The sequence below is a fragment of the Cyanobium sp. Maggiore-St4-Cus genome (genome assembly GCF_024345615.1).
In the GTDB taxonomy this organism is placed as follows: Bacteria; Cyanobacteriota; Cyanobacteriia; order PCC-6307; family Cyanobiaceae; genus Cyanobium_A; species Cyanobium_A usitatum.
The window spans coordinates 210,472-251,226 of record NZ_JAGQBL010000003.1; the positions used below are offsets into that span (position 1 = coordinate 210,472).

Below are 40,755 nucleotides of genomic sequence, written 5' to 3' on the forward strand. Positions count from 1 at the left end.
CAGCAAGGGCGTAGCGGCCAGTAGCAATGGCGAGCAAGCGAAACGAAATGAAGACATTTAATAGTAGAAATTGGGAGATTGAGGATTGAGCCAACCCAAACAACGGCGTTGAATCAAAACCAAGATGCCGCCGCCATAATCCCGAAATCAGGAGGCAGCGCCAACTATGCCTCAACACTCTTTTGACCGTGACCCACTGGAGAGTTGTGTCAGCATTTCGCGACTCCGCTTGGTTTGCGCGTTTCCTGTCTCTGCTGTGGTGGATTGATAGCCAGGCAGGTAGTCACTGATGCGTTGCTCAATCGCCTGCTGGCTAAGGCCATTGGGCCTGAGATTTTGTTTGTATGTGCCGCTGGCTAGTCTTTTTAGGAGTGACTTGCAATTCAGCCCGGGTTGCTAGTGCATAGGAATGGCATCGTCATAGGGCCCCCCCAGCCCCATTTGATGTACCAGCAGAGGTGGCCATGGAATTCGGTGCCAGGTGTGGCGCGGCGACGGGACCGATCCCAGCTGAGGTCCGACGTCAGGAGTGCCTCAAACTGGAGAGGACCGGCGCAAGCTCTCCTTGCGGAACTGACCGTTCAGCTGCTGGCTATACCGGATCAAAGGCGCCAATGGCGATAGCACTGCTATCAGTGCTGTTATGCAGCCATGCCTGATCTATTGGTGTGCGGCGTCGATGACGACCTGGTCCAGGCGCTCAAGAAGCGTGCTGGTGCCCATGGCCGCAGCCAGGAAGCGGACTGCGGGCCATCCTTGCCGCTGCTCTGCTGACCCCACCGCGGCGGAATCTGGCTCAATTACTGGCTGCCATGCCGGAAGTCGGTGTGGACGCCGATTTCCAGCGCCGTGACGATCAACGTGCGGCGGCTGATGTTTTTGATTGACACCAACCTGATCAGCGAGGCCCGTAAGGGCCGCCGCGCTGACGCGGGTGTGCAGGACTTCTGGGCTGCTGCAGCCCGCGACAACACCCCGCTGTTTCTAGCCGCCATCACCATTGGTGAGCTGCGCCGCGGAGTGGAGTTCATTCGCCACCGGGGGGATCAACCGCAAGCCAAGCTGCTGGAGCAGTGGCTAGCTGAGTCGTCGCAGACCTACGGCGATCGGGTGCTGGACCTTGATGGCGATGCGGCCCAGATCTGGGGGCGACTGCGGGTGCCCAATCCTCACAACGCCATCGACAAACAGATCGCTGCCATCGCCCTGCTGCACGACCTCACCGTGGTGACGCCCAACGTCGATGACTTAGCTGGCTGCGGGGTGCGGCTGCTTAATCCCTTCAGCCGGCGCCGTGATGCACCCCCCAGTAACCCCAGCAAAAGGTTCGGGGTGGAATCAAACCCGCCCGGCAGCTCCCTAGGCCTTAGCTCAACGTCCTGATCTGCAGGATCGCCGCGCGCAGCTCGAACTGATTGTGGCTGGGCCGGAGGGGAATTTGTATCGGCTCCACTCTGCCCCCGGGCAGGGCCAGAGCCGATGGACCTCAATGCCTGGCTTGGGGTGGTGATGCATCGCAGGCGTCCAAGCTGGTAACGGTCTTAATTTGGGGTGCCTTCCGGACCGATCCCCTTCTTGGCGCAGGACATCCTGATCATCCTGCTGTTGATCGTGGCCAACGGTCTGTTCTCCGGCGCCGAAATCGCAATCATTTCGGTACGCCGTTATCGGCTAGAACAACTCTCCGAGAAGGGAGACCGCTCAGCCCGGGTGGCGCTGAGACTGGCCGAGTCGCCGAATCAGTTTCTGTCCACGGTTCAGATCGGCATCACCCTGATCGGCATCCTCACCGGTGCGGTCGGTGGTGCCACCGTTACTCGCCAGCTCGATTCCCTGCTGGAACGCCTGCCTGTGCTGGCGCCTTACAGCGAAGGGCTGAGCTTTGCGCTGGTGGTGGCCGTGATCACCTACCTGTCGGTTGTGATCGGCGAGCTGGTGCCCAAGCGCCTGGCCCTGGCCAGTCCCGAGCGTCTGGCTTGCGCCATGGCACCCAGCATGCGCTGGCTGTCGCGGGCCAGCGGTCCGGTTGTTCATCTGCTCAGCAATTCGACCGAAGCCCTGATGAAGTTGCTGGGGGTTTCTACCACCAGCGAACCTGATATCACCGAGGACGAGATCAAGGCGATAATTCGTCAGGGCGCTGATTCGGGCGTGTTCGAAGAGGTCGAGCACGACATGGTTCAGCGCGTTCTGCGCCTTGGTGATCGCACCATCAAGACGTTGATGACCCCTCGCACTGACATCTGCTGGCTCGATGTCGAGGAGTCGCTGGAAACGAGCCTGCAGGAAATCCTCGAGAGCACCCATTCCCGTTTTCCGGTGGCCAGGGGCACCCTCGATGACTGCTTGGGGGTGGTGCGGGTCCGCAATCTGTTGTCGGCAAAGATCACCGGCCAGTCGATCAACCTCGAAGAACTGATGCAGCCGCCACTGTTCATGGCCGAAAGCACCCGGGCTCTATCTGTTCTCGAGCAATTCAAGCGCACTGGTATTCACATTGCCCTGGTCACCGATGAGTTCGGCGGGATCGAGGGTCTTGTCACTCTCAATGACCTAATGGAGGGCATCGTTGGCGACCTGCCCTCGGTTGAAGATAGAGACGGACCCATGGTGGTGATCCGCGAAGACGGATCGTTGCTTGTCGACGGCGGCCTGGATCTCGACGCTTTTGCTGAGCTGATCGACCAGGACATCTTCCGCATTGATCAGAAGGGCCGATATCACACCCTGGCCGGGTTTGTGATGCATGTGCTCGAGCGCATCCCCCGCGAAGCCGACCATTTCGAGTGGCAGGGCTACCGCTTCGAGGTGGTGGATATGGATGGCAAGCGGGTCGACAAGCTGCTGGTCTCGCCCATCAACAGGGATACCCCCAGGGTGATTTCCCCTTCTCCATAGGCTGCTCACTCCAGGTGATGCACCGCATGCACCACCACGCCAAAGAGGCCTGAGCGATCAAAGACCTCCAGGTCCAAAGGAATTGCTGCCTCTCCTGGCCGCACCGGTTCAAGCAACCACTGCTCCCCCTGACGCAGTAGCGGCCGCATCAAGAAGCTGCCCTGGTGGGCAACGACAACGACATTGCCGGAGCGGGGCTCAACGCTGCGGTCGATCACCATCAGGTCGCCGTCCTTGATTCCGTGCTGGCGCATGCCATTGCCGCTGACCCGCATGTAGAAGGTGCAAACCGGGTTGGGAATCAGGGCGGCATGGAGATCCAAGCCCTCACCCAAAGAACCCTTGCAGTAGGGCACAGGCTCGCCAATGGGCAGATCGGACAACATCGAGACCTCAGCAGTAGTGCAGCCGTTCTACTGCTGGTGAGGTGGGCTGGCCCCCGGCGTCGCAATCCGCATCGAGGCACCGAAGGAGCTGCTCACTCCTCTTCTGTGCTGCCCAAAGGGATGAGCTTGATCTGCTTACGACCCAGCTTGATCTCGAACTCATCGCCTGGCTTGAGGTCGAGCAGGGCGGTGTAGGCCTTGCCCACCATGAGATTGCCGTTGAACTGGATCTTGGTCACGAAGCTGAGGCTGCGGCCACCCTTGCCACGGCCGGTGGTATCGGCACCAAGGCTTACCCCCTTAGCACCGAGCAGGGCCTCATAGAACGCGGTGAAGTTGAGGCGCTCGCCGCCGTCTTTCTTGGTGCTCACATAGCCGCACTCACGCACGAGATCTGACTTGGAGACATCGCCCAGCTCCTTGACCTTGGCGAGCAGTTCTGAACCGGTAATCATTTGATACTTGCGTGGTACCCAGAACATAACAAACCCACGTGCTGTGTCAATTCACTAAATCAATAGCCAAGCCTTTGCTTCTACTGGTTCCAGAGGCAACCAATAGCGCAGCTTCGCGATATTGCAAAAGGTGATTGTCAGCGCAGGGATTCGCAGGCTTCTCCATCGCCATTGCCATCGAGATAGCTGTGCCCCTGGCGCAGCAGGTCCTGGGCTTTGGCATAGGAGCTGATCTCGCTGCAGCGCTAGCGGCGTCCGCGGCGGAAGTCCCAGGGCCGGGTGATGCCGCCCTCCACCTGCCAGACCCCATATCGGCGCCGGCTGGCACGGTATTCGGCGTCCAGATACTCCTGGGCATTACACCCACTGAGGTACTGGCGGTAGGCGAAGGCTTGGCCGTCTTCCACCATCGCCAGGTTGATGTTGATTTCTGCGATCACCTCCGCTACCGAGCGGCCATAGCGATCGGTGGTTTTGACCTCGAGCCTGATCTCCCGGCCGACAGGGAGCCGCTGCTGCAGGTAGCTGCGGGCCTGCTGGCCATACGTGCCTTGTGCCGTTTCCGGGGCGTCAATGCAGGCCAGCCTCACTGTCATGGCTTTGCTGGCCTGGCGGACGCGGATTGTGTCGCCATCGCCAATGGAGAGCACCATGGCCGTAACGCCTTGACCAGCAACACCAGCCGGCCAGGCAAGAGCCGTCAACGCCGCCACAACCAGCAAAACCTTGCTTGCCATCGCTGGAGTTTGCATGGGCAGCCTTTCCATGGGGCCTATGCATGGCCGCTGCGCCAAGAGCCGCTGAGCTATGGGTTTCCGCTTTCGTTGTTCTCCACGCCTGGGCCCGCTGCGCTTCAACTACCGCTTCGCGGGCCTGCAGCCCCCGGCTGGAATCAAGGCCATGCCCTGCTTCCTGATCGCTCTCAGCGGTCTGTTCTTCTGCTTCTGAACTTCCAGTCTCAGCTCACCAGGCCAGCGGCACCAGCAAAGCCCTAAAGCAATTCAGCAGGCCCAAAAGAGAGGGTTGGTTCTTCAGAGCTTTGCTTGCGGTGCCTTAGCCCTGCTCCCAGCGGAAGCCTTGATCTTCCCAGGCTTTCGGATCTTCGATCGGCTCGAGATGAGTGAACACATGCGTGCGGGTCAAGGTGGCCGCCACCTTGTGCTCCAACTGATCGCAGAGGTCGTGGCCTGCCTGCACGCTCCAGTGACCAGGCACGAGCACGTGGAATGACACGAAGCGACGGGAACCAGCCACGCGGGTGCGCAGCGCATGGAATTGGATCTCGTCTGTTTCACAGCTGGCCAGCAGATCTTCGAGAACCTGTTGCTCGGGATCGGATAGGGAGCGATCCAGCAGGCCGGAGGCGGTTTCGTGAAACAGCTTCCAGCCAGTGACGACGATGTTCAGCGCCACGGCGATCGCAATCAGGGGGTCGAGAATCGTCAGGCCGGTGAGCTTCACCAGGCCGATGCCCAGAACCACACCGAGGGAGGTCCAGACGTCGGTGAGCAGATGGTGGGCATCGGCGCGCAGGGTGATCGAATCAAAGCGCCGCGAGGCTTTCAACAGCACCCAGGCCACCAGACCATTCAGCGCGGTTGCCAGCAGGGAAATGACCAGGCCGATGCCCAGCTGCTCCAGCGGTTGGGGTTGCTGCAGGCGGCCAATGGCGGTTTGCATGATGGCGAGAGCTGCCACCACGATCAGCACACTTTCCAGGCCGCTGGAGAAGTATTCGGCCTTGAAGTGGCCGTAGGGGTGGCTGCGATCGGCAGGTTTGGCCGCGAGGGTGAGCGCCCAGATCGCGCCAAGGGCTGCGACCAGGTTCACGCCCGACTCCATGGCATCGGAGAGCAGGCCCACCGACCCGGTCAGGCGCCAGGCCAGCGTTTTCAGCACGATCGTCGCGACCGCTGCTGCCGTCGACAGCAGCATGTATTGGCGGGGGGAGGCGAAGACCATGGGCGCGGGAAGTGCTCTCTCAGCTAAGCCAGTGTTGGTGATGGCGGACCAGACTGCTTGTTGTGGCGGCGACGGAAGGCGGTTTCCGATTGGATCAGCCTTTGGCCTACTCGAGCGCTAATAGGCCAAGGCAATAAGGAAGGCCACCTCCGGCGCCCAACCCGCTGACGCACCAGGTCGTCACTCCAGGCCTCATAAAGCTCCCCAGATGACGTTCAACACAATTCAAAGAGCAGCAGGTCTGCTCCACCTGACCCTGCAGTGAAGGCCTCCAGCTTGCCGGCGCCGTAGCCCAGACCATCACCCTGCTGTAGGGGATGGCCATTGGCCTCCCCGGCCCCATCAATCAGCTGGATCCAGCCCTGGCGGCCTGTGCCAAGGGCCAGGCTGAGCGTCTCGCCTGCACCGGGCTGAGCCCGCCAGAGGCGCACCGGCCGGTGGATCGCCATGGCGCCATCGGCCTGCTCGGGATCCAGCAGGGGAGTCCAGCCGGGACCGATGGCGAAGGGTTTCTGCTCGTAGGCCGGGGCGATGCCGGTGCCACTGGGCACGATCCAGATCTGCAGCAGCCGGCATGGCTTATCGCCCTGGTTGATCTCGCTGTGCACCACACCGGTGCCAGCGCTCATGCGCTGCACCTCGCCGGCGCGTAGCACCTCGGCGTGGCCCATCGAGTCGCAATGGTTTAGCTGGCCCTCCAACATCACCGTGATGATCTCCATGTCGCGGTGGGGGTGCATGCCGAAGCCTGTGCCGGCGGCGATCGTGTCGTCGTTGATCACCCGCAAGGGGCCATAGCCCATCCAGGCTGGGTCGTAATGGCTTGAAAAGGAAAAGCTGTGCCAGCTGTCGAGCCAGTCGAGCTGGCTGTGGAAACGCTCGGCGGCCGGGCGAAATACCAGGCCTGAAGAGGTGGTCATGGTTGGGAAATATGGATTTGGTGCAGGCGCGTGATCAGCTCAGCGATGGAGTCGTCCTTGGCCGGATTGTCGCTGTTGCTGGACAGCTGGCGGCCCACCACATGGGCACCGAGATGGGCCAGCTGCAGCCTCATGGCAGTGAGTACGCCATAGCCGGCGCCGCCGGAGTGGGTGGCGATCACCACGGGGCGGCAGTTGAACAGGGCCCGGAAGTCGCTGCCCTGCACCGACAGCCAGGCGATGGCGCTGGTGAGCACCGGCGGGATCGAGCCGTTGTATTCCGGCGAGCAGATCACCCAGCGCGGAGCGGCAGCCAGCTGGGCCTCCAACGCCGCCAACACTGGCGGTGTGCCGGCGACTTGGGCTCGCGGAGTGAAAAGCGGCAAGTTGATTGTGGTGAGATCGAGTACGGCAGCGCTTTGGCCCTGCTGGCGTGCGGCCGCTGCGAAGCGCTCAGCCAGCTGCAGGTTATGGCCGTTGCTAGCGGCGATCACCAGTACATCTGTGGAGGTTGAGGTACTCATGGCTGGGGCTCCAGGGTGGAGTAATTGGTATAGCCAGCGTGGCCGGTGCTGAAGAAGCTGGCGAAATCCTGGGCATTGAGGGGGGCCAGCACCGTATCGATCGTCGAACTGCTGCTTAACGACTGGACAGGCGCTATCAGCGCTGGCGTTACCTGGCTGGTGTTTCAGCTGATGGAGCTACGGCTGCCCTTAGCCCGCAGCCAGAGGACTGATCCGCAGCTCGGGATAGCCGGTGGCAGGATCCAGCTCCCGCCAGAAATGCCATTCCGGCAGCAGGCCAACCACCAACTCGGCGGTGGTGCGCACCAGGGAGCCGGTGCAGAGGTGGCCGCCGATCACGGCGCCCCTGCTGTCGGCCACAGCAATGTGCAGATGGGCGCCATCGGGCGAAAGGGTGCCGGCCAGGCTGAGTATCTCCAGCTCACAGTGGATGGTCGTGGCCTCAGCAGCCCCCGCAAAGCGCAGCTGAGCGACCGAGAGGCTGCCCACGGCGCTAATCACGCAGCCCGCCTGCTCCTGCTGCTCGCCCATCCAGGTTTCCAGCGTCTGCCGGAGGTCGTCTCCCGGCGCAAGCCGCAGCGGCACCACCTTCATGGGGTTGGCCCCTCCACCAGCCCCTGGAACATCACCAAGGCATCCACATAGCCCAGCTGCTTGTGTCTGCCCCCCCTGGCAGGGTGCCAACGACCTCAAATCCATTGTGCTGCCAGCCGCGGGGCAGCTTGCACTGCCACCACATAGCCGGCATAGGCCACATGGGCGCCGAGGCGCAGGGAGTCGGGCTTGAGGTAAAAAGTGCCCACCACGGCCCCCGCCCCATCCCCATAGCCAAAACAAATTAATTGACCAGAACTAAGCAGTAAGCAGCAAGCAGTAAATATTCAGCTCACCAGCTCCAACTCCTCAAGCAATCGCCGTTGGGCCGCAGCGGGCACAAAGCGGTGGGCCGCCATGGCGCCGCTCACGGCTACAGGCGGCACGCCAATTCCGGGGAATACGCCCGCACCGCAGAGCGCCAAGCCTTTGATCGGGGTGCCGCCGCCGGGGAAGGCTCCGCGGTTGGCGGGCCAGGCGGGGCCATAGCTGCCCTGGTGCACCCGCAGAAAATCGCGATGGCTGAGGGGGGTTCCCTGCAGCTCAAGCACCGCCCTCTCGCGCCAATCGGGCACCAGTTGATCGAAAACGCCATGGAACACACCGCAACGATCGCGGCGCAGCTCCTCATAGGCGGGGGTGCCCCGCTCCAGATCCTTCCAGAGCTCCCAGGGTTCGTTGGCTGGCGTGTAGCCGTGCAACACCTGGTGGCCCGGCGGCGCCAGGGAGGGATCTAGCCGCGACGGCATCGACAGCACCACCATGTTGCGCTCAGCCCTGATGCCCCGCTGCCAATCCCCCACCCACACATGGTGGATCGGCAGCTCGGCCATGCCTTCATCTTTGAAAGCTAGGTGCCAGTGCAGAAAACTGGGACAAGCCGGCGCAGCCAGAAGCTTCTGGCGCCAACGCTCCGGTGCACTGCCCTTACCCAGCAGGGCGGCCGTATCCCATGGGCTGGCATTACTAATAACTCCATGGCGGGCGTTCAGCCGTTCGCCGCTGACTAGGCGCACGCCTGTGGCCCGCCCCCCCGACAGTTCGATTTCCGCCACCGGCGCGCCCGTGCGCAGCTCGCCCCCATGGCGGCGGATGCCCCGCACCAATGCGTCCACCACGGCGGGGCTGCCACCTAACGGGTAGTCCAACCCCGCATCGGGCTCAAACCACTCGCCAAACAGGGTGGCCATGGCGGCTGCACTGGTCTGATCGGGCTCCAGGCCGGAGATCAGAAAACACAGCATCTCCACCCAATGGAGCAGAAAGGGATCGCGCAGATGGCGGCGGGCAATAGGCCCAAAAGCTCCGCCCAGCGCTGCCAGCTGGCCCGCCTGGCCGATCAGCCCCAAACCCTGGCTGCCAAGAGTGGTGAGCAGGCCAGCGCCGGGGCGCAGGGCCAACAGCGGCAGCGATCCGGCGGCGCGGCACAACGGGGCCATGGCCACCAGAAAGTCCTGCCATTCAGCGGCAACCGCTGGCCCCCGCAGGCTGCGGAGCACCTCCAGAAATGGATCCAAGCCCACGCCAACCCGAAGATTGCCCTCGGGTAACAGCAGTCCCCACTCCGAGTAGCGCGCCACCGGCACGCTCTCACCCACGGCCCGCAGCACCTGGGCCAAGGGGTTGGCACTAGGCCAGCGGCCCAGCCCGCTCCAAAGCGACGGACCAGACTCGAAGTGGAAGGGTCCCCGTCGAAAACCATGGGCGGCGCCGCCGGGCTGGCTGTGGGCCTCCAGCACCTGCACCTCCAGCCCGTGGCGCGAGGCGATGGCGGCGGCACAAAGGCCCCCCAGGCCACTGCCGATCACGATTAGATCCGGCATCGCCCCTCTCGCTTTCGGCAGCAAAGCAATCGACCCTAGGAAAGGGAGATAGGCCCCTGCTCCAACAGTCTTTACCTATCCGTGAGCGGGTCGTTCAGTCGGGCAAGAAAGCCGCATTCCCCAATGCCGCTCACCTCGTGCGCCTGACTGATCGACACTCCAGCCGCACCGCCACAGGTGCCCTTAGGAGGACCATCCGCCCCACATCTGGAATGCATGGCCCCAGGCGCCAGCTCCCCTGAGGTATTCCTCAGGGGTTTTGTTTTGCAAGTACTGATTGCGGACTAACGCGCACTCAGTAGTAGGGGCTGAATCAGTCCCCACATGGGCCAGAAACCGCAGTAGCTCGCTCTGGGGCACGGCAGCTAAGCAATACCTGCAACATAGGCTTGTCTGATGAATATCAGCCCAGCGTGCTTCCTTCAGGTGAAGTTGAAGGACTGGTGAGAGATTGCCTCACCACAGGCCTCGGATCGGCTGGGGAGCGGGGGCCGGCACCACCACTGGAGCAGGGGCGGGCTCGGGCTCGGGCTGAGGGGCAGGGGCAGGAACGGCCGCCACTGCCCGGCTGGCGCCACCCCATCGGAATTTGATGCCACCACCAACGTCCCAGGCGGTGCCACCGGAATACAACCCGGCGCCGCCCCGCACATAAAAGGTGGTGTTGTCGCTGAGGGTGTAGGCCAGTTGCCCCTGCAGGCCAAGGCCGCTGCTCTGCACCAGAGAGCCGGTGGCCAGGGTTGCCTGGCTGCCGCTGGAGCTGCTGACCACCGTGGCGGGCTCTCCGCCCAGGAAGCCGGCGCCCAGCCAGCTCACCCGCAGGGAGGGTGTGATCAGGTTCTTGCCCTGCTGCATCGGCGCCCGCCAGGTGACACCGATGTCGGCAGTGCCCACGGTGCTGCTGCTGGAGGGCAGCAAAAAGCTCTGGTTGGTGGTGCTATCGGGGATTCTCACCTGGCCGAAGGACAGGCTGGAGGTAGTGAGTAGGGCGCTGGGTTCGAGCAACTGGGTGTCGGACAGACGGATGCGTCCACCAAAATTCAGTGCCGTGTTGAAAGCACTGCCACTGACGGAAGGGGAGCTGGTGCGGACCCCGGCGGCATTACTGCTGCTGATGGCAAAGGGTTGTTGGCTGCTCAACCCATCGCCACCGATCGCACCACTGATGAACCAGTCCGGACGGGACCACTGGGCAAACAAACCGCCGCCGCCCCAGGTGAGATTGGAGGATTGGCCGCTGAAGCTTGTGCCGTTGATGAACAGGGAGCCCCCATCTGCAGAGCCCTGCCCAAAGCGTCCGAAGACGCCGGCAACGAGATCACGGCTGAAGGCGTAATCGAGCCGGAGGCCCAGCTGGGCCCCGTCGAAGGAGGAGGTGCCCACCGATCCTCCCGAGCGGACCACGGGACCGCCGAAGCCATCCCCGAACACCCGCATCCGCCAGCCAGTGCGCTCGGCGTAGTAAGCACCTGGTTCGGTACTGAAGCGGAAGGCGGGATCGGATGGGGTTTCCGGGCCCGGCACCACGTATTGGTTTACGCCGATCCCAGGTTCAATAGTCGGATCGAAGGGCACCTTCTGGGGAAGGATCTCCAGCAGATCCCGACCAAACACCTGCCAGCTGCGGCCGAGTCCCAGGGGCTGCAGGCGGGCGTCGGGGCGATAGACGTTGACCGAGAGCGGCGGTGCCGCGGGAGCCGGCGGCGGAAAGCAGAACTCCGCCTCGGTGCCATCCGGGCAGATCGCGGCCCTGGCCGGTGCAAGCGGCAGGGAGAGGGCCAGCAGCGGAGCGGCGGCGAACCCCAGCAAGATGGTGTTACGGAATGAAGTCGCCATGCCTGTAAAAGGGTGGGTTGAGTTGGGTTGAGTGCTTCCGCCGGATCTTGCGCAGCCGGCCTGGTGCTCTCAACGACATCTGCCGATGCCGGAATTGCAAACGCAAAGTAGATCATGACCAGCTCCATGAGGAGCAGGTCAGCGAGTCAACGCCAAAGGAGAACCAGGACTGGGAAAGCAGGACTGGGAAAGCAGGACTGGGAAAGGATAAATACAGAGATCCACCCAACCGAATCGCTGTCCAAATCCTGCATGGGATGGGCAACACTTGGTAAGTTGATGGCTATCTTGCGTAGCGCAATCCTTCGTGGCGACTCCCTCCCCCATCGTAGCTATAGGTCCCTCATCGCTGGACCTGCTCTATGGGACCAGCGGCAACCTGCAGCTCACCTTTGATGAGTCCAGCGGCACCGGCTTCCAACCCTGGCTGGAGCTCCAGGTCGCCGCCCCCAGCAGCCACCTCAGCTTCGGTGCCGCCAGCTGGGCATCCCTCCCAATCGCCACCAAAACTTATACCTTCACCCGCAGCGGGACCAGCGTTCCTTACACCCTCGCCCACCCCATCACCGGGGCCACCCTCACCAGTGCCACCCCCGACACGCTGCTGATTTGGCAGCTGCCCGTGGGCAGCTATGTGGCCTCCGCTCCCGCAGTGGTGGTGAGCGTGCCGGTGTCGGTGAAGGCCACCAGCCCCATGCTGGGGCCCGTGCCGCTGCGGGCCGGCGGCGGCTACGCCCTCGGCACTGATCCCCTCAACAACCCGAGCACCGATCCACCGATCAGCGCCCCGAACGTGACGGGGCAGGTTGTGCCTTCACCCCTCACCTTCAGCAAGAGCAACAACCTTGCGGAGTCGGAAACGGCCACCGGCCCCAACTTCATTGGCGCCTGGCGGCTGTCGGCCGACATTGCCGATGGGGCCCAGCTCAACAAGCTGGTGGTCAGCGACACCCTGCCCAACGATCTCAACCTGCTGGAGATCAACCCCAGCTTGAAGCTGAACGGCAAGGTCACCCAGCAGCCGGTGGGGAACCCCACGGCCCCGAGCAATAACCAGGTCGTCATCGATTACGGCGGCCCCACCACGGGCACCACGAGCACGGAGGAGGCGGCCGCCCAGATCAGGTTCTTCGTTCCCGACACCCTCGACCCCACCACGGGCGGGGCGATCACCTACGCCAACAACGCCTCCGTCTCCGCCACCTGGGGCAACTCTCCAGACGGCAGCGTCAAGCTCAACACGCCCGCCAACAATGAGATCATCGCCAAGGCCATGGCGATTCAGAAATCCGCCAGCTCCGGCTCGGTGCTCCCGGGTGGCGACCTCACGTTCACCCTCAATTTCCAGATCTCCGATTACTTCGCCTTCGGCGATCTGATCGTCAAGGATCTACTCGGCGACGGACTCACCTATACCCCCGGCAGCGCCAGGATCAACCTCCAGGAGCAGGGCGTCTCGCGCACCGGCAGCCAGGCGATCGTCTTTGATTCGGCCTACATCAGCTACCTGTCGGATTTCGCCGGTTCTGGCGTTGATGGCAAGGACAACCTCAGCTTCGATCTCAGTGGCTGGCTGAAGTCGGTCGGCGACGACGGCATCCTCCAGGGCGGGCGGGTCTTCAGCACCACCGCAGGCGGCACATCGGGTTCGATCACCTTCTCCGCCAGCGTCGACGACTCCTACGTCGCCCCCAAGGTCGCCGGTCAGAACATCAAGGCGGGCGACAGGCTCGTGAACGACGTCACCTTGCAGGGTGACATCCAGAGACAGATCCTCGGCGGCTTCTTTGACACCAATCGCCAGGTCACCGACGCCAGCTCGGTGAACTTGAACGTGGCCGACATCGGCTCCGCCAAGACGGTGGTGGCCCGCAACGGCCAGGCCCTCGGCTCCGCTCCCCTGGTGCTCACTCCGGGCGACACGGTCACCTATCGCATCAAGGTGACCTTCCCCACGGGGGACATTCAGGGCTTCAGCCTGAAGGACTATCTGCCCACGCCGGTCTACAACGTGGACGGCGAGGCCAGCGGTGGCGCGAACCCGGCCGCCTTCGAGTTGTTCAGCACCGGCGCCACCGTCAGCGTCCCGGGCAGCCTTCCCCCGGCCGGCTCCTTCAGTTATGGCAGCCAGCACAATGCGCCCCAGTTGGTGGGGAACTTGCTGCAGTCCGGACCAGCGGTCAACGATCTGGTGGCGACGATCGCCAACACCAGCGATCCCAGCAACACCCCAACCACGGTCGATCTCTATTACACCGTCACCGTCAGTGGTGCGGCCATCAGCGATCGGTTGCCGATCACCAACATCGCCAGCGCCAGCACCGTTGACTCCAACGGTGTCAGCCGCCCCACCCAGGTGTCGGCGGTCACCGGCGAGGTGCTGGCCCCCAACCTCAAGATTCGCAAGGGCATTGTTGTAACGAGCCGCGACAGCCTCAGCGGAGCCCAAGGGGGCACCTACAGCCCCACCCTCAACACGGGAGGCGCCACCTTCCCCGCATCCATAGGCACTGTGCCCTTCACCGGCACGGTGAGCAGCGGCGGTATCAGCGTGGCCGGCGGCAACGGCTCCACTGGCACCGTCAACAACGGCGCCCTCGATTCGAACGTGACCGGCCTGGATGCCGGCGACACCGTCCGCTTCGTGGTGGTGATCGAGAACATCGGCACCAGTTACCGCGGCGCCTTCAACGTGCAGCTGCGCGACGAGTTGCCCGCCGGGCTCAGCTTCACCACTGGCAGCCTGAGGATCGTTGATGGCAGTGGCGCTGCGCTGAGCTTCACCCGGCCGGATGGCTCGGCCGCCAGCCAGACGGACTTCTTCACCGCAACCGGCGTCCGGCTGAGTGACCCCGGCCCAACCGCTGCCGACCCGCTCACCGGTGCCGGCGGCGGTGCCATCGACGGCTACAACGCCAGCAGCGGCCGCAACATCGCCGTGGTGAGCTTCGATGCCACCGTCGATTCGGGCGCCTACGGCCAGTTGGTGGCCGGCAAACTCACAAACGTGGGCGTGCTTGAGGACTACACCAACGTGCCCTCAGGGGGCACGGGCTATCTACCCGGCTCCATAAAGCTGATCGACAACGCCACGATCACGCTTCGGAACGCCACGGTCAGCAAGTCGATCGTCTCCACCTCCGAGGCTTCCACCAGCGGCAGCAACGTCGCCATCGGTGAGATCGTTCGCTACCGGGTGCAGGTCACGGTTCCCGAGGGGAACCTGGCCAACTTCAAGCTGGTGGACAGCCTGCCCACGGGAGTCTCGTTCCTTGGCGACGGCAGCGCCGCCTCCCCGATCTTCTCCTCCGGGGTGAGTGGGTCCCTAAGTCCCGCCACCCCAACGATCAACGGTTCCACCCTCACCTGGGACTTCGACACCCTCACCAACAGCGATCGCAACAACAACGTCGACGACACGATTGCGATTGAGTTCAACGCTCTGGTCACCAACATCAGCGGCAACAGCAACGGCACCACTCGCACCAACACCGCCACGGTGAGCTACACGGGCGGCTCCGCCAGCGGTACCGCGGCGGTGACGATCACCGAGCCCAACATCACGATCACCAAGGCCGTCAGCCCCACCAGCAATTTGCAAGCGGGCGACACCCTCACCTACACGGTCACGGTGAAGAACGCGGCGGGCCGCGCCGATGCCTTCGATCTGGTGCTCAACGATGCCCTCGGCAACCTGGGCAGCAACTTTGACCTGCTGAGCGTCACCCTGCCCGGCACCTTGCCGTCCGGCACCAGCTCAATCGTCGACAACTCCGTCACCAGTGGCTCCAGCGCAGCGACGGGAGATCAGATCCAACTCAAGATCGATCGGCTCAATGGTGGCCAGAGCTTCAGCTTCACCTACAAGGGCGTGGTGCTGACCGGGATTCAACCCGGCACCACCCTCACCAACACTGCCAACGTCACTTACACGGGTCTGCCGGGTACCGGCACCCCCAACGGCAGCGGCGGCAACACCACCGGCAGCACCACACCTGGGGGCTCCGGTGCTGAGAACGGTGAGCGGAACGGCAGCGGCGGCGTCAACAACTACAGCAAGAGCGCCAGCCAGTCGGTGGTGAGTCAGGCCCTGGGTCCCATCAAGAGCACTCGGCTCACCTCCGAGGCCCACACCAGCGGCAATGGGGTAGCGATCGGTGAAATCGTGCGCTTCCGGCTGCAGACAAGTATTCCCCAGGGCACGATCGGCAACACGTCCTTTGTCGACAACCTGCCCACGGGTCTCACCTTTCTCAACGACAACACCGCCAGCCTGGCCTTCGTCAGTACTAATCCAGCAGACCTGACCTGGAGTCTGGGGCCGATCACCCCCTACTACCTCCCCAGCGCCGGCAACAACAACACGGTGATCCCCACCGCTCGCTTTGCACCGACGGTGACAGGACAGGCACTCACCTGGTCCCTGGGGCAAATAGTCAACCTCAACGCCGTCGACGCACAGATCGAGTCGGTGATTGTCGAGTTCAACGCCATCGTGGCCAATGTGGCCAGCAATCAGGCCGGCGTCAACCTCACCAACAGCTTCATCGCCAAATCCAGCCTCTCGGGAATCACCAGTCAAGTCACCTCCAGTGCCCCACCGCTGTCGGTGCTGGAGCCCAAGCTGGAGACCGATAAAACGGTTGCCATCGAGAAAACCGGCGTTGCCGGAAACGCCAACGCCACCCCCGGCGACACCCTCGTCTACACCGTCGTTGTCCGCAACACGGGCACGGTCAAGGCGTTCAACCTCTTCATCGACGACAACCTCGATGCCCTTGGGCTCAACTTCGACCTCAGCGGTTCTCCAACGATCGTTCAGAGCCAGACGGGTGCTCCGGCGCCCACCGATAACTCGATCTTCAGTGGCAGCAATGGACTGGCCGATCGGATCTCAGTTCTGATCCCTGAACTGGACATCAACCAGAGCGTCACCCTGACCTACCGAGGTGTGCTCTCCGCCGGCCTGCCACCGGGCACTGCCCTCACCAACACCGCCCAGGTCACCTACACCAGCCTGCCGGGCACTGGCACGCCCACTGGCAGTGGCGGCAACAGCACCGGCAGCAGCACCCCCGGCGGCTCAGGCGCCGCCAATGGAGAACGCAATGGTGATGGCGGCGTCAACGACTACCTCAGCAGCAAGACCCTGATCCTGGTGGCCAACCGCCCTCCCGTGGCGGTGAATGACACGGGCAACGCCGTCGAAGCCGGCGGCACCTCCAACACCACCCCCGGCAGCAATGCCACCGGCAACCTGCTGACCAACGACACCGATCCAGACCCCGCCGACAACCCCCTCACCTCCAAGGGAAAGGTGACCTCCTTCCGCATCGGAAGCACCGAGGGGTCAGGCACGGCCGGCAGCCTCGGTTCTCCACTCCTTGGCACCTATGGCCAGCTGACCGTCAACGCCGACGGCACCTACACCTATGTGGTGGACAACCGCAACGCGCTTGTGGATGCCCTGGATCCAGGCGCCAGCCTTAGTGAATTCTTCAACTACACCGTTTCCGATGGTGCCCTGAGCGACATCGGGGTGATCTCGATCACGATCCAGGGCGCCAACGATGCTCCCGTTGCTGCCAACGACACGGGCACGGTTGTGGAGGCCGGCGGCACCCCTGGCGCCACCGCCACCGGCAACGTGATCAGCAACGATCGCGACATTGACAACCGGGACGGCAACAACCTGGTGGCACCGCCTGAGGGCACGGTGGTGGCCGTGCGCACCGGTGCCAAGGAGGGGGCGGGCACCGCCGGCACCGTGGGAGCGGCCCTGAAGGGGATCTACGGCTCGCTCACCCTGAGTGCCAACGGCACGTACACCTACGTCGTCGACAACACCAACCCCATGGTGGATGCCTTGAACTCAGGCGACACCCTCAGCGAGTCGTTCAATTACACCCTGCTCGACCATCGGGACGGACTCAACGACATCGCCGTCCTGACGATCACGATTCAGGGAAGGAACGACGCTCCGGTAGCCCTTAACGACGCTGGTTCCGCCCTGGAAGCCGGCGGCACCTCCAACGGCACGCCTGGGGCCAATGCCATCGGCAATGTTCTCACCAACGACACCGACGTCGACTCCAACGACACGCCCGCGCTCAACGGCTTCGTCGAATCCTTCCGCACTGGAGCGACCGAGGGATCAGGCACAGCCGGCACCATCGGTGCGCCCTTGCAGGGCCTGTATGGATCGATCACCTTCCAGGCCAACGGCACCTATATCTATGTGGTCAACAACACCAATCCAGCGGTCGACTCCCTCGATCCGGGCGCCTTCCTGAGTGAGTCCTTCAACTACACCGTCTCCGATGGTGCGCTCACGGATATCGGCATCCTGACGATCACGATCACCGGGGCCAACGATGCGCCCGTGGCCGCTGATGACTTCGGCAATGCCATCGAAGCTGGTGGCGCCCGAAATGGCACCCCAGGCAGCAATGCCGTCGGCAATGTGATCATCAACGACCGTGATGTTGATACGGCCGACGGCAACAATCTCACAGGCCCGCCGCAGGGCAGGATCACGGCTGTACGGACCGGCGACAAGGAAGACAGCGGCAACAGCGGTGTGGTGGGGTCGGCACTGGAAGGTCTCTATGGCTCGCTGACGCTGAACGCCGATGGCTCCTACGTCTACACGGTTGACAACAGCAAACTGGTGGTTGATTCCCTCGACTCCAGGGATACTCTTCGCGACACATTCAACTACAGCCTGCTCGACCACCCCGGTGGACTGACGGATACGGCCGTCCTGACGATCATCATCACTGGAGCCAATGATGCACCCGTCGCCGTCAATGACACCGGCACTGCTCTGGAAGCCGGTGGGACCCGCAACGGCACCGCCGGCTCGAATGCCACCGGCAATGTGCTGCTCAACGACACGGATGTTGATGCCGGTGACACCCCATCCCTGAATGGCTCTGTCAGCGCCATCCGCACCGGCGCCGTCGAAGGCTCCGGCACGGCTGGGTCTGTGGGAACGGGCCTGGCAGGCTTGTATGGCACGCTCACGATCAACGCCAACGGCAGCTACATCTATGTGGTTGACAACAGCAATCCAGCTGTTGATGCACTCGATCCCGGCGCCACTCTGATCGAGAGCTTCAACTACACCGTGCGTGATCGTCCCGGTGGGCTAAGCGACATCGGGGTGCTCACCATCACCATCACTGGGGTTAACGACGCCCCGATTGCAAACAACGACACCGGCATAGCCGTCGAGGCAGGCGGCACGTTGAACGGCACGGCCGGCAGCAATGCCAGTGGCAACGTGATCAGCAACGATCGCGATGTGGATACAGCAGATGGGGCGAATCTTGTCGCCCCGCCGCTGGCCTCGCTCCTGTCGATCCGCAGCGGCGACAAGGAAGGGCTTGGCAATGCCGGCAGCCTGGGAGCAGCGCTGGCCGGCGCCTACGGAAGCCTGACCCTCAACGCCAATGGCACCTACACCTATGAGGTGGACAACGCCAACTCCACGGTCGACGCGCTTAACCCCGGCGATGTTCTGACGGAGACGTTCAACTACACGCTTCAGGACCATCCCGGCGGCCTCACCGACATCGCCGTTCTGACCATCAACATCAACGGGGTCAATGATGCCCCGGTGGCCAGCGATGATGCCGGTACCGCCCTTGAGGCTGGCGGCATCAGCAACAGCCTGGGCGGAGCCGCTGCCACCGGCAATGTGCTGCTCAACGACACCGATGTTGACTCGAATGACACCCCGTCCATCAATGGCACGATCGTCGACATCCGCCGTGGTGCAACAGAGGGTTCAGGCACAGCCGGAGCACAGGATGGCATTGGCGGTTTCGTGCTGGTGGGTAGCTTCGGAACCCTCACGATCGCCGCCAACGGCACCTACACCTATGTGGTTGACAACGCCAACCCCACAGTTGGTGCACTCAACCCCGGCGATGTACTAACGGAGTCATTCAACTACTCGGTTCTCGATCATCCAGGTGGCCTCACGGACATCGCCATCCTGACGATCACGATTGAAGGCGCTCAGGATGGCAACCTCACCAACAACACCCTCATCGCCGGCGAAGCTGGCGGCGTGAACAACAGCTCCGGCGGATTTGCCGGCCGCGGTGATCTGCTCGACAATCCCAGCCTCCCGGCCGGGACCACCGTGATCGCCATCCGTACGGGCGACACCCCTGGCTCAGGCACGGCAGGGAGTGTCGATGCAGCCGGAAACTTGGTGCTCACGGGCATATACGGCACGCTGACCGTCAATCCCAATGGCGACTCCATCTACAGGATCAACAACAGCAATCCTGTTGTTGATGCGCTCGATCCGGGCGACACGCTGAGCGAGTTCTTTAACTACGACTTCAGCGACGGGGTGGGCACGAGCACAGCCGTGCTTACGGTGAACATCGGTGGCAGCAACGATACCCCTGTTGCCAACAACGACAGCGGTACAGCCGTTGAGGCAGGGGGCACGCAGAACGGTACGGCCGGCAGCGATGCCGGCGGCAATGTGATCAGTAACGATCGCGATGTCGACAACAACGACGGTGCTAACAGCGCGGCACCCCCGCTGGCCACGATCACGGCCATCCGCCGGGGCGCCAAGGAGGGTGCAGGGCTTACAGGTACGGCAATCGCCGGAGGCGGCTTCCAGCTTGTCGGCTTCTACGGCACTCTCACCATCGCGGCCAATGGCAGCTACACCTATGTGCTGAACAACAGCAACCGCATCGTCGACGAACTGGATGCCGGCGACTTCATCATCGAGTCGTTCAATTACACCGTTCTCGATCACCCAAGCGGCCTGACTGACACCGCTGTTCTCAACATCCGCATCAACGGTGTCAATGATGCCCCTGTCGCCAGCGACGACAGCGGTGCTGCCCTAGAAGCGGGCGGCGTGGCCAATGGCACCGCCGGCAGCAATGCCACCGGCAACGTGCTCAGCAACGACACCGATGTCGATCGCGACGACACTCCTGCGCTCAACGGAGCGGTTTCGGCGATCCGCATCGGTGCAACGGAGGGTTCCGGCACGGCCGGGACTGCGGATGGATTCGGTGGATTCGTGCTGACAGGCAGCTATGGAATCCTCACCATCGCTGCCAACGGCAGCTACACCTATGTGGTCAACAACAGCAATCCAACCGTTGATGCTCTCAGCCCGGGCCAGACCCTCAGCGACGAGTTCAACTACACGGTGCGTGACCGCGGGGGCCTCACCGACATCGCACGGCTGACGATCAGGATCGACGGGGCCAATGATGCCCCGATCGCAGCCAACGACACCGGCACGGCCGTGGAGGCAGGCGGCACCTTGAACGGCACGGCCGGCAGCAATGCCAGCGGCAATGTGATCAGCAATGATCGCGATGTCGACAATAACGATGGCGGCAACAGCGTGGCACCACCTCTGGCCACGATCACGGCCATCCGCAGAGGCGCCAAGGAGGGCGTCGGTCTAGACGGTGCGGCGATCGCCGGAGGTGGCTTTGAGCTTGTCGGCTTCTACGGCACCCTCACTATTGCGGCCGATGGCAGCTACACCTATGTGGTGAACAACAGCAACCGCTTCATAGAGGCGTTGGATGCCGGCGACTTCATCATCGAATCGTTCAACTACACGGTTCTCGATCACCCCAGCGGCCTAACTGACACCGCTGTTCTCAACATCCGCATCAACGGTGTCAATGATGCCCCCGTTGCCAGTAACGACAGCGGCAGCGCCCTTGAAGCGGGCGGTGTTGCCAATGGCACCGCCGGCAGCAATGCCACCGGCAACGTACTCAGCAACGACACTGATGTCGATCGCGACGACACACCTGCCCTAAATGGAGTCGTCACAGCTATCCGAACCGGTGCCAGCGAAGGAGCCGGCACGGCGGGGACGCCAGATGGCGCTGGCGCTTTTGTGGTCCGTGGGGCCTACGGCACCCTCACCATCAACAGCAACGGCACCTATACCTACGACGTTGACAACAGCAATCCACTCGTCGATGCGCTCAGCCCCGGCGACAGCCTGCAGGAAGAGTTCAACTACACGGTCCGAGACCTCGGCGGCCTCACAGACATCGGCGTGCTGCGCATCACCATCGATGGGGCGAATGATGCCCCGATCGCACGCAACGACACCGGCACAGCCCTTGAAGCTGGCGGCACCAACAACGGCACGCCGGGCACCAACTCCAGCGGCAATGTGCTCACCAACGACAGCGACGTCGATCGCAACGACACGCCCTTGCAGACCAAGGGCAGCGTCTCCGGCATCCGCACGGGAATCAAGGAGGGCTCCGGTGTAGCTGGCGTGCCCGATGGCAGCGGCGGCTTCGTGCTGGTTGGCACCTACGGCACCCTCCGGATCAACGCCAACGGCAGCTACACCTACACCGTCGACAACGGCAACCCGGCGGTGGACGGGATGGACGCGGGAGATCAATTCACCGAAACTTTCAATTACACCGTGCTCGACACCGGCGGGCTCAGCGACATCGCCCTGCTGACGATCACCATCAAGGGGGCCAATGATGCCCCTGTCGCCGGAAACGACACCAGTAGCGCTATCGAGGCTGGGGGCACTCTCAACGGCACACCCGGCGCCGATGCCATCGGCAATGTGCTTACCAATGACACCGATGTGGATCGCTCTGACACCCCTTCATTGAATGGAGCGGTTACTGCCATCCGGCTGGGCGACGCGGAAGGCCTTGGCACCGCCGGGGTAGTTGGCAGCCCCCTTCAAGGGCTTTACGGCTCCCTCACGATCGACAACAACGGCAACTACCGCTACTTGATCGATAACGCCAATCCCACGGTGGAGGCCCTAAACCCGGGCGACCTGCTCAGCGAGTCGTTCAATTACACCGTGAGCGATGGCGGCGGCCTCACCGACACCGCCGTGCTGACGATCACGATCCGGGGCAGCAACGACGCCCCCGTGGCCAGCGACGACAGCGGCATTGCTAAGGAGGCCGGTGGGATCAATAACAGCAGTGGCGGCGCCAACGCCAGCGGCAACGTGCTGGCCAACGACACCGATGTGGACAGCAACGACACACCGCTACCCAGTAAGGGAACGGTCACCGCCATCCGCACCGGTGCCGGGGAAGGTACGGGCACGGCCGGCAGCGTTGGCAGTGCCATTCAGGGGCAGTACGGCAGCCTGCTGATCAATGCCAACGGCAGCTTCACCTACGTGGTGAACAACAGCGACCTAACGGTGGAACGACTGAACGTGGGTGAGCAGCTCACCGAATTCTTCAACTACACCGTGCTGGATCACAGCGGTGGACTCACTGACATTGCCGTGCTCGCCGTCACGGTTGAGGGAACCAACGACAACCCCAATGCCAGTGATGACTACATCGGCCGGTTGACCTCCGGCCAGAGCGGCACCATTCGCGTGATCGCCAACGACACCGACATCGATTCCAGGCTGGTGCCGAGCACGATCAAGATTGAAGGAACGGCGAATCCTGGCGAGCCGCTTGTGGTTCCCGGCCAGGGCACCTGGAGCGTGGATCCTGGCAATGGCGACATCACCTTCACACCCGAGACAGGTGTAACCACAAGCCCAACCCCGATCAAATACACCGTCCAGGACGAACAGGGAGCCACCAGCAACCCAGCCACGGTGTACATCAACTACGACAGCCCATCGGTGGGGCCCGAACCGCCCATTCCCGTCACCGAAGCGAGGCCCGTCAACCTGTTTCTGCTTCTCGATAACTCCACCTCCATGCAGGGGCTTGACCCCACAGGCGTCACCCGTCTGGAGGCGCAGAACCGGCTGGCCTTTTATTACGGCCTCAATCCTGTCTTTGAGAACGCTGGCTACATCTTCAAGAAGGGTGATCAATTCGGCTTCAATGGCGATGTCCAACTCACCCCCAGCCAGAGCCTGGCCACCGAAATCCTCAGCTGGGAGCTGATTGACAATCCATTCGACAACAAGACAGCCCAGACAGTCACCATTCACACGATCGACTTCAGCTATCTGGTCACCCACACCAAAACGGTGATCAACAGCAGCAGCACAGCCGAGGGTGTCACTCTGGCCAGCGATGTTCTGGCAACGACCACACCCGACAAGCAATACGGCAGCAGCATCAGCGCCGATTGGATCGCGCGAGGCCTGCCTGCACCCAGCAGCCTTGACACATATACAGCCCCTGGCACTCCCGGCAACCTCTCCAGCGGCACGGAAATGCTGGGGGCGCTAACGGGGCTCAAGGACTTACTGAACGACGAACTCACCTCGGTGGCCACCGACACCCTCACGTACGTGGGTCTATTCACCGACGGGCGTCCGGAGCGGCGCCCCTGGTGGGACAACCGGCCCGAATTCGGCCAAGGCTGGAGCGGCGTCAATGTGCCCCTGCCCACCGATGCAGATCTGGGCGGTGATCCAATCACCTCTTCAGGCCTGCGCTATTTGAGCAACGGCACGCCGATCAAGGTGCTCACGGCCAATGGTGTGGACATCTGGGGCCAGAACCAACTGGAGCTCAATGCAGCCCTCGATCGCACCGCAGCGGCAAGCGGCAGTCCGGACAGCGTCAAGGTGATCAGCGTGGGACTGGGAGATGGAGGGATCTCCAACTGGAGTGCGATCTACTCCGACCTATTCACCAACCAGACCTTCAACAACCAGGCCGGGGGCTGGGGTTATCAGGTAATCACGCCGAACATCCAGCTGCAGAGCTGAACCCAACCCGTACGCCACCGCGAAGCGATAGCCCGGCTGGATTACCAGGTTCACCGGGCCGCAGTGGTTCTCTATCCACTCGTTCAGCGGCGAACGTAGGTGCGGCCTTCGGGTCCGCGAACGGCTGCCCCGCCATTAGGGCCACGCACAGCGGCCGCACCCTCAGGGCCACGGACGGCAGCGCCACCATTAGGGCCGCGCACGGCAGCAGCACCAGGGGCCACTACCGCACGAGGGGCAACGACGGGAGCAACGACAACTGGGGCAACAACAACGGGTGCAACTACGGGTGCAGCAACCACACCCCGCGCGACACAGTTCCCCAAGGGGCCCCTGATGAAGCCGATCCCGCACAACTCACTGGCTGAGGAGGGCACCGCCGCAAGGGTGAGGGCACCTCCAAAGACGGCGGCCAGGAAAGTGTTTTTCAAGAAGGCTGCTCAGGTTGGGATATTGGTTCATTCAAGGACATCGGGTCACTGTCGTGCTCAAGGAAGGTGAACTCGGCACTTGACACGCCAGGCGGTCACGGAATGGCTTGACCATTGGGGGTGAGCTGTGGGGAGCCAGGGAGTTCCTCGCCTAAGACCTCGATCCGGTAGTACTCGCGATCGTCTGAGCAGCAGATATCGGCGTAGTAACGCTCAACCACCGCATAGGCCGCGTCGTAGCTGTCGAACACCTGACCGGCGATGCCGTCGCTGATGCCGTCGTCGCGTCGTATCAGGTAGCTGCCCATGGCATCTGTCACTCGACGTGCTTAGACATCTACGCCAGAGCCCCACTGGCGATCGACCTGCTTCCAACCCTGGTCCTGGTGGCGCTGACCTGTTTGGGACTGGCCGAGAGCGGAGTGCTGGTAGATCGAGCGCTCTGGAGCTGTAAAACTTCGCAGCGGAACTTGTAGAGGCCACATACCAAGTAGCGCCGTACCCCACCCGGGGCGCCGCATAGATTTAATCGTTGAGCTGCTGACCTACCTCGCCGGGGCGGTGGCCCTAGGCGAGGGACTGTTGGAGGAGGGTGGCGAGTTCCTCCAATTGGTCGTGGTTCAGCATCCAATCCCCCTGGCCATCCTTGGTGATGTGCTGGGCTTCCAGCATCCAGCCGTCCTCAGTCTGTTCAAGAACGAAGTGGGGGGATTGGTGACGACTCATGGCAGCAGCAGGGAGATCAGGCAGAAGGAGAGAACAGAATCGGCTGATAGGTGGGCGGGGTGGCGGGCCAAGTCTCAACTTCGCCCAGCAGGTGAAAGTGACCTATTCGCCGCTGACTGCGGTGGATAGGCGCACGGTCTTGACGTTGGCCGACGGGATCATGCGGTATTGGGCCTGGTTACAGGCATCCACCTCGGAGTTGATCTAACTGTATTCCGGTGTGCCGTTGGCAGGGCTCACCTTGGTTCCGGCAGGTTCGGCCGCGGGGGATGGAGGGCTTGCCCGGCCTGGGCATTGAGCCTTAGCCATCGCTCCCTGGCGTCGTTACGGCGCATGTGTCTTCGAGTTTTGAGCAGCGGTGCAGCTCCAGGCAGCGGCCGGCATGAATCTACGAAGTACATCAGGTATCCGCTCCAACTCTTGGGATCCAAGCCTGGCTGCCCATCCAACAAGGCGCTAGATCTGATGTCCTGGCACCGTCTGTGTCTCTAGCGCGCAGGCTTGTTGGGCAGGCCGCCATTGCAGAAGTTGGCCGCAATGGCCGTGCGGTCGCCACCTTTGACGCGGGGACTTGTGCGCTCCAGCCACGCCAACCCAGCATCGAAGCACTGGTTCCAGCGGGAGGACTGGCCAGCAATGGAGCCAAGCGATAGGGCAATCGAGACTGAGCTCGCTGTGGCGACTAAGGCCAGCAGCGGGAACAGGTGAGCATTGATCATTTCCCGAACGCTGAGTTTCCGTCCGTCGTGATCAGCCATGAGAAAAGCCCAGGTTGGGGAGCTTGCCCATTGTGAACGCTCCTTCCTGTTACTCGCCGTCACTGGCTTTGAGGCGCTGAGAGAGTGAAACCGTTGGTATGACTGAAGCTTGGCTTGCCACAGCCGGGACTCCCCAAGCCTTTTATGCCACAAACTTTCAAATAGATTTTTGAGTCGTACCAAGCACTTTGGCGGCCACTGTGTTGCCCTGGGCGGTTGTGCGTTTGGGTTCAGGCAGGAGCTGTTGTTTCGCAAAACCCGATTTGTATTGCTGCAGGGTGTGGGCGGATCGATCAGGGCTGCTGAGCTATGGAGTTTTCCCCCGAATTCAGCGGTTTCCCGCCATAACCGGCGCCTTCTCCACAGGCTTAACGCCCCAGACCCCGCTGCTGGCATCAGCAGTGCAGCCCCCGCTGGGGAAAAGCACTCTCCTCTTGACCGCCGGCAGCGGGGAGTTTTGGCCTGCCCAAGAGGAACAGCAAGCCGCCAGGAAGGCAGCTCAGGTCTCGCTTCTCACGGCAAGACACGGCCTTGTCGGACTGGTTTTGCTGCTTTGACGCCGCTGCGGTGCTCGTGACTTGATGGGTGCACTGCCGTTATGAACGCATGAGCCAGATCCCCGACCATCCCCTGGTCCACGTGAGCGTCGTCAATGAGTTCCCGGAGGACCTGTACCAGGCGATGTGGGAATTCATCAGCAGCCATCCCAACTGGGACCAGTACCGCCTGCTGCAGGCAGCGCTTGCGGGCTTCCTGTTCCAGCACGGCAGCAAGGACCGGGCCGTGAGCAGGCTTTACCTCGACGGTTTGTTTCAGCGCGATCCGCCCTGCCTGAGCCGCTAGACCCAGGCAACCAAAGCAGCGCCGATAGCCATCAGCACCACCCCGAACCAGGCCTTGAGGTCGAGCTGTTCACCAAGCAGCAGCAGCGCCAGCAGGGCAATCAGCACAACACTGACCTTGTCGAGTGCCGCCACCCCAGCCACGGGCCCCAGCTGCAGGGCTCGGCTGTAGCAGAACCACGAGACACCTGTCGCCAGACCGGAGAGGGCGAGAGCGCCCAGGCTGAGAGCGGGCAGATGGCGCAGTTCCTGCCAATCGAGCCGGCCGCTGACCAGCAGCACCAGAGCCAGCACAATCGCTACGGCCAGGGTGCGGAACAGGGTGGCCATCGCCGCATCCACTCCCTGCACGCCCACCTTGAGCAATAGAGCGGTTACGGCTGCGGAGAGCGCGGCCGCTACGGCCCACAGCTGCCAGTTCTGCACGGAGCGTCTTGCATTGGGAAGCTGTGAGCGGAGGCTATTCGCGCAGGCAACCCTTTTGTTCACAAGAAGGCAGTGGTCAGGTCCACTCCTCATGACCACCCCGATGAGCGCCGAGCAATTTGCCGATCGCTTCTGGTTCTACCGCCACCAATACCGCCATGGCCTACGGCTGGTCCGGGGCCTGGGCACAGGGCATCGATCCCTACAGCTACTGATGGATCGGTAAAGGAGCAATAAGAAACAGGTAGGTATGGATCTACCGCTTTAAGCAAGCCGCCATGGAAGACCAACTGGGGCTTGGGCCCAAGTCGGACCTCACCGGCTGAAAGCACTTGAACGGCGCCAAGCAGCACCGAGCTAAGTCCCGCCAGGGTTCAGCGGCTAGGAACAGATTGCAGCTCTGATGGAATTTGAGATCGCTCAGGTACGTAACGATCGAGCTGGTGGCTAATCACTGTCGTCGCTATCCTCATCCTCGCGAGATTCCTTATCCTCCTTCTTGCTCTCACCGTCTTCATCGTCTTTTGATGCGCCAAGAGAAGGCCTCTCCCGATCCATCTGGTCTTGTTTCCTATCTTTGCCGCCCTCACCGCCGCAGGCTGCCAAGAGAGCTACCAGGCTGGCAGCAGCGATGAACCGGGTGATGCGCTCCATAGCTAGTGGCAGATCTTGAGCAAGTTCACTCTGGCAGGGGAACAACCTCGGATACGGCGTGCTGATGTTTACCGATTAACTCGCCGCTGCTGCCATGCAGAAGCAGTGCCCTGATCCTCTCCAGTTTGAGGCCGTCCTTCCTGCCGACCTTCGCTGGGATCGCTCCCGTCGCTGTGACGCATCTGGTGTGAGCGGCCCTATGGAGAAGAGCTCTATTGCCTGAAGTATTGGAAGCTGGTCAGAAGCGCCGCCTTCTGCTCCCTGGGGGGTAGCGCTTATCTGAGCTCATGCAGGTCACATCGGCGGCCTTCTTTATCTCTCTCGCCGCCAAATGCACCTAGCGGTGTTGGTCTACTGAGCGCACCTAGCGGTGTTGGTCTACTGAGCGCACCTAGCGGTGCTGGTCTACAGAGCGCACCTAGCGGTGCAGATCTACTGAGCGCACCTAGCGGTGCGACAGAGCCTGGAGGAGAAGGGTTTGGTACGCGCAGGGAACTTCAGTGTGCGCAGGTGGCGCATGGGCTACGCGAGCGGCTAACGCCGCCCTTGCCCTCACCGGCGCGGTCACTTCAAGTCCTTTGCGCCCTGTCCAATGGCCGCATCACCAAAGTCACGCAGCAAGAGCTCAGGTCCCTCGCCAGAAGAAGCGCTGGTTCGTGATCTCATCGAGCTCCTAGAAGCTGGCAGCACGCCATGGCGCAAGCCCTGGGATTGCCACACCGGCGGTGTTCACATCAATCTGCTTACAGGCCGTGCCTACCGCGGCAGCAATCCAATCCTTTTGGAGCTCGGCATGGCCATGCGTGGCGCTGAGCTGCCCTTCTGGTGCGGCTTTGGGGAGGCCAAGAAGTTGGGCATCTTCCCCCGCAAAGACTCAAAGTCCGTCCGCATACTGCGGCCGCAGCTGCACTCCAGCGAGAAGGAGGCGTCCAATGGCGAGAAGGTTCTGCACAGCTGGGCTAGTTACCGGCCAGTGCCGGTATTCAATGCCGGCGATCTCGAGGGCGATGGCTTGGCTGGCTTGATCGCCGCACGGATGCCGGCCCTAGAAGCACGGCCAGCGATCGAGCCGATCGCCCGCGCCGAGCACGTTCTCTCTGCTTGGCCGGTGCCAGCCAGCTGGGGTGGTGAGCGGGCTTTTTATTCCACCAGCTCCGATCGCATCCAGCTGCCGCTGCGCGAAAGCTTCCACAGTGCTGCGGCGCTCTATGCCACCTGGGGCCATGAGGCCATTCACTCCACCGGCCACGAGTCGCGGCTTCAGCGGGATCAATCCGGCGCCTTTGGCTCCAGCAGCTATGCCCGAGAAGAGTCTGTAGCCGAGCTGGGCAGCGTTCTGCTGGGGCAGCGGCTGCAGATTGGCTGTGAGCTCACCAATCACGCCGCCTATCTCCAGAGCTGGATATCAGTGCTGCGCCAATCCCCCAAGGTGTTGCTGCAGGTGATCAGCGCAGCCCGGCAGGCGGTTGATTTGATCTGCCCAGAGCCAGAAGCTCCAGATGCTGTCTTGGTTGAGCAAGAGCTCAGCGTCTCTGCTGAGCGCACCTAGCGGTGCTGCGCCTGCTAGGCCGGCTTTTGGGGGACTCATGGGTGGCTGACACCGGATGCCTGTAATACAGGTGCTTTTTCTTGCCAGACAGCAGGACCGCATCCATTGAGGCGTTCTCACCGCGCCCCTACTGCTTAGAGGCAGTATTCAGATCCTTTTGCTTTGGTTGATCCCGGTCGTAGCAGCCGGCAGGCAGCAGAACCAGCACTGTTGGCTTTGGGGCTCTGCTGGTAATTCGTCGAGCACCCCTTGCAGGTTGTCCTCCCTTGCCTGTTAGTGCGCCGTGGGGCGTCACCTGGGGGTTCATCGCCAAAATTTCCATGGCAGCTCCATAAGACCCCGTCTGCAATATCCGCCTGCTGATCGTCCATCGCTATGCCCCTGGTATCAAAAAGAGCGGCGCTGTGCCCTGCACCGTTGAGCACTTCGGGAGGCGCGGTAAGCCGGTAAAGAAGATGCGGCTGATCACTGCTGAGAAGGCATTTGCCTTTGCACGCAAGTCGCAGGGCCTCCCCGGCGTCACCGTCTCAGTCTGCTAATCCCCCAGCGGCGGCCATCGGCCCCCTTTTATTGGGGTACTGGCTTGGTGGCCGTGCCAGGGGGCAGGGGAGCAAAAGGGAGGAAGAAAAAGGCAAGAGAAACGGCCTTTCTTGCTCCACCCGCTCCCTTCGCGGCCGACAACTGCTAGTATTGAATAAGTAATTTTACTGCAATCTTCTGGAAAAATCTATATCAATATTCATTCTTTTGGCGCTAACTATTTCTGGGGTCGCAGTATCTGCTTCTCCAGTATCTGCTGGTGATCAATGCTCTGTGGCGACAATAAAAGGAAGCTATTTGTATGCCCAGGATGGAATTATTCTGGGAAAATCAGCCGACAAAAACCAGCCCTTTGCCCAGGCTGGTCGCGAGTACTTTGACGGCAAGGGCGGCATGTCGGGGGTATATACTGGAAACTTCAATGGAACCATTGCCCGCGGAAGCTACAAGGGTACATATACAATGAATTCAAATTGTTCGGGAACTGTTACGTTCGAAGATAATCAAAAAAACGTATCTCATTACGACATTTATGCGACGCACAATGGCAGTGAGTTTGTATTTGTTCAAACTGATTCGAGTTCAATAACTGCAGCCTACGAGCGACGCAGGGCTGAATAATAGTAGAAACCAAATAAAGGTCTCAATGTACAAATTGTCCGGGGAAGCTTTGGAATCCAGTCCATCCGCGCGACAATGACTCTGTGATCGCATGCAAGGCTTTGCTTAATGGATGGCAAGCAGCTTCGTTTCTCGGATTACGAGCTCATCAGTGCACCCACCTCGACTTAAGTCGAGTGTGGCGGAGTCACTAGAAGCAGACCAAGCGCGAGAAATTTTCTCTCTGAGATGGAGGCGATGGTGCTCTGCCAGGCACTTGTCGAGTTAATCGTGCCCCACGACCCCAAGACCAACAAGAAGGGTGGCCGTCCGCCATATCCACTGATGACGATGCTGGGCATCTACTTGCTGCAACATTGGTGCTCGCTCGGCTATCCGGCTATGGAAGAGGCCTTGATAGCGGTGCCCACCATGAGTCGCTTTGCCAGCATCGATATGATTAGTGAATGGATTCCGGATGAAACCACGATCCTGTCCTTCCGCATGGGATGGGCTGCATATCTACCCCTATCAGTCATCATCGAGCTGTCAGCAATGATCGTCATGCCCCAGTTCGCTTTGTTCTTTGCTGACTGTGCCGGCTTCGGCGTCGAGATGGTGAAGGTGATGGACCCTGACAACGCTCTGGACATAGCCAGTTGACAAGCGACATCGAAAACTGAGCCACCTGGCTGACGATCCATCGAGCAATACACCTTGGTTTGTCCTTGTTCAGCTCGTTCAGTAGCGGGCTGCGGCTTGGCAGCCAATCGCCTGTGGGTTTCTACGCTGCAGCCTGGTCGGGGTTATGCGTGTTTGCGGCCGCTGAATAAACCGTGCAAGCCGTGCACAGACCTGTGGGATGACAGCGAGCCAGGGGATTCCACCGCTCCCGCCTGCTCCAGCCGCTCGCTCCCGCTTGGCTATTCCGCAAAGGCCCGTGCCCGCTGCCGCACCGCTAGTTGCGCTGAGCAGAACCGCCCATTCAGAACCTCAGCTGGGCGGAGGGGGCCCACCGGCTGTGCAGACAGCGATGTTCCCGCTCTTCACCACCATGCAGTCCCTCATTGATGCATGGGAAGAGGCTCAGTCTTGCGGTCAATGGCAGGAGCCACAGCCCGAGCCCGCCTATCCAGCAGTCTGGTGGCTGATCCAGCTGGAAAAAGAGCACCAAGAGCTTGAGCCTCCCAAGCGCTGGTCCGTCTAATGGCGGCTAGCCGGTGGGCTTGGAGGCCGCCGGTTATTCCACTGGCGCCAAACAAAACCCCCAGGTATTACCTAGGGGTCAGAAACAAAGGGCCTGCAGAAGCTCAGAAGCAGAAAGGCAGAAACTGGGTACGGCAGGCGGCGTAGCCATCTACCAAGGCGCCTAAGCCAATCTGGTGGGCAATACCAAAGCCGGTTACTCCTTCCACCACGATGCCGATCACAATGCCGAGCATCGCAGCGCGGCCGTTAAACAGTTCAACTTGCTTGAGCTGCTCCATGAGGGTCAGCTGTTCCGCGCTGTTATTAAGCGCTGGGCCGTTAGAAGGAGTGTTGGTCATGACTTTTGGTGGCGGAATAGTTATTGGAAACCAGAAGAGGCAAGAGCTAGAAGTTCAATCGGCAAGATCCGGCTGGTTGAGAGCACCAACAATCCAGGCACCGATAAGAACGATGGTGATTGCAGAAATCATCCAACCCTCTTGGCCAGGTCCGTAGGTCGGCTCAGCACGTAGATCGTCATTGCCGAAAGCACGGCGGTGATCAGAGCAACGACGGAGATTGCAGCGGTGTAGTCGGTTTCCATGACGCTCAACCCAGACCAATTTGGGAAAGGATGCCCTGACCTGTAAGGAGCTCGGTGCCAAGACCGATCACAAAGCCGAGCATGGCCAGACGGCCATTCCAGGTTTCAGCGAAAGCAACGAAACCAAAGCGGGAAGCGGACTCAGCCATGTCTGTTACGGATTGTTACTGCCAATGTAACAGGGTGTGAACGGTTGTGGCAAGGGGGAGAAATACGTGCATCCGCTCTGGCTGACGGGCAGGGCCGCCGGAGATGCGGCCCCCGCCTCTGAAAGGGGGCTAGCCGTTACGACCGAGCTGAATCCTGAGGGGCAAGGGGATCTGGAAGCCCCTGCGTGATCGCCAGGGCTCGTTTGTAGATGGCACTTGAGGTTGCCCCTGCCGCCTCCATGGCGATCCGCATGTTCTGCCAGTAATCCAGTGTTTTGGCTTGAGTCATCGGAGCTGCTGCGGTGTCAGGCGCAAACAGCTGCTGTGCCGCGGCGGCGGCCGAGCGGTTCGATCCATTCGTTCAGCACAAGCTTGTGCTGAACAAGACGGCTAGGCAGGCGGCACCCGAGGTTGATCTGCCCCTCGTCTACCAAGCGCCCCAGCCGAAGCGCTAGGGCTTCCTCGTGGCGAGCAAAGGCGCCTTGATGGGAGGTAACCCAGGAGATCTCATGCTCCGTGATCACACCGCTAGAGATCGACTCCAGAAAGACCTCCCCGACTGTCATGAGAGCCATGTAACTACTTCGTTACATGCTGTCGCGCCCAGCCTCGCTCCGTGGCTAGGTCAAGCCAGTGGCTCCTTGCGCTTCCGCTGCGTTGTGGTGCTCCAGCCAGGCGTTTTGTAGGTCAGCTCTGGTGAGCCGGTAGCCCAGCTGGCGGGCGGTGCGTAGGAGCTCCTGGCGGCTATGGCACTGGCGGAGGACCTGCTGGAGCGCCGGGCTGCTTTCTGCATCAGCCACCAACCGCTCCAGATCAGACCAGCTCATCTACTCAAAGCAGAGATGGGATCAAGCTCGCGTGAACTGGAGCCTGCTGCCAGGTTCCCTGAGGCACATTGCTGCGCATTGGCGTAATTGTGCAGCGTTGCGATCGCAGGAGCGATCTGCCGAGAGCACAACAAGCCAGTAGTAAGCAATCAGGTCGCGGCCTTCAGGGCTTGCAGTTGGGGATGCACTGGCGGCAAGAACTGCAGTGTTGATCTGCAGTGCTCAAGTACCAGGCGAGCCACGTTCAGGCCCGTGGCTGTCTCAAAGCCCTGAAAGCCTGGGGCGCTATTGACCTCGCAGATGCTGTAACCATCGCCATCAAACAGCAGGTCGACACCAGCTATGTCGAGGTTCAAGGCGGCGGCTGAATCGCGCGCTAGTCGCTCCAGCTCTGGGTTAAGCGGAAATGCCTGCCCATCCCCACCCCTACTGATGTTTGCCTTGAAACTGCCATCGGTGCTGCTGCGCAACATGGCGCCAATAACCTGGCCTCCAATTACCCATACCCGCAGGTCCTTTCCGGGTCTTGTACCGATGTACTGCTGCAGGATCAGGCTCTGGGAGCGATCCAGCCCGGAGACCAGCTCCATCAGGTCACGGAAGCTGGCTGGGTCACGGCTGAGCACAACCCCGTCGCCATAAGAGCCAACCAGCAGCTTGATGACACAGGGAAACCCAATTTGTTTGGCGACCAGATGGGGATCGACTGGAAAGCGCACCAACATGGTGCGTGGGATTGGCAAATTGCTCTGGGCGAGGATTTGGTGCGCATAGAGCTTGTCCTTGACCGCCTCGATGGCGCTGCTGCGATTCACCACAGCCACACCCAGGTGCTCCAGCTGGCGCAGGATCGCCAATGAGAAGTAATCCGTGCCACTACCAGTGCGGGGCAGCAAGACATCTGGGAGTTGAACCTCAGCGCCGCAGCGCCGAATTGATCGCCGGCCACCGCGGCTAACGATTAGATCGATTTCTTCTGGTGCGACGGTCTCAAAGCGGATGTCAAGAGCGCGCGCCTCCTCCCTCAACCGCGTCAGCTCAAAGGGTTCGACCATTCCGGTCGGTCGCTTTTGAAGCACCCAGAGATCCATTCCAGCCCCATCCACAAACTCACTTTTCTCGTGGCGAGGCCATGGCTACAAGCCTTTTCAGCACAGGGACACGCTGCAGGCGCAACAGGCAAAAGAGCTGTAGCTCTGCTAGAGCTGAAACTCTGCCGAACCTGAAGCATCCTTGATCCAATCCGGGCGGTGAACGTGATCGGCACGATGTCCTTCCAGTTCAAGCCCACCCCCACTGAAATATCCGCGTCGACCTGAGCACTCGCCATGGACGCACCCACACCCATTCCCCTGCCCTGTCCACTCTCTGCCGGCTGGGAGGTTGTCGAGCAGCGGCTGATCGAACCGAGCCAGGGGGGTGGCTTCTCGGCCGGGGCCTACCGCCCTGAAGTTGATGAGTTGTGGCTGCTGAGCGATGCTCCCCGCGGCAGCATCAGCCGCTGGCGTGGCTTCCGAGCCGGCGGACTGAAGGGTCTCGTGCCGCTGCCACCCCTACCGCTGAAGCAGCCGCAGCCCATGGACGGCGAAGGGCTGGTGGTTGAAGCCCAGCACTTTTGGGTAGCCACTGAGGGGCGGCTGCAACCTGAGCAACCTGCTGCGTTGCTCCGCTACGACATGGCCGCAGGTTCGCTTCTGAGTAGCCGGGAGCTGCCGCCAGATTGGCGCCTCCAACCCAAGCGTGGACTACGCAGCAATGGGGGCCCGGAGTCCCTGAGCCGTTCACCTGTAAACGGGGCCTTGCTGATGGCGGCTGAACAGCCCCTGCTGCAAGATCCACCTGATCGCGTACGGCTGCTGCACTGGGCGCCCGATGCCAGCGGCGCCTTGCAACCTGCAGAGCTGCGCCCCTTGGCCCTGCCACCTGGAGGTTGGGGGCTCACCGATCTGCTTGCCAGCAAGCAGGGACTGCTCGGTTTGTGGCGTCGGTTTACGGCACCCGATCAGTGGCAGGCGCGACTGGTGCTGTATCCAGCCAGCGCCATCGCAACCAGCAACGCTGACGCTCCCCCCGTGGCTCCACTGATCAGCTGGAATCTGCTGCAGCTCGGTCTTGCTTCAGATAACTGGGAAGTGCTGCTGGCGGCTCCGCCCCTTGGCGATGGCCGACCAAGCTTGCTGCTGGCGACCGACGACAACTTCAATCCCCTGCAACGATCACACCTTGCCCGGCTGGTGCCGCGCCAGCTGCCGGGCTGCTCAGCGCCACCCCAGCAATGAAACAGCAATGAATCGCTCCGCGCTCAAACGCCGCCAACTGCTCGAATTACTGGGCATCGGTGCTGGCAGCAGCGCCGCTGCCATTCTGCTGCCGCAGTTTGAGGTGCGCAGTCGCGGCACGGCAGGGGATGCTGGCCTGCCCTTTGTGCCCGTGCGTGCACCTCTGCCCTTGCCTGCTGACGGGCTGAGTGCGGCAGACCAACGGCGCATCTATCGGACGTTCAACGTCGACGACAAACTGCTGGTTCCCGAGGGCTATCGCGCCGAGCTGATCGCTGTCTGGGGGGATCTTCTCGCCACGGGTCGCTTTGGCTTCAACAACGACTACCTGGCATTCCAGGCCCTGCCTGGCGGAAAGGCCTTGTTGAGTATCAACTTCGAATACATCAGCCCGCAGACCTGGTCGGCAGGTTTTTCAGAAGCCGTGGGCACTACTCTGCCGCTGGAGCCTTTGCAGCAGTCCCTGGCCAGCCGCGGCGGCAGCGTGGACGTGGCCAGCCTGGCTGCGAACGACCCGCTGCGTTCGCTGATCGAGGCCGTGGCCCGTGCTGCCATGGCTGATCTCGGCATCGGCGTGCTCGAGCTTGAGCAGGGGAGCTCAGGCTGGCGCCGCCTCGGCGGCAGTCGCTATGAGCGGCGCATCGATGGGCTCAGCGGGCTCAGCCAGCAGGAGCAGGCACTGCGCTGCAGCGGTCCGGCGGCGGCGGTGTTCCGCCACAGCCAGCCGCTTGGCTACCGCGACGGCCTGGGTGATCGGATCATCGGCACCTTTGCCAATTGCGCTGGCGGCACCACCCCCTGGGGCACCGTGCTGAGCGCTGAGGAAAACTTTCAGTCGCAGGTACCCGAGGCCGTCTATGCCGATGGCTCGGCGGCTTCCCCCGAGAAGCGGCCGTTCCGCTGGGATGGTTCACGCCTCGACGGGCTCGGCAATCCCTTCGGGCTTGCCGGCAATAAGTACGGCTGGATGGTGGAATTCGACCCCCGCGAGCCAAGCAAACCCGCGGTTAAGCACAGTCTTCTGGGCCGCTTTCGCCACGAAGCCGTTGCCGTTGTGGCGCGGTCCGGGGAGCCGCTGGTGGTGTATTCGGGTTGCGATCGCCATGGTGGGCACTTTTACCGCTTTGTCAGTGAGGGGCTCGTGCAAGACCCGCTCGATCGCACCAATTCGCGGCTGTTTGCAGCCGGGCGCCTGGAGGTGGCCCGTTTCAACGCAGAAGGCAGCGGCACCTGGATTGCCCTGGAGGCCACTACGGCGGTGCAGCCGCAACCCCCCTGTCATTACGAGCGCTTTGGCTGGGAGCAACCGCTCGTGTTGCCCCACAGCGATCGCCAGCGCAGCGGCAGTGAAGCGCTCAGCAGCGATTCCGCACTGCAGGCCTACTGCAGCCGCTACAAAAAACTTGGCGATCTTTACCCGTTGGGCGGCGATGACGTGCAGGCGCAGCTGCGGCAGCAGGGGGCGATCTTGATTGATGCCCATCTAGCCGCCAACGCTGCTGGTGCCACCGCCTGCCCCAGGCCAGAAGACACCGATATCGACCCGATCAACGGCGACCTGCTGATCGCTTTCACGGCGGCGGGCCGTGATGACGGCGGCTGCAGTGATCCGGCGGTCTTTCGCGGCCCCAAAGGCGAATCCCTCTGGCCCCACGGTTGGGTGATGCGCCTGAGCGATGGTGGCGCTGGCCGAGGCGCCCGCTTCCGCTGGCGGATGGTGGCAGCTGGCGGCCTGCCCTGGGAGGGTGGGCTCGGTTTTAGCCATCCCGACAACCTCGCCTTCGACCCATCCGGCAACCTCTGGCTGGTGACCGATCGCTCTGGGGATGCCGACCTCGATGTGTTCGGCAACAACAGCTGCTGGCTGCTGCCGCGCGAAGGTGCAATGGCGGGACAGGCCCTCTGCTTTGCGATCGGTCCGGTGGGGTGTGAGCTTTGCGGGCCCTGCTTCGATAGCGAGGGCCGCACGCTGTTTCTGGCGGTGCAGCACCCAGGCGAGGGCCAGGGTGTGCGCCAAGGCAAGCAGGTGGAAGCCCAAGCCCACAGCCTGGTCGATCGAAACGGTCAACGCTTTGAGCAGCTGCGCTGGGTGCCGCTTGGCTCTAACTGGCCATCCGGTGTACCCGCCAGGCCGCCCAGGCCCGGGGTCGTGGCGATCCGTCGTCTCGACGGCAAAAACCTGCTGAGCTGAACGCTTGCGCCAGTTCTGCTATGCCTGGAAGGCTGAGCCCCAGCAACTGGAGGTAATTGATCAGTTGCGGCTCGACGTCGTTGCTGCGGACCCGGCGCTCTTTACCGAGGCCGCATCCTGGTGGCACACCGAGAGGTGCGACGCAGTGCGCCCCGCCAGCACCAGGATGACAAGGCATCTGGCACCGGCTACCGCTGGGGCAAGGCCTGCTCCGAAGATGAATACAACGTTAATCGGAGCCAAATACGGCGACAGCACAAGTACAGAGGCCCAGCTATCGGCCTTGCGCTACCCGGGGCTTACTGCCAACTTTGCGACCAATGTGATCGAGCAGCCCTGGAGCTGCAGATCAACCTGGGACGGCCGATCGCCATTCATAGCGACCCCAACTGAGAAGCTGATCTGGTGGCAGGTGCTTACACCGCCAACAGCAACGGCGCAGGGCAGCACTACAACTGGAACAACTGGTAGCCCATCCTTTGATTGTGAGCGCTTTGTCTTTAAGACCCTGGCGGTAGTGATCTTCACTCAGCTTTTGATCTATGCCCTTGCTGCTGGGGTGAGTGTGGCAAACCAGTTCCCAGAGGATCTATTTCAGGCGATGGCGCTATTCATCGTTGATCACCCGCAATGGGATCAGAACAGGCTGATGCAGCCCGTAGTGGTCAAGCACTACCTTGATGGATTGTTTCGCGGACCAAAGCAGGGGCCCGGTGAGCCGCAATCGCTATCAAGATGAGGCCATGAAACAGCTATCCGGCAAAAGCAAACCGAAGTGGCTGGTGCTGGCCAGTCAAATGCTGGCCGGTATCGTTTTTGTTGCCATGACCATCAGCGTTCTTCCGGCGCTGCTGCTTATGTCGCTTGTGACGGCCTTGCTGCTGATACCTGTCTTGAGACAGGTTCGCAAGGAGGCAGAAAAGTCTGGAATTGACCTGAATTCACCTCCAAAAAACATGGTCAATGTCACACCTTTGCATCGCCGCTTGCAGCAAGACCTCTGGAAATATCTTGGCCTTATACGTTGACTTTAGGGGGTGCTGCCGGGGCCAGTCCTTACTGCTTTATGGAGAGATCACGAGCATGGGCTCATATTTTGAGAGACATTTCTTCCTGGCTGCAGCGCCGAAACATGTAGCCTTTGCCTCGCGTTGTAAGAATAAGCTCGGGAACCTCTACGTCCTCCTCCACTTTTGCGCGCAGTCGTGATATGTGAACGTCTACTACTCGACTGTCATTAGATTTTGTGGGCCTATACCCCCAAACCTGCTCGAGGATGTCCAGCCGGCTGACTGGCTCACCCGCACGGTTAATCAATAGCTCTAGCAGGCTGAATTCCATTCCCGTAAGACGGATGCGCTCATCACCGCGATAGGCCTTGCGGCGCGTTAGATCAACTTTGAAATTCCCTACAAGCAGCCAATGACTGCTTGTAGGCTTGCGGTCAGCACCATTATTTGCTTGCTTGCCGCTTAGAAGGGATGGAGAGCTTCTTCTCAGCACACAGCGAATACGTAGCTCAAGCTCTTTAGGGCTAAACGGCTTGAGTATGTAGTCATCGGCGCCAAGCTTTAGTCCAGTGAGGCGGTCGCCTACATCACTTAAAGAAGTGAGCAAAATAATCGGCACCTCTGATTGAGCCCGGATCCGCTCGGTCACGGCGAAACCATCAAGCTCTGGCATCATCACATCAAGAACAAGTGCATCCGGCTCAAAGCTGCGGAAGAGTTCAAGAGCCTGCATGCCATTGACTGCCGCTGCCACCTCAAAGCCAGCTAAACGCAGCCGCGTTTCCAATATGCGCCGGATATTCGCCTCGTCATCGGCGATCAGTATTCGGATGGGATGGGTGCGACGTTCTGGGGTCAAGACACACCAAGCGCCGCAAGACGGGGGAATGAATAGGAGGAATTTCCGTTGATCGCGGATTACGAACAAGAATCGTCACATAGGCAGCTGTCCTATCCGCCGCCCCTTGCCCCTTCTCCTAACGGCGCAAAGCCTCAGCTTTTAGTTGCTGCATCAGCCACAGCAGCAGACCTACTCAGACCACCAGCTGGAGGTGCCGGCTGCTGAACAGCTCTCCGGTGCAGTTCACCGGCAATAACGACGAGCGACCAGCTCGGTACCAGCCATCTACCAAGGCAGCGCTGGAGCGGGGGTAGAGCTCTCCAGCCAAGATCCAGAGTTCGTCATGCAGCACCTGCGTCTGATCTGGTGTGCCTACGTACCAAGGCGCCTCTGGATCCTGTGACAGCTCCTCATGGAGCAGCAGGAGTCCCTCAAGTACGCAGTTTGCGAGCTCAGGTGTCATCGGCTTTGCTGGCCCCACCTTGCGGTGCGGCTACCCAAGAATGTCCATCCACGCACACCAAGGTGCGCCAGATCAAGCACTGGCCTCCAGCGGGTTGCCCCGCACGACGAAAGGGCCATAGCAAGGGAGGGCTGCCAGTGGAATAGCCGAGCAGCGCTGCGGCAGCCGATGCCACCTGTTGGGTGAATGAGCACCTCCGCTGCACCTGGGTCCCGGTGGCGGATCTTGTTGAGCTCTTTCCTGGGGTGACGCAGGAGCGACCCCGGTTAGGGGGTGATCAGCCGGGCTTGTCGGTGCCATCAGCCCTGGTGCGGCCCAATTGATCCTCCAAGTTGGCCGCAAGATGTGAATTGGTGTTAAGTTCAGATGAGCGAGCGGTTCCCGCCCCGCATCTACTTACTGCTTTCCTGCAAAGCCTTTCGGCATCTGTCAGGTAAGCACTTCCCCAAGCTGTTCTCATGACAACCACTATTCAGCAGCGCCAAGGCGCTTCTGCGTGGAACCAGTTTTGCGACTGGGTCACCTCCACCAACAACCGCCTCTATGTGGGCTGGTTCGGTGTGCTGATGATCCCCTGCC

At 61.6% G+C, this 40,755-nt stretch carries 39 protein-coding genes and 1 pseudogene (1 of these 40 only partly in view); 15 read left to right on the plus strand and 25 right to left on the minus strand.

Annotated elements, in window-relative coordinates; genetic code table 11:
• A protein-coding gene (locus KBY99_RS04420) for an iron uptake porin (RefSeq protein WP_409996525.1) crosses the window boundary here: on the minus strand, positions 1-57 show its 5' portion. 1,593 nt of this gene lie to the left of the window's left edge; 57 of the gene's 1,650 nt are visible here — the first part of the coding sequence; the start codon lies at positions 55-57; its stop codon lies off the left edge, out of view.
• A 594-nt stretch (positions 58-651) separates the two neighbouring features.
• Here KBY99_RS04420 and KBY99_RS04425 point away from each other — a divergent pair.
• The 3 genes from KBY99_RS04425 (at position 652) to KBY99_RS04435 (ending at position 2,898) form a co-directional block, all read left to right on the plus strand.
• The gene (locus KBY99_RS04425) at positions 652-774 is read left to right on the plus strand and encodes a FitA-like ribbon-helix-helix domain-containing protein (protein WP_254997559.1); all 123 of its coding nucleotides are present in this window, start codon (positions 652-654) and stop codon (positions 772-774) included.
• Between the two features lie 51 nt (positions 775-825).
• Positions 826-1,383 carry a type II toxin-antitoxin system VapC family toxin gene (locus tag KBY99_RS04430; RefSeq protein WP_254997560.1) on the plus strand — a complete coding sequence of 186 codons (558 nt, stop codon included), beginning with the start codon at positions 826-828 and terminating at the stop codon, positions 1,381-1,383.
• Between the two features lie 168 nt (positions 1,384-1,551).
• Positions 1,552-2,898: a hemolysin family protein gene (locus KBY99_RS04435; RefSeq protein WP_254997561.1), complete on the plus strand. Its 1,347-nt coding sequence runs from the start codon at positions 1,552-1,554 to the stop codon at positions 2,896-2,898.
• Positions 2,899-2,903: 5 nt separating this feature from the next.
• Here the strand turns inward: KBY99_RS04435 and KBY99_RS04440 are convergent, their stop codons facing one another.
• The 4 genes from KBY99_RS04440 to KBY99_RS04455 form a co-directional block, all read right to left on the minus strand.
• A complete protein-coding gene (locus KBY99_RS04440; protein WP_254961194.1) occupies positions 2,904-3,284 on the minus strand; it encodes a LexA family protein in 381 nt (126 codons plus the stop codon).
• A 92-nt stretch (positions 3,285-3,376) separates the two neighbouring features.
• Positions 3,377-3,739 (minus strand): AbrB family transcriptional regulator, encoded by a 363-nt coding sequence (locus KBY99_RS04445; RefSeq protein ID WP_254961212.1) that lies wholly within the window; start codon positions 3,737-3,739, stop codon positions 3,377-3,379.
• A gap of 137 nt (positions 3,740-3,876) precedes the next feature.
• Positions 3,877-3,972 (minus strand): excalibur calcium-binding domain-containing protein, encoded by a 96-nt coding sequence (locus KBY99_RS04450; protein WP_254931854.1) that lies wholly within the window; start codon positions 3,970-3,972, stop codon positions 3,877-3,879.
• Between the two features lie 12 nt (positions 3,973-3,984).
• Entirely contained in the window at positions 3,985-4,476 is a 492-nt protein-coding gene (locus KBY99_RS04455; protein ID WP_254997563.1) for a thermonuclease family protein, read from the minus strand.
• Between the two features lie 70 nt (positions 4,477-4,546).
• On the opposite strand from KBY99_RS04455, the gene KBY99_RS04460 reads away from it, so the two are divergent.
• Entirely contained in the window at positions 4,547-4,687 is a 141-nt protein-coding gene (locus tag KBY99_RS04460; RefSeq protein ID WP_254997566.1) for a hypothetical protein, read from the plus strand.
• 105 nt (positions 4,688-4,792) lie between these two features.
• Here KBY99_RS04460 and KBY99_RS04465 read toward each other — a convergent pair whose 3' ends face one another.
• From KBY99_RS04465 to KBY99_RS04490, 6 genes are all read right to left on the minus strand, one after another.
• Entirely contained in the window at positions 4,793-5,701 is a 909-nt protein-coding gene (locus KBY99_RS04465; protein ID WP_254997568.1) for a cation diffusion facilitator family transporter, read from the minus strand.
• Between the two features lie 215 nt (positions 5,702-5,916).
• Entirely contained in the window at positions 5,917-6,621 is a 705-nt protein-coding gene (locus KBY99_RS04470; protein ID WP_254997569.1) for a pirin family protein, read from the minus strand.
• The gene (locus tag KBY99_RS04475; protein WP_254942870.1) at positions 6,618-7,145 is read right to left on the minus strand and encodes an NADPH-dependent FMN reductase; all 528 of its coding nucleotides are present in this window, start codon (positions 7,143-7,145) and stop codon (positions 6,618-6,620) included. Before KBY99_RS04475 ends, KBY99_RS04470 begins: the two co-directional genes overlap by 4 nt.
• 189 nt (positions 7,146-7,334) lie before the next feature.
• Positions 7,335-7,739, minus strand: a complete 405-nt coding sequence (locus tag KBY99_RS04480; protein WP_254997571.1) for a PPC domain-containing DNA-binding protein — start codon at positions 7,737-7,739, stop codon at positions 7,335-7,337.
• A 287-nt stretch (positions 7,740-8,026) separates the two neighbouring features.
• Positions 8,027-9,562, minus strand: a complete 1,536-nt coding sequence (locus KBY99_RS04485; protein ID WP_254997572.1) for a phytoene desaturase family protein — start codon at positions 9,560-9,562, stop codon at positions 8,027-8,029.
• A gap of 456 nt (positions 9,563-10,018) precedes the next feature.
• A complete protein-coding gene (locus KBY99_RS04490; protein ID WP_254997573.1) occupies positions 10,019-11,398 on the minus strand; it encodes an autotransporter outer membrane beta-barrel domain-containing protein in 1,380 nt (459 codons plus the stop codon).
• A 307-nt stretch (positions 11,399-11,705) separates the two neighbouring features.
• Between KBY99_RS04490 and KBY99_RS04495 the strand changes: the two genes are divergently transcribed.
• On the plus strand, positions 11,706-24,098 hold the full coding sequence (locus KBY99_RS04495; protein ID WP_254997574.1) for a VCBS domain-containing protein: 12,393 nt from the start codon (positions 11,706-11,708) through the stop codon (positions 24,096-24,098).
• A gap of 83 nt (positions 24,099-24,181) precedes the next feature.
• Here the strand turns inward: KBY99_RS04495 and KBY99_RS04500 are convergent, their stop codons facing one another.
• From KBY99_RS04500 to KBY99_RS04515, 5 genes are all read right to left on the minus strand, one after another.
• Complete coding sequence (locus tag KBY99_RS04500) at positions 24,182-24,529, minus strand: hypothetical protein (RefSeq protein ID WP_254997575.1); 348 nt, start codon at positions 24,527-24,529, stop codon at positions 24,182-24,184.
• Positions 24,530-24,624: 95 nt separating this feature from the next.
• Complete coding sequence (locus KBY99_RS04505; RefSeq protein ID WP_254997576.1) at positions 24,625-24,849, minus strand: hypothetical protein; 225 nt, start codon at positions 24,847-24,849, stop codon at positions 24,625-24,627.
• Between the two features lie 247 nt (positions 24,850-25,096).
• The gene (locus KBY99_RS04510; protein ID WP_254997577.1) at positions 25,097-25,255 is read right to left on the minus strand and encodes a hypothetical protein; all 159 of its coding nucleotides are present in this window, start codon (positions 25,253-25,255) and stop codon (positions 25,097-25,099) included.
• A 236-nt stretch (positions 25,256-25,491) separates the two neighbouring features.
• A complete protein-coding gene (locus KBY99_RS14910; RefSeq protein WP_409996526.1) occupies positions 25,492-25,707 on the minus strand; it encodes a DUF1651 domain-containing protein in 216 nt (71 codons plus the stop codon).
• A 36-nt stretch (positions 25,708-25,743) separates the two neighbouring features.
• Positions 25,744-25,974 (minus strand): hypothetical protein, encoded by a 231-nt coding sequence (locus KBY99_RS04515; protein ID WP_254997579.1) that lies wholly within the window; start codon positions 25,972-25,974, stop codon positions 25,744-25,746.
• Positions 25,975-26,619: 645 nt separating this feature from the next.
• Between KBY99_RS04515 and KBY99_RS04520 the strand changes: the two genes are divergently transcribed.
• Positions 26,620-26,856, plus strand: a complete 237-nt coding sequence (locus KBY99_RS04520; protein ID WP_254997580.1) for a DUF2811 domain-containing protein — start codon at positions 26,620-26,622, stop codon at positions 26,854-26,856.
• Here KBY99_RS04520 and KBY99_RS04525 read toward each other — a convergent pair.
• A complete protein-coding gene (locus KBY99_RS04525; RefSeq protein WP_254997581.1) occupies positions 26,853-27,281 on the minus strand; it encodes an EamA family transporter in 429 nt (142 codons plus the stop codon). The genes KBY99_RS04520 and KBY99_RS04525 overlap by 4 nt on opposite strands.
• A 91-nt stretch (positions 27,282-27,372) precedes the next feature.
• On the opposite strand from KBY99_RS04525, the gene KBY99_RS04530 reads away from it, so the two are divergent.
• Positions 27,373-27,507, plus strand: a complete 135-nt coding sequence (locus KBY99_RS04530; protein WP_254997583.1) for a hypothetical protein — start codon at positions 27,373-27,375, stop codon at positions 27,505-27,507.
• A gap of 221 nt (positions 27,508-27,728) precedes the next feature.
• On the opposite strand, the gene KBY99_RS04535 is transcribed toward KBY99_RS04530, so the two are convergent.
• On the minus strand, positions 27,729-27,935 hold the full coding sequence (locus KBY99_RS04535) for a hypothetical protein (RefSeq protein WP_254997585.1): 207 nt from the start codon (positions 27,933-27,935) through the stop codon (positions 27,729-27,731).
• A 592-nt stretch (positions 27,936-28,527) separates the two neighbouring features.
• Between KBY99_RS04535 and KBY99_RS04540 the strand changes: the two genes are divergently transcribed.
• The 3 genes from KBY99_RS04540 to KBY99_RS04550 all read left to right on the plus strand — a co-directional run bounded on the left by KBY99_RS04540 (position 28,528) and on the right by KBY99_RS04550 (position 31,287).
• Complete coding sequence (locus KBY99_RS04540) at positions 28,528-29,484, plus strand: ArdC family protein (RefSeq protein WP_254997586.1); 957 nt, start codon at positions 28,528-28,530, stop codon at positions 29,482-29,484.
• Between the two features lie 747 nt (positions 29,485-30,231).
• The gene (locus KBY99_RS04545; protein WP_254997588.1) at positions 30,232-30,645 is read left to right on the plus strand and encodes a hypothetical protein; all 414 of its coding nucleotides are present in this window, start codon (positions 30,232-30,234) and stop codon (positions 30,643-30,645) included.
• A gap of 228 nt (positions 30,646-30,873) precedes the next feature.
• Positions 30,874-31,287 (plus strand): transposase, encoded by a 414-nt coding sequence (locus KBY99_RS04550; RefSeq protein WP_254997589.1) that lies wholly within the window; start codon positions 30,874-30,876, stop codon positions 31,285-31,287.
• Positions 31,288-31,934: 647 nt separating this feature from the next.
• On the opposite strand, the gene KBY99_RS04555 is transcribed toward KBY99_RS04550, so the two are convergent.
• From KBY99_RS04555 to KBY99_RS04575, 5 genes are all read right to left on the minus strand, one after another.
• Positions 31,935-32,171, minus strand: a complete 237-nt coding sequence (locus KBY99_RS04555) for a chlorophyll a/b-binding protein (protein ID WP_254997591.1) — start codon at positions 32,169-32,171, stop codon at positions 31,935-31,937.
• Between the two features lie 250 nt (positions 32,172-32,421).
• Complete coding sequence (locus tag KBY99_RS04560; protein WP_254997593.1) at positions 32,422-32,565, minus strand: chlorophyll a/b-binding protein; 144 nt, start codon at positions 32,563-32,565, stop codon at positions 32,422-32,424.
• A gap of 305 nt (positions 32,566-32,870) precedes the next feature.
• Positions 32,871-33,131 carry a hypothetical protein gene (locus KBY99_RS04565; RefSeq protein ID WP_254997625.1) on the minus strand — a complete coding sequence of 87 codons (261 nt, stop codon included), beginning with the start codon at positions 33,129-33,131 and terminating at the stop codon, positions 32,871-32,873.
• Positions 33,132-33,185: 54 nt separating this feature from the next.
• Entirely contained in the window at positions 33,186-33,392 is a 207-nt protein-coding gene (locus KBY99_RS04570; protein ID WP_254997595.1) for a Nif11-like leader peptide family natural product precursor, read from the minus strand.
• A 149-nt stretch (positions 33,393-33,541) separates the two neighbouring features.
• On the minus strand, positions 33,542-34,483 hold the full coding sequence (locus tag KBY99_RS04575) for a RimK family alpha-L-glutamate ligase (RefSeq protein ID WP_254997597.1): 942 nt from the start codon (positions 34,481-34,483) through the stop codon (positions 33,542-33,544).
• A gap of 237 nt (positions 34,484-34,720) precedes the next feature.
• Between KBY99_RS04575 and KBY99_RS04580 the strand changes: the two genes are divergently transcribed.
• The 4 genes from KBY99_RS04580 to KBY99_RS04595 all read left to right on the plus strand — a co-directional run bounded on the left by KBY99_RS04580 (position 34,721) and on the right by KBY99_RS04595 (position 38,890).
• Positions 34,721-35,671 carry an esterase-like activity of phytase family protein gene (locus tag KBY99_RS04580; protein WP_254997599.1) on the plus strand — a complete coding sequence of 317 codons (951 nt, stop codon included), beginning with the start codon at positions 34,721-34,723 and terminating at the stop codon, positions 35,669-35,671.
• Positions 35,672-35,678: 7 nt separating this feature from the next.
• Entirely contained in the window at positions 35,679-37,862 is a 2,184-nt protein-coding gene (locus KBY99_RS04585) for a PhoX family protein (protein ID WP_254997601.1), read from the plus strand.
• 217 nt (positions 37,863-38,079) lie between these two features.
• A complete protein-coding gene (locus KBY99_RS04590; RefSeq protein ID WP_254997603.1) occupies positions 38,080-38,601 on the plus strand; it encodes a DUF2811 domain-containing protein in 522 nt (173 codons plus the stop codon).
• A 4-nt stretch (positions 38,602-38,605) separates the two neighbouring features.
• Complete coding sequence (locus KBY99_RS04595) at positions 38,606-38,890, plus strand: hypothetical protein (RefSeq protein ID WP_254997604.1); 285 nt, start codon at positions 38,606-38,608, stop codon at positions 38,888-38,890.
• Between the two features lie 61 nt (positions 38,891-38,951).
• Here KBY99_RS04595 and KBY99_RS04600 read toward each other — a convergent pair whose 3' ends face one another.
• Positions 38,952-39,731, minus strand: coding sequence for a response regulator (locus tag KBY99_RS04600; protein WP_254997605.1), 780 nt, complete (start codon positions 39,729-39,731; stop codon positions 38,952-38,954).
• Positions 39,732-39,906: 175 nt separating this feature from the next.
• Positions 39,907-40,176 (minus strand): hypothetical protein, encoded by a 270-nt coding sequence (locus tag KBY99_RS04605; protein WP_254997606.1) that lies wholly within the window; start codon positions 40,174-40,176, stop codon positions 39,907-39,909.
• 458 nt (positions 40,177-40,634) lie between these two features.
• Here KBY99_RS04605 and KBY99_RS04610 point away from each other — a divergent pair.
• Positions 40,635-40,755, plus strand: a pseudogene (locus KBY99_RS04610) (photosystem II q(b) protein); the annotation flags it as partial.

What these genes read in the sequence shown, in the direction of transcription:
- KBY99_RS04425 (WP_254997559.1), top strand. Translation starts at nt 652, where the DNA reads ATGCCTGATCTATTGGTGTGCGGCGTCGATGACGACCTGGTCCAGGCG.
- KBY99_RS04440 (WP_254961194.1), bottom strand. Translation starts at nt 3,284, where the DNA reads ATGTTGTCCGATCTGCCCATTGGCGAGCCTGTGCCCTACTGCAAGGGT.
- KBY99_RS04445 (WP_254961212.1), bottom strand. Translation starts at nt 3,739, where the DNA reads ATGATTACCGGTTCAGAACTGCTCGCCAAGGTCAAGGAGCTGGGCGAT.
- KBY99_RS04455 (WP_254997563.1), bottom strand. Translation starts at nt 4,476, where the DNA reads ATGGCAAGCAAGGTTTTGCTGGTTGTGGCGGCGTTGACGGCTCTTGCC.
- KBY99_RS04460 (WP_254997566.1), top strand. Translation starts at nt 4,547, where the DNA reads ATGGGTTTCCGCTTTCGTTGTTCTCCACGCCTGGGCCCGCTGCGCTTC.
- KBY99_RS04465 (WP_254997568.1), bottom strand. Translation starts at nt 5,701, where the DNA reads ATGGTCTTCGCCTCCCCCCGCCAATACATGCTGCTGTCGACGGCAGCA.
- KBY99_RS04470 (WP_254997569.1), bottom strand. Translation starts at nt 6,621, where the DNA reads ATGACCACCTCTTCAGGCCTGGTATTTCGCCCGGCCGCCGAGCGTTTC.
- KBY99_RS04475 (WP_254942870.1), bottom strand. Translation starts at nt 7,145, where the DNA reads ATGAGTACCTCAACCTCCACAGATGTACTGGTGATCGCCGCTAGCAAC.
- KBY99_RS04480 (WP_254997571.1), bottom strand. Translation starts at nt 7,739, where the DNA reads ATGAAGGTGGTGCCGCTGCGGCTTGCGCCGGGAGACGACCTCCGGCAG.
- KBY99_RS04485 (WP_254997572.1), bottom strand. Translation starts at nt 9,562, where the DNA reads ATGCCGGATCTAATCGTGATCGGCAGTGGCCTGGGGGGCCTTTGTGCC.
- KBY99_RS04490 (WP_254997573.1), bottom strand. Translation starts at nt 11,398, where the DNA reads ATGGCGACTTCATTCCGTAACACCATCTTGCTGGGGTTCGCCGCCGCT.
- KBY99_RS04510 (WP_254997577.1), bottom strand. Translation starts at nt 25,255, where the DNA reads ATGAGTCGTCACCAATCCCCCCACTTCGTTCTTGAACAGACTGAGGAC.
- KBY99_RS04515 (WP_254997579.1), bottom strand. Translation starts at nt 25,974, where the DNA reads ATGATCAATGCTCACCTGTTCCCGCTGCTGGCCTTAGTCGCCACAGCG.
- KBY99_RS04520 (WP_254997580.1), top strand. Translation starts at nt 26,620, where the DNA reads ATGAGCCAGATCCCCGACCATCCCCTGGTCCACGTGAGCGTCGTCAAT.
- KBY99_RS04530 (WP_254997583.1), top strand. Translation starts at nt 27,373, where the DNA reads ATGACCACCCCGATGAGCGCCGAGCAATTTGCCGATCGCTTCTGGTTC.
- KBY99_RS04535 (WP_254997585.1), bottom strand. Translation starts at nt 27,935, where the DNA reads ATGGAGCGCATCACCCGGTTCATCGCTGCTGCCAGCCTGGTAGCTCTC.
- KBY99_RS04540 (WP_254997586.1), top strand. Translation starts at nt 28,528, where the DNA reads ATGGCCGCATCACCAAAGTCACGCAGCAAGAGCTCAGGTCCCTCGCCA.
- KBY99_RS04550 (WP_254997589.1), top strand. Translation starts at nt 30,874, where the DNA reads ATGGAGGCGATGGTGCTCTGCCAGGCACTTGTCGAGTTAATCGTGCCC.
- KBY99_RS04555 (WP_254997591.1), bottom strand. Translation starts at nt 32,171, where the DNA reads ATGACCAACACTCCTTCTAACGGCCCAGCGCTTAATAACAGCGCGGAA.
- KBY99_RS04560 (WP_254997593.1), bottom strand. Translation starts at nt 32,565, where the DNA reads ATGGCTGAGTCCGCTTCCCGCTTTGGTTTCGTTGCTTTCGCTGAAACC.
- KBY99_RS04565 (WP_254997625.1), bottom strand. Translation starts at nt 33,131, where the DNA reads ATGACAGTCGGGGAGGTCTTTCTGGAGTCGATCTCTAGCGGTGTGATC.
- KBY99_RS04570 (WP_254997595.1), bottom strand. Translation starts at nt 33,392, where the DNA reads ATGAGCTGGTCTGATCTGGAGCGGTTGGTGGCTGATGCAGAAAGCAGC.
- KBY99_RS04575 (WP_254997597.1), bottom strand. Translation starts at nt 34,483, where the DNA reads ATGGATCTCTGGGTGCTTCAAAAGCGACCGACCGGAATGGTCGAACCC.
- KBY99_RS04580 (WP_254997599.1), top strand. Translation starts at nt 34,721, where the DNA reads ATGGACGCACCCACACCCATTCCCCTGCCCTGTCCACTCTCTGCCGGC.
- KBY99_RS04585 (WP_254997601.1), top strand. Translation starts at nt 35,679, where the DNA reads ATGAATCGCTCCGCGCTCAAACGCCGCCAACTGCTCGAATTACTGGGC.
- KBY99_RS04590 (WP_254997603.1), top strand. Translation starts at nt 38,080, where the DNA reads ATGAATACAACGTTAATCGGAGCCAAATACGGCGACAGCACAAGTACA.
- KBY99_RS04595 (WP_254997604.1), top strand. Translation starts at nt 38,606, where the DNA reads ATGAAACAGCTATCCGGCAAAAGCAAACCGAAGTGGCTGGTGCTGGCC.
- KBY99_RS04605 (WP_254997606.1), bottom strand. Translation starts at nt 40,176, where the DNA reads ATGACACCTGAGCTCGCAAACTGCGTACTTGAGGGACTCCTGCTGCTC.